This is a genomic window from Actinomycetospora sp. TBRC 11914, from assembly GCF_012933465.1.
Lineage (GTDB): Bacteria > Actinomycetota > Actinomycetes > Mycobacteriales > Pseudonocardiaceae > Actinomycetospora.
Genome location: NZ_JABBND010000001.1, coordinates 511266 through 568269 on the forward strand (window position 1 = coordinate 511266; position 57004 = coordinate 568269).

Below are 57004 nucleotides of genomic sequence, written 5' to 3' on the forward strand. Positions count from 1 at the left end.
CTCGACCGAACGGTCACCCAGGGTGCACGGCCGTCCGGGCGAGGCGTTCGCCCTGATGGCAGGGCGTCGGCGGTGCACAGTGCGCACCTCCGACGCGCTTACCATCTTCACAGCAACGGCCCTTGTTGGGCGGTCCGGCGAGGAATATGGTGGTTCGTGTAGCCGGGCAGCAACGTCTCCCCCCGACGAAATCCGGGTCGACCCCCCAGACCCGGAGGTGTGCTGCCCGGCTACACGCACGTCTACATGGTCGGTGAATCCGGAACCATTTTCGAGAAATGGTGTCCGTTCGGCTCGTGCCCGATCGTTCGGTGTCCGGAGGACCCGGATTCGCCCCGGAGGGTGGATCGGGCCCGGATCGTGGTACCCAGGAGGGGTCCGCTCCCCCGACCCGACCGGATGAGGTGCACCTGATGGCCCTGATGCGTCGCGTGGCCGCCCTCGGAGCCGCCGTGGCCGCGGCCCGGCAGTACGCCCGCCAGAACCCGGAGAAGGTCAACCGGTACGCCGACCAGGCCGCGGAGTTCATCGACCAGCGCACCCACGGCCGCTTCCGCCGCCAGCTCGACACCGCGCTGCGCCAGGTCCGCAAGGAGACCAGCGTCCCCGGACAGGCCCGGTTCGGCCCGAGCCAGGCCGGCCAGTACGGCCCGCAGCAGTACAAGACCGGCGGGGTGGGCGGCACGGCCGGCGCCGACGCCGGGTTCGGTACGCAGCGTTACCCCAGCGAGCGCACCGACCGGTAGTCGCGGGGCCCGGCCGCGTCCCCGGCCAGGGGCACACCACGCACCCGGGCAGGCCGCGGCCCATGCGCCATGTGCCCTCGGGGCACCGGCGGTCAGCTCAACAGCTGCTCGAAGAACGCGCCGATGCGGTGCTCGCGGTCCACGAGGTGCACCTCGAGGATCCAGTGGCAGCGGCGCCCCGCCGCGTCGACGGCGCGGTGCATCGGGGTGTGGTTGCCGGGCGTGATGTAGCTGTGCAGGCGCTCGGCGTCGATGAGCTCGTGCGGGAACTCGCCCACGAGGTGACCGCTGTGCGGGCCACCGAACTCCCACCCCGCCTCGCGGGCCAGGTCGCACACGTGCGCGTAGAGCTGTTCGCCGGTGACGTCGGGGTGCGCGTCGAAGTACGAACGGCCCGCATCCCACACCCGGGGTAGGTCGGCGGCAATGCGGTGCTTGCGCGGGTCGTCACCGAGAACGAAGGTCCGCCCGACGTCGGCCTCCCACGCCGCGAACACCGGCCCGAGGTCGACGAACACGATGTCGTCCTCGTCGATGCGCCGGTCCGGCGGGTTCTCCGCATAGGGCTGCAGCGTGTTCTCCCCGGAGCGCACGACGCGCTTGTGCCAGTGGCGCGAGGTCCCGAACAGCTCCGCCCCGAGGTCGCGCACCGCCCGGCTGACCTCGGACTCCCACCGGCCGGGCGCGATGAGCCCCCGCCGGTCGACCTCGGCGAAGAGCTCCGCCGCGTGCCCCTCGGCCTCCACGAGGCTCCGGGTGCGCTCGTCCTCGTCCAGCGTGCCGGTCGCGTCCACCTCCCGATCCTCGCCCCGCCCGGCCCCGCGACGGAAGGGCCGGGCACCGCGGGCGACGGTGATCGGCGGGAGCACCGGGATTCCGGCAGCGGTGTGCCACTGCGGGCACTACGGTCGCCGACCGTGCAGCCCGCCGACATCGGACGTCTGGTCACGCCGAGCGATCCGCGGGTCTCGCCCGACGGTGCCCACATCGCCGTCGTCGTCACCCGCGTCGACCTCGAGGCCGACCGGTACCGCAGCGGGCTCTGGCTCGCGGCCGCCGACGCGTCCTCGCCGCCCCGTCCGCTCACCGCGGGCGAGGACGCCGACGCGAACCCGGCGTGGTCCCCGGACGGCACCCGGCTCGCGTTCACCCGCTCCACCCCCGGGAAGCACCGGCTGCTGGTGATGCCGGTCGGCGGGCCCGGCGAGCCGGTGGTCCTCGCCGAGCGCCCGGAGCCGATCGCCGGTCTCGCCTGGTCCCCCGACAGCACCCGCCTGGCCTTCGTCTCCCGCGAGCCGCGGCCCGCCGCCGGGCCGGTCACGGTGCCCGAGGCGGGCCCGGCCGAGCACCCCGTCTCGAAGCCGCCCCGCCGCATCGACCGCCTGTTCCCGAAGCTCGACGGCGAGGGCTGGATCGTCGACCGGCCGCGGGCGCTGTTCCTCGTCGGCACCGACACCCCGGCCCCGCCCCGCCTGCTCGTCGCGCACCGCTACGACGTCGGCACGCCCGCCTGGTCACCGGACGGCCGCTCGCTCGCCGTGTGCACGGTGCCCGACCTCCCCGACGCCGACCTCACGATGGTCGAGGCCCTGCACCTCGTCGACGTCGAGGGCGAGCACGCCGGCGCGCTGCGCCGGCTCACCGGGGAGACGACGACGTCGTTCTCACATCCGTCGTTCTCCCCCGACGGCACCCGGCTCGCGGTGCTCGCCGAGGACACGGCGATCGTGCCCTCCTTCGGCCGCGTCGCGGTCGTCCCGGCGGCGGGCGGCGACCCGACGGTGCTCACCGGCGACCTCGACCGGCAGGCGGCCCCGTTCGTCGGGGTCCGGCCGCCGATCTGGCGCGGTGACGACGAGCTGGTGTTCGCCGTCGAGGAGCACGGCACGCAGCCGCTGTGCCAGGTGCGCACCGACGGCACCGCCGTCCCCGGGCCGGTGCTCGGCGGGACCCGCGCGATCACCGGGTACGACGAGGCCGGCGGCACGCTCGCGGTGGTCACCACGTCGCCGACCGAGCGCCCCGAGCTCGCCGCGGTGCGCGGCGGCGTCGAGACGCGGCTGACGTCGTTCTCCGCGGCCTTCCACCGTGACCTGCCGGCGGAGGCGCCCGAGCACCTCCGCGTGTCGTCTCCGGGCGGCGGGGAGATCGACGCCTGGCTGCTGCGCCCGCGCACCCCCGCCGGGGACCGCGCGCCGGTGCTGCTCTCGGTCCACGGCGGCCCCATGACCCAGTACCCGACGGCGTGGTTCGACGAGTTCGCGCTGTGGGCGGCGGCGGGCTACGCGGTCGTCTGGTGCAACCCGCACGGGTCCACGGGCGACACCGAGGCCTTCCTGCGGTCGATCCGGCCGCCGGAGTCCGACGAGGCCGCCGGCACCGGCTGGGGCGGGGTCGACGCCGACGACGTGCTCGCCGCCCTCGACGCCGCGCTGGCCCACGACCCGTCGCTCGACCCCGAGCGCGTCGGCGTCCTCGGCGGGTCCTACGGCGGGTTCATGACGACGTGGCTGGTCTCGCACACCGACCGCTTCGCCGCTGCCTGCAGCGAGCGGGCCGCCAACAACCTGCTCTCGCTGGAGTGGGGTGGCTCGGACGCGGCCGGCTTCTTCCGGTTCGAGTTCGGCGGCGTCACCCACCTCGACCGGCCCGACGTCTACACGCGCCTCTCGCCGGTCACCTACGCCGCGGACATCCACACGCCGATGCTGCTGCTGCACTCCGACGACGACCTGCGCTGCCCGCCCGAGCAGGCCGACCAGCTCTACCTCGCGCTGCGCCTGCTGGGCCGGGACGTGGAGTACTGGCGCTTCCCCGACGAGGGCCACGAGCTCTCCCGCGCCGGCTCGCCGCGCCACCGGGTGCAGCGCGCGGAGATCGTCCTCGACTTCTTCGCCCGCCACCTCGGCGGCGCCCCGCCCGCGGCCGGCTGACCGGCCGCGGGGGGACGTCCGCGGTCACGCGTCGCTGCGCTGGGCCGTCTGCTCGGGGGCCGCCTGCTCGGGGGCCGCCTGCGCGGGCGCCTCCTCCTCCGGGGTCACCGCGCCCGCCTCGACCGCGGCCTCGACCGCCCCCTCCTTGCGCGGGAAGTTCGGCAGCCAGTGGTTGAAGACCAGGTTCAGCACGAACACGATGATCACCGTCGACGTGATCGACGATCCGAAGATCACCTGGAAGTCGGTCGGGAAGTGCTGGTAGAAGTCCGGCTGGATCGTCGGGATCAGGCCGAACGAGAACGACACCGCGATGATCAGCAGGTTGTGGTTGTTCGGACCGCCGAAGCTCACCTTGTGCAGCGTCTGGATGCCGACGGCGGTGACCATCGCGAACATGACCGTCGCCGCACCGCCGACGACGGGCCCGGGCAGCGCGGCGACGACGGCGCCCACCTTGGGCACCAGCCCCAGGACCACCAGGCCGATGCCGCACACCGTGACCACCCACCGGCTCTTGATGTTCGTCATGCTGACGAGCCCGACGTTCTCGGCGTAGGCGGTGTCGGGGAACGAGTTCATGAACCCGGCGAGGAACGCCGAGAGGCCGTCGACGGCGAGGCCCCGGGCGAGGTCGTTGGGCGAGAGCTCCTTCCCGGTCAGCTCACCGACGGCGAGCATGTCCGCGGTGGACTCGACGTAGGTCACGAGCATGACGATGCACATCGAGATGATCGCCGCGGCCGCGAACTTCGGGGGCCCGAAGTGGAACGGCTCCGCGATCCCGAACCACCCGCTGGAGGCGACGTCGGAGAAGTCGACCAGCCCCATCGGGATGGCGATGACCGTGCCGAGCACGATCGCGATCAGCACCGAGGTCTGCCCGAGGAAGCCGCGGAAGAACCGGGCGAACAGCACGATCATCAGGACGACGACGCCGGCGAGCACGATGTGCGAGACCTGCCCGGAGTCCGGGTTGACCATCTCGGCGACCTTGCCGTCGGAGTCCAGGAACGGCTGGCCCTGCGCGTTGAGCTCGGGGATCTTCGCGGTGAACGTCGAGGTCTTGTCGCCCGCGATGAGCCCGACGTTGGCGCCGATGAGCGAGAGCCCGATCATCGCGATGACCGTGCCGGTGACCAGCGGCGGGAAGTACCTGATGACCATCGAGAACGGTTTCGCGATGATCACCCCGAAGATCCCGGCGATGATCATGGCGCCGTACACGTAGGGCAGGCCATCGCGCCCGCCGTACGAGGTGGCGATGATGATCATCGGGTTCAGGACGGTGAAGGTGGCCCCCGCGACGACGGGGAGCTTCACGCCGAGGATCTTGCCGATCCCGGCCGACTGGATGATCGACGCGATCCCGCACACCAGCAGGTCGGCGCTGACCAGGATCGCGATGTCGGACTCGTCGAGGCCCACCGCGGGCCCGACGATGAGCGGGACGGCGATCGCCCCGGCGTACATGATGAAGAGGTGCTGGAGGCCCAGCACCACGAGCCTGGGCAGCGGCAGGACCTCGTCCACGGGGTGGACGGCGTCCTTGGCGGGCGCGTGCGACGTCACGGCGACCTCCGGGGGTGGGCGTCCCCGGAACACGTCCGGGTTCAGACCCGCACCACGATGAACGCGCTCCGTGACACCGCCCGCAACCCCGCGTGACGGGGCTGTGTCGCGACGGGACGAACCGGACCTTTCACCCGCGGCTCAGGCGGCGACGGTCACCGGCTGGTCCACGGTCCGGGCGAGCGCCTCGCCGACGGCCCGCTGGGTGGCCGCCGACGTCAGCTGCGCGATGTGCCCGCAGGGGACCACGACGTTGTGGGCGTACGGGTCGTGGCTCGACCGCCACGGCACCGCGCCGTCCGACCGGCAGTAGATGCTGGTGAAGGGGATGTCCTGCGGCCACGGCGCCCGCAGCGACTCCCGGAACCGCGCGCAGCAGCGCCCGACCAGGCAGCCCAGCCCGTAGAGCCCGGGCACCCCGGCCGTGCCGGCGGCCGCGAGGCCCCAGACGATCGCTGACATGTGCGGCGTCATGCCCCAGAGGTCGAACGGGGTGCCGACCGTGACCAGGTGCGACACGGCGTCGGGCGCCTCGACGCCGACGGCGCGGGCGAACTGCCCGCCACGGCTGTGCCCGACCAGCCGGACCGGGCGGCCGGCGTCGTCGGCGAGCTCGCGAACCCGCCGCACGAGCGAGGTGACGGTGCGCCGGGCGCACCCCATCCCGGCGCCGAGCGTGTACGGCGTGACGTCATAGCCGAGCCGGGTGAGCCAGAGGCTCATCGGCTCCAGGCAGGGACGCGTCTCGCTGAGGCCACCGAGGAGGACGACGGGTCCGTCGCCGGGGTGCTCGACCGCCTCGGCCTCACCGACGGAGCGGTGCCGCAGCCCGGTCAGCCCGATCGTGGCCCGGCCGGCCTGTTCGAGGCCGAGGCCCACCACCTGGTTCCACCACATCGTGACCCCTCCCCGAGGGAGCCGACGGCGTCGTCGCCGTACGAACGGTCGGTTACCCACTGGTCACCGAGCAGGAAACCGGCGGCGGGCCGTCGTCACGCCGCTGCTAGGTTCGCGCGGTCCCACCCCGTGACGGACATCGCGGAGCCCCGATGAGCAGCGCCGGATGAGCACCGACAGCGAGACCCGGGTCGAGGACGGCCCGGACGAGACCGAGGACCTGCAGCGGCGACTGGAGCGCACGACCCGTGGTCGGGTGCTGATCAGTGTGGTCATCGTCGTGCTGCTCGGCACGGTGCTGGTCGTCAACATGCCGGACTCGATCACCAAGCGGGCGCTCCTGCACGCCGCGTCGCCCGTCGCGAACGTCCTCGGGCTCGACCAGGGCTGGGCGGTCTACGCGCCCTCGCCGCGCAAGGAGAGCACCTACCTGGAGGCGCGGGTCCTCGAGCGCGACGGCACCACGACGACCTATCCGGTCCCCATGCAGCACGGCCTCGCCGAGTACTGGGACTACCGGTGGCAGCGGTACGCGGACACGCTGCTCAACGGTCCCGACAACAAGCCACGCTGGGCGCCCTACGCGCGGTGGGTCGCCGACCAGGACCGCGCCGCGGGCCACTCCCCCACCGTCGTGACGCTCGTGAACATCTCGTCGGTCAGCCAGCCGCCGGACGCGCCGACCCCGAGGACCCCGTGGAGCGAGCACCCGTTCTTCTCGATCGGGGTCGGCTCGTGAGCGCGGGCGCGCTCGTGCGCGGGGCCGGCGAGCGGGTGTGGGGCGCGTGGGAGCGCTTCTTCTTCACCCCGGAGTCGACCGCGCCCCTCGCGGTCTTCCGGATCGCGTACGGCATCGTGATCACGCTCTGGACGCTGACCCAACTGCCGCACCTGTTCGTCTTCTACGGACCGGACGGGGTCCTCCCGACCCCGCCGGCGGTCAGCGCCGGGCAGTGGGGCGTGCTGACGATGGTGAACTCGGTCCCCGTCCTCGCCGTGGTCTGGCTGGCCACGTTGCTGTCCGGCCTCGCGCTCCTGGTCGGGACCTCGCCGCGGATCGCGGCGATCGTGCTGCTCGTGGGCATGGTCGCCCTGACCCGCCGCGACCCCTACGTGCTGAACTCCGGCGACATCCTGCTGCGGGTGCTCGCGGTCTACCTGGTCTTCGCGCCGTCGGCGGAGAGCCTGTCCTGGGATCGGTGGCGCCGGGACCGCGAGCACTTCTGGGAGTTCCCGCGCCGCGCGCCGTGGGCGATGCGGATGCTGCAGGTGCAACTCTCCGTCATCTACCTGGCGGCCGTCTGGGCGAAGCTGCAGGGCGACGTCTGGCGCAACGGCACGGCGATCACCTACGCGCTCCGGATGCTGGACCAGCTGCGCCTCCCGACGCCGGGCTTCGTCGCCGGCTCGCCCCTGCTGGTCGAGTGGTTCACGTTCGGGACCCTGCTGACGGAGCTCTCGATCGGGCTGTTCGTGTGGAACCGCCGCGCCCGCTGGTGGGTCCTCGGGGCCGGGTTCCTCATGCACCTGAGCATCGAGCTCTTCATCATGGTCGGCTTCTTCAGCATCGGCATGTGGTGCCTCTACCTGGTGTTCCTGCCGCCGGAGGGCACCGATCGGGCGGTGCTGGCGCTGCGCGACCGCCGGCGCGCGCGGCGGGCGGACGACGCCCGTCCTCCCACGGAGCGAGAGGCGGCGACCCCGGAGCCGTCCGTCACCGAATCGTAAGCATCCCGAGCAGCTACTGCGTCGTTGCGACGTAACAGGGACCTCCGTGAAGCCGACACGCGGTGTGTCGTGATGTTCGCCCGACCAGGGGACAGGTGTGGAATGAGCCAGAGGCGGCGCAGAACCGTCAAGAGAATGGGGGCCGTCGCGGCAGGAGTGCTGCTCGCCGGCCTGGTGGCGTCCGGGGTGGCGACCGCCCAGGTACAGACCGCGGCACCGGCTTCGCTGCCGGCGCAGAGCACGGACAGCACGTCGAGCACGTCGAGCACGTCGAGCACCGACTCGACCTCGAGCACGTCGTCGACGTCGAGCGCACTCAGCGTCGCGTCCTCGCTGAGCGTGGTGTCCTCGCTGAGCACCGACTCGACCTCGAGCACGTCCTCGACCTCGAGCACCTCGTCCGTGCTGAGCGTGATCAGCAGCCTCTCGGTCATCTCCGACCTCTCGACGAGCAGCACGTCGACGAGCAGCACGTCGACGAGCAGCACCGGCTCCACCAGCGGGATCGAGACCATCTACGCGCCGCCGCAGTACTACGGCGGCAACTACGGGCACCGGTACTACGGGCGCTACTGGGACAAGGGCTGCGGCTGCGACCGGTACGCCTCGCCGAACTACGTCCCGCAGACTGTCGTCGCGACCCAGGTGGCCTCGGTGCCCAAGGGTGGCGTGAACACCGGCGACGGTTCGTTCCAGTGACGTTCGTGGGGAGCCGCGCATGACCAGCACCGACGAGACTCCCCCCACCCGGGGGCGGTCGAAGACCGACTCGGTGACCCTGAAGATCGGGATCGGCCTGGTCGTCGTGCTCGCCCTCATCGGTCTGGTCGTCGCGGGGACCTCGAAGTCCTCGGGCGGCTCGGACTCCGATGTGCAGACCCTGGCGGCCTCGATCCCGACGTCGGTGAACGTGCCGTCGATCGGGGCGAAGTCGTCGTTGATGGACCTCGGGCAGAACTCCGACGGCAGCCTCGCGGTGCCGCCGCTGAACAACCCGATGCAGGCCGGCTGGTACGACAAGAGCCCGACGCCGGGCTCGCTCGGCCCGGCCGTGATCCTCGGTCACGTCAACGGGGACGGGAAGGCCGGCATCTTCTACAAGCTGAAGGACGTCAAGGCGGGCGACCAGGTGATGGTGGCCCGTCAGGACGGGCAGACCGCGATCTTCACGGTCTCCCACATCGACACCGTCCCGAAGGCCGCCTTCCCGGCGGACCAGGTCTACGGCGACACCCCGGACGCCGAGCTGCGTCTGATCACCTGCGGTGGGGTCTTCGACCCGGCCGCGAAGAGCTACGAGGCCAACGTGATCGTCTACGCGAACCTCACCGAGGTCCGGAAGACCTAGCGTCAGCCTCCCCGCGCCGCCGTCGCGGCCGCCGTCCCGTAGGGCGACGGCCGCACGGCGGCGCCGCACGTCCAGCTGGTCGGTCCCGCGTGGTTGAGGGAGACCAGCAGCGCGTCCATCACCTGCTGCGAGACGAGCTGGGCGTCCGCGAGGTGGTCGCCGTCGGGCACCGCGTCCCGGCGGACGTACGTCCTGCCGCCCTGGTCGTTGGTCCAGATCAGCTCGTAGTCCCGGTCGAGCCGGGGGTCGGTGAACAGCCCGCTGCCCTCCGGGATGTTCCACCCCTTCCAGAGCCGCATGAAGGTCGGGCGGACCTGCTCGAAGAGGTGGTCCCGCAGCCCGGCCATGTCCCCGCGCGCCCAGTAGCCGGCGATCACCGGGTCGGTGAGTCCCGCGAGGTCGACGAAGCGCAGCCGGCTCCCGAGGGCCACGCCGCCCGCGTCCACCCCGAGCACCGAGCCCGACCGCACCCCCAGCGCATCGGCTCCCGCGTCGATGGTCTCCGCGGTGGACCGTGTGACCTCGCAGAGCGGCAGGGTCGGGCGGGCGCGGAAGGACGCGGCCGCGGTCGTCCAGCTCACCGCGCTCGACAGTGCGGCGACGACGAGGACGCCCACGAGCACCCGCCGCCCCGTGCTGCGCCGCTCCGGGAGCACGGCCGCCACCGAGACCACGGCGACCAGGGCGAGCAGCGGCCACACCGGGGTCGCGAAACGCGCCAGCGCCATCCAGTCGGCCGCGAGCACCGCGTAGGCCAGGAGGGCCAGGCCGAGCGGCACCAGGAGCACCCGCACGACGACGGCAGCCGGCGCACTGCGCCGCGAGAGGACCACCCCGACCGCCCCGGCCACCACCAGGCACGCCAGCCACCCGGCCAGGCCGACGAGGTCCGCGGGCCGGGCCAGGTCGAGCGTGGAGAGCACGCCCTGCTGCTTGGCCCGGGCCGTCGTCGGGAGCAGGGCGCCGAACTCGGCCAGGCGCCAGATCTCGTAGAGCACGACCGGCGCCGCGCCGGCGGCGAACGACGTGGCCGCCGCCCGCAGCCGACGGACGCGCAGCTCCGCCGACCCGGCCGTGACGAGCACCGCGAGCGGGTGGGCGAGCAGGTACACCGCGCCGTCGGGCCGGGTCAGCGCGGCCAGCCCGGCGAGGAGGCCGCAGGTGACCGCCACGCGGGGTTCGAGGAGCCGGCCGTCGAGAGCCGCGGTCACCAGCCGGGCGGCCAGCACCACCACGACGACGGCGAGGAGCGGGTTCTCCAGTCCGCTGCCGATCCAGACGACGTAGGGCGGCGCGGCCGCCGTGAGGGCTCCGGCCAGCACGGTGACCGTCACGGGGCTGCGCGCGACCCGCACGGCGACGCGGTGGAACGCCCAGAAGATCCCGGCCGAGCACAGGACCGCGAGCACCTTCGGGAACGCGACCAGGTCCGGCACCCCGAACCAGGCGCCGTGGTCCACGAGCCCGAGCCAGCGCCCGACGACGAGGACGGCGAGCCACGCGGGGTCCGACCAGCCCTCCGACGGTGCGGCGCCGGGCTGCAGCACCGGGCCTGCACCCGTCGCGATCGACCGGGCGTAGGCCATGGTGATCCCGGCGTCGTCGACGATCCAGCGGCCGTAGACGAGCAGGTGGAGCCCGACGAGCACCGTCGGGACCCCGACGGCGACCGCGGTGTCCGCACGGGATCCGGCGCGGGGCGGGGCGCCGCGCTCGGCGTCCTCCGGGGCCGCGTCCCCCCGGTCCACGGTCGTCGACACGCCCGTGTTCCTACCGGGGATGGCGCGGTCGGACAGCGCGGGGGTCGGACGGCGCCGAGAATGTCGGCGCGCCATCGCCTGCTCCCTGGAGGAACCGTGCCCGGACCCGCCACCCCGACCGTCGCGGCCACCACCGAGGCGCAGGAGGAGCTGCGGGGCCGCGTCCGGGAGCTGTGCGCACGGTTCCCGGACGAGTACTGGCGGGAGCGGGACCGGCGGCGCGAGTACCCGGACGCCTTCGTCGACGCGCTCACCGAGGCCGGGTTCCTCGCGGTGCTGATCCCGACCGAGTACGGCGGGGGCGGGCTCGGGATCACCGAGGGCTCGATCGTGCTCGAGGAGATCAACCGCTCGGGCGGGCACTCCGCGGGCTGCCACGCGCAGATGTACACGATGGGCGCGCTGCTCAAGCACGGCTCGGAGCAGCAGAAGAAGACCTACCTGCCGGGGATCGCCGACGGCTCGGTCCGGCTGCAGGCGTTCTCGATCACCGAGCCCGAGGCCGGCTCGAACACCCCGGACATCCGCACCACGGCCATCCGTGACGGCGACGACTACGTCATCACCGGGCACAAGAACTGGACGAGCCGCATCGAGCAGTCCGACCTCGCCCTGGTGCTGGCCCGCACCAGCCCGCGCGGCGAGGACCCGGCCGAGCGCACCCGGGGGATCAGCCTCTTCCTGGTCGACCTGCGGGAGGTGCGCCGCTCCGAGCCCGACACGCTGAAGGTCGAGCCGGTGCGCACGATGTTCAACTACGCCACCAACGAGGTGCACTACAACGACATGCGGGTGCCCGCGAGCGCGCTGATCGGCGAGGAGGGGAAGGGCTTCCGCTACGTCATCGACGGGTGGAACGCCGAGCGCATCCTGCTCGCGGCCGAGGCGGTCGGCGACGGCTACTGGTTCCTCGACCGCGCCGTCGACTACGCGTCGCACCGGGAAGTGTTCGGCCGGCCGATCGGCGCCAACCAGGGCGTGCAGTTCCCGCTGGCGCGCGCGTACGCCCAGGTCGGGGCGGCGGACCTCATGCGCTACCGCGCGGCGGGGCTCTTCGACGCCGGCGAGAAGTGCGGCGAGCAGGCCAACCTCGCGAAGTTCCTCGCCAGCGAGGCGAGCTGGCAGGCCGGCAACGCGTGCCTGGACACCCACGGCGGCTACGGCTTCGTCGACACCTGGGACGTCGAGCGCAAGTTCCGCGAGACGCGGATGTACCAGGTGGCGCCGGTGAACAACAACCTCGTGCTGGCCTACGTCGGGCAGCACGTGCTGGGGCTGCCGCGGTCGTACTGACCGTCAGGTCGGGCGGGCGCGGGTGGCGGCCCACCCGCTCGCGCTGAGCGCCACCAGCGCCCCGAGGACCAGCACGAGCGGTGCCGTCCAGGCGGCACCGACGCCACCGACCCCGTGCAGCGCGCCGACCACCGTCGGCCCGAGCGCGCCGACCGCGTACCCGCCGGTCTGCATGAACGCGCCGAGGCGGCGGTTCCCGTCGGTGGAGCGCGACGCCGCCAGGACGGCGGAGAAGAAGACGAAGAAGCCGCCGCCCTGGGCGGCCCCGCCGAGGGCGCACCACAGCGGCCAGAGCGCCGGGGCGAAGAGCAGCCCCCCGGGCAGCGCCAGCCAGCCCAGCGCCACGGGGACGAACGCCGCCCGCAGGCTGCCGGTGCGGGTGCGGACGAGCGGGGTGGCGAGGGCACCCGCGACCGCGAGGATCTGGAAGAGCGACGACGCGACCCCGGCGCTGGCCGGCCCGAGGCCGCGCAGGTCGGCGAGGATCTCGGGCAGCCAGGCCGTGAGGCCGTAGTAGCTGAACGACTGACCGGCGAAGGCCGCGACGAGCAGCCAGCCGACGGGGCGGCGCCAGGGTGGGCGCTCGGCGGTCGTCGCACCGGTCGGGAGGGCACGCCCTGCGGGTTCGTGCTCGTAGGGTTCGTGCTCGTCGGGTTCGCGCTCGTCGGTCACCGACCGCCCAACCGCGCCGAACCCGCCGGGACGCCGGCGGACCGCGACCACCCACAGCGCCGCCGCCGCCAGCGCCACGACGAGCCACGCGAGGAGCGCGACCCGCCACCCGACCCCGTCGGCGAGGGGCACCGTGATCGACAGCGTGATCATCGACCCGATGTTCATGACGGCCGTGTAGGCGCCCAGCAGCGGGCCGGAGCGGTGCGGGAAGTCCCGCCCGATGATCACCGGCACCACGACGTTGCCCACGGTGATCCCGATACCGATCAGAACGGTGCCGCCCAAGGCCCCGGCCACGCCGTCGGAGGAGCGCAGCAGGGTCCCGGCCCCGAGCACCGCCAGCCCGACGAGCACCGCGCGCTCCGGTCCGATCCGGCCGATCAACCACGAGGCCGGGGACGACGCGACGGCGAAGGCCAGCACCGGCAGGCTCGTGAGCAGCCCGGCGACCGCCGCCGGCACCCCGAGGTCGGTGCGGATCGCGTCGACGACGGGCGCCACCGCGACGATCGGCCCGCGCAGGTTGAGCGCGACGAGCAGGACGGCGACCGCGAGGAGCGACCCGCCGGTGGCCGACGCCGCCGCCGGCCGCGTCGCGCCGGTGGAGGTGGTCACGAGCGTCCACTCTCGCCGAGGCCCCGGCGGACGCGCCCGGACCGGAGGCCTCCGTCACGGTGTGAGGTGTGCCGACCACCTCACGGCGGGCAGCCGCGCGGCACCGACGGCGTCCGCGGGCGGACCGCGGACCGGCACGCGAGTGAGGAGACGACGATGACCGACCGCGACGACGCCCGGGTGCGCAAGGCCCTGCAGGGCATGGACTTCCCCGCCGAGCGCAACGACCTCGTGGCCTACGCGACGGACCGGGGCGTGTCCGACGACGCCACCCTGACGGCCCTCGCCGAGCTGCCCGAGGGTCGCTACTCCTCGATCGACGACGTGGTGGCCGCGGTGCCGCAGCGCCCGGGGACGACGAGCAACCGCTGACGCTGTCGGGGGTCGCTGCTAGACCTCGGCCGTGGCGACGTGGACCGAGGTGGAACGGGCGGCCCCCGAGCTCGCGGCACGAGTGGCCGCGCTGCTCGGGCGCGGCAAGCACAAGACGATGGCGACGCTGCGGCGCGACGGCTCCCCGCGCCTGTCCGGCATCGAGACCGAGTTCTCCGACGGCGAGCTGTCGCTGGGGATGATGGCCGGCTCGCGCAAGCTGGCCGACGTCCGGCGCGATCCCCGGATCGCGCTGCACTCGCCGTCGGTGGATCCCCCGGAGGACGACCCGACGCAGTGGCCGGGCGAGGCGCGGGTGTCGGGCCGCGTCCGGGAGGTCCCGTATCCCGGCGAGGGACCCGACGGCACCTACTTCGCCGTCGACGTCACCGAGCTCGTGCTGACCGAGATCGCGCCGACGGCCGACAAGCTGATCATCACGTCCTGGCGCCCCGGCGAGCAGGTCCGCCGCGTCGAGCGGACCTGACCGCCGGGGCCGGGCGTCAGTGGGCGATGAGCTGGCCGAGGCGCCGGGTCAGCTTGACGTTCTCCCGGTAGTCCACCGGCACGACGATCACCGAGGGGCGGTCGCGCTGGTCGAACGCCTCCTTGAGCGCGGGACGCAGCTCGTCGGCGCTGGTGATGCGGCGGGCGTGGCACCCGAGGCCCTCCGAGACCTTCACGAGGTCCGGGGAGGGGAAGTCGGTGCCGAAGTGCCGGCCGAACTCGACCTCCTGCTTCCAGGAGATCAGGCCGTAGCCGTTGTCCTCCCACACCAGGTTGACCGGGGCCACGCCCAGACGGACCGCGGTGGCGAGCTCGGCGCCGTTCATCAGGAACCCGCCGTCGCCGGAGATGGCGCAGACGCGCAGGTCGGGGTGCACCAGCGACGCCGAGACCCCGCCCGGCACTGCGATCCCCATCGAGCAGAAGCCGTTGGAGATGATGCAGCTGTTCGGCGTGTAGGTCGGGTAGTGCCGCGCGACCCACATCTTGTGGGCCCCGACGTCGGAGATCAGGATGTCGTCGTCGCCCATCTCGGCGCGCAGCTCGGCCAGGATGCGCTGCGGCTTCATGGGGAAGTCGCCGGTCTCCTCCTCGGCGGAGGCACCGCCCTCGCCGATCTCCTCGCTCAGGTGCGCGCGGGCCCGGGCGTGCGCCTCGATGTCGGGGAAGCGGTGGGCGTCGGTCAGGCCCTCGTTGATCTCCCACAGGGCCGCGGCGATGTCACCCACGATCTCGACGTTGGGCCGGTAGGCACCGTCGACCTCGGCGGGGTCGAAGTCGATGTGCAGCAGCCGCTTGGACCGGCCGATGTTCCAGCGCGACGGCGGCCACTCGACCATGTCGTAGCCGACCGCGATGACCAGGTCGGCGGCCTCGAACACCTCGGTGACGTAGTCGCGGGACCCGAGCCCGACCGCGTAGAGGCTGCGCTCGTGGCGGTCGGACAGGGCGCCCTTGCCCATGAACGTCATGCCGGCGTAGATGCCGGTCTCGTCGACGAAGCGCTGCAGCTGACGGCTCACCCGGGTGCGCACGCAACCCTGGCCGACCAGCACGACCGGACGCTCGGAGCGGGCGATGAGGTCGAGCGCGGCCTGCACCGACTTGTCGTCGGGCACCGGGCGGCGCACCTTCTCCGGCGGCACGATCGGCGCGCTGTCGACCTCGTGCTTGGCGATGTCCTCGGGCAGCTCGACGTGGGTGGCGCCCGGCTTCTCGGCTGCCGCGAGCTTGAACGCCTTGCGGATGACCTCGGGGATCGTGGTCTCGTCGCGCAGGGACGTCGTCCACTTGGTGATCGGCGTGAACATCTCGACGACGTTCATCGCCTGGTGCGACTCCTTGTGCAGCCGCGTCGTCGCACCCTGACCGGTGATCGCGACCACCGGGGAGTTGTCCATGTTGGCGTTGGCGACGCCCGTCACGAGGTTCGCCGCGCCCGGTCCGAGCGTGGACAGGCACACTCCCGGGTTGCCCGAGAGGCGGCCGTAGACGTCCGCCATGAATGCCGCACCGGCCTCGTGGTGCGTCGGCACGAAGCGGACCTTCGAGTCCCGCATGGACATGAGGAGATCGGCGTTCTCCTCACCGGGGACACCGAACACGTACTCGACGTCCTCGGCCTCCAGGCACCGGACGAACAGATCGCTGGCCCTCACGGTCACGCTCCCCACTGATCGCTGACGACCCAGCCTGTACCCGGTCGGGGCCGTGGGTTACCCCTGGGATGGAGAGATCGCTCACCCGGACGCGGCCGCGGCCGGGGCGCCCGCCGCCTCGTACTCGTCGCGCCCCGCTCCGGCCGAACCCGCCGTCCCGGTGCCCGTCCCGCTGCTCCCCGCCGCAGACTCGGACGGCACCGAGGACGTCGTCGGGGAGGCCGCGACGCCTGTGTCGCGGTCGGCGGAGGCGCCCGCGCCCGTCGTCGTGCCCGCACCGGAGCCGTCGTTTGCACCCGCGAGGTCGGACACCGACTCCAGGGTCTTGCCGACCTTGAGGTCGTTGACGAAGAGCGTGCTGTCCTGCGTGATCGCCTCGTCGCGGTAGATGCCGGTCTTGAGGTAGGCGCTCCCCTGCACGTTCGACTCCGGGGTCCTGAAGCCGGAGAGGGTCTGCTGGCCGTTGCACCAGGCGTCGACCGCCCCGCCGAACGTGATCCCGAGCCGGAACGAGAACGCCTGGCCGTCGGTGACCGGGCAGAAGTCCTTCTCGTTCCGCCCGTTGTTGGCCAGCCGCAGCTGCCCCTTCCCGACCTCCACCGCCAGCGGCGGGCTCCCGGTCCCCGGCTGCTTGAACTGCATGATCACCTGCCAGGTGTCGGTGGTCGTCGGGAACCCCTTGGCGAAGAAGCCCGAGTAGCCGACGAAGGCCTTCTGGCCCTCCTGGAACTCCGGGACGTCCGGCTCGGCCTCGGTGCGCTTCCCACCGCCCGGCATCTCGAACTTCACCGCCTGGCGGCCCGGCACGTTCGGCGAGGCCGCGCTGCTGGGATCGGTGGCGTTCTGGTTGTTCCACGGGGTCGACTTGAACCCGGTGAGGCCCTTGCCCAGCGACCACGCCGCGTCGGTCTTCGTCCTCGTGGAGGCGTCGTCCTCGCTCGAGGGGGTGGTCGTGGTGGTCCCGCCCGTCTTGTCCTTGTCCTTGTCCTTCTTCTCGCCCGTCTTCTTCTGGCTCGTGCCGTTGCCGGGTGTGGTGCTCTTGGTGGCGGACCCGGACGGTGCGCGCGTCGAGGCCGGGGCGGAGGACTCGGCACCCGTCGTCCCTGTCGCGGAGGACCCGGCGCCCGACCCGGCGTCGGTGCCGTACCCGTCATCAGCCGACGAGGTCCCGGCCGTCGAACCGGTGCTCGACGTGCCCGTCGAACCCTGCCCGGAGGACCCGGTCGTCGAGGAGTCGCTGCCCTCGTCCGCGGTGGTCGTGGACGACGCCGAGCCCGAACGACGGGTCGACACCCCGGCTCCGGCACCTGCGTCGCCGCCGGTCGACGACTCGGAGGTGGCGGGCGGTGCGGTGGTCGTCGTGACCCCGGTGCCGCCCGTCCCGGCTGCTCCACCCTGGTCGTAGGACCCTCCGGTCGCTGCCCCGCCTGTCCTCGGAGCGGTACCGGCGCCCGCCGACCCCGTGCCCGGCGACCCCGTGCCCGGCGACCCCGTGCCCGTCGACGCCGTGCCCGTCGACCCCGTGGGAGCGGACTCCGTCGAGTAGTCGCCCGCCGACCCGGTTCCCGCCGACCCGGTTCCCGCCGACCCGGTTCCCGCCGACCCGGTTCCCGCCGACCCCGTGCTCGTCGATCCCGTCCCCGCCGATCCCGTCCCCGTCGAGTCCGGCTCCGCCGACGCTGTCCCTGTCGGCTCCGCGCCCGACGTCGTCGTCGCTTCCGGTCCGGACTGCGGGGCGGTGCCCGCGCCGGTCGCTGCGGGTCCGGCCGTCGTCGGGATCGCGGCGACGACCTTGCCGAGCGAGGTCGCGGCCCACTGGGGCGCCGTCGTGCCCGACGCGACCGGGAGCTGCTGGTAGGAGGCGTGCACGGGCGACGCGACGGCCTGCTCGAGCGGCGGCGAGGCGGCGTTCGCGGGGCTGTCGCACACCGGGTCGCCCGGGGCGCAGATCTCGATGGTGCGGGCGTCGAGCGAGCCGAACCCGACCGCCCGCGGCGGCAGCGCCCCCTGTCCCGCCGTGCCGTCGGGGACCGCGCGGGTGCGCGGGCTGCGGGCCGGGTCCCCGAAGAGGCCGACCGCCTGCACGAGCGTGGCGGGGATGCGGGGCTCCAGGCCGGTGCCGACCCGGGAGGCGAGGTCACCCGCCACCTGCGCGCCCTGCGAGTACCCGAAGAGCATGAGCGAGCCCGTGGGGCAGCCGTCGACGTGGTCGCCCACCGCCGTGGCCAGCGACGACACCGCGTCGGACTCGGCCGACGCGAACGACCCGCCCGTCGGGGGTGCCGGGACGGTGACCACCGAGACCTTCTCGCCGAACTGCTTCGCCAGGGGATCGGTGACACCGCGGAGCACGTCCGAGGACCCGCCCTGGCCGTCGACGGCGTAGATGGTCACCGGCCGGCACGAGTCGGGCAGCGCCTGCGACGTGGACAGCGTGGCCACCCCGGTCCCGACCGCCCCGACGACGACCGCGACCGCGACCAGCCCGGCGATCACCAGGGAGGAGACGGGGCGGCGGGGTCGGGTCGACGACGGGGGCGAGACCCACGCGGAGCCCGCCGGGGCGGTGGCGACGGTGGGGACGGGCCGCGGCGGCGGGACGACGTGGACGGTCGTGCGGTCCACCGTCGTGACGGGTTCCTCCGGGACGACCCGCGGGAGGGGCTGGGTGGCCGGCGCCTCGAGGAGGGTGACCGTGCCGTGGGGGCTCACCGCCACGAGCGTTACCGCGGCGCCGTCGACGACCTCGACCCGCAGGTCACGCCCCGAGCGCGCGGCGTGCCGGCGGGCGGCGGCCAGGCCGACCTCCGTCGCCGAGGTGTGCGGCGGGACCGGGAGCGTGCGCCCGTCGGCGAGGACACCGGGCCCCTCCGGGCCGTGCGTCAGCTGCAAGCGCACGTCCGGCGCCGTGCCCGCGCCGTCTGGCTGCTCCGCGCCCACCTCGGTCCCTCCACCGCCGACTCGTCCCCGAACCGCCGACCAGGGTCGACGGTGCGCGGAGCGCGTGGGTGCGGTTTGGAGAAACCCGTGGGACCGATTTCGGCGATCGGCGACGGGGCTTTACTGCCACTGGATCTGCCAGCGATGCGACTGAGCACGCCGATAGGGACGCTTCGCTGGCATCCCGACAGGCTCACCCCACCCCGAGCGACTCCTTGAGGAACGCCACCTGCAGGCGCAGCAGGTTCTCCGCCACCACTTCCTGCGGCGTCATGTGCGTGACCCCGGAGAGCGGCAGCACCTCGTGGGGGCGCCCGGCCGCGAGCAGCGCCGAGGAGAGGCGCAGGGTGTGCGCGGCGACGACGTTGTCGTCGGCGAGCCCGTGCACGAGCATCAGCGGCCGGTGCGGGGCCGCCGTGGTCGCCGGGCGCTCGGCGTCGGCGACGATCGACGAGCGCGCGTACGCGTCCGGCCACGACGACGGCGTCCCGAGGTAGCGCTCGGTGTAGTGGGTGTCGTAGAGCGCCCAGTCGGTCACCGGGGCGCCCGCCACGGCCGCGTGCACCGCGTCCGGTCGGCGCAGCACCGCGAGCGCCGCCAGGTAGCCCCCGAACGACCAGCCCCGGATCCCGACGCGCGACAGGTCGAGGTCCTCCACCTCGGCCGCGGCGGCCGCCAGCGCCGCCAGCTGGTCCTCGAGCACGGGGAGGGCGAGGTCCCCGTGCACCTCCCGCTCGAAGGCCGGCCCCCGGCCCGGCGTCCCGCGCCCGTCGGCGACGACCACCGCGAACCCCTGGTCGGCGAACCACTGGCTCGTCAGGTAGGCGCCCCGCGCGTCGACGACGCGCTGCGCGTGCGGCCCGCCGTAGGGGTCGAGCAGCACCGGCAGGCGTTCCGAGCCCGGGATGTGGTGGCGGGGCAGCAGCACGGCGGTCGCGAGCCCCCGCTCCCCCGCCGCGAACTGGTGCACCCGCGGCTCGAGGCGCGGTGACTCGACGACCGAGCGCAGGCTCGTCGAGGTCCCCGGGCCGGTCACCGTGGTGACGGTGCCGTCGTGGTCGAGGGAGGCCTGCGCGACGACGAGGACCCCGCCCGCGAGCCGTCCCGACGCCACACCGCGCTCCGCGCTCACCGGGCTCACCCCGGCCTCGCGGGACCAGACGTGCAGCACCGTCGACGTCGGCGCCCCGGCGAGCGACGCGCCGAAGAGCACGGTGTCGCCGTCCACGTCGGCCACGCCCCGGACCTGCAGCTCGGGACCGGTCACGGCCTCGCCGTCGACGACGAGCCGGCGGGCGTCGTCGACGTCGGCGCACCAGACGAGGGCCCCGTCCGAGAGGTGGGCGGGGACGCCGGGCACCAGGTCGACCCAGGCGTCGTCGACGTCGGAGCGGACCTCCGTGGACGCGCCCGACGACGGGTCCACCGCCCGCAGCGTCACCCGTTTCTGGTCCCGCGGCGCCGTCGTCACCAGCAGGCCGTGGGTGTCCCAGTCGACCGCGGCGAGGTACTCGTCGCCGCCGAGGTCGACGTCGGCGCGCGCCCCGTCGAGGCCCAGCAGGTGCAGCGTCACCGTGGCGTTGGTGGTCCCGGCGGCGGGGTAGGCGACGGCGGTCGGCTCGCGGTCGGGGTTGGCCGGGTCGGCGATGTACCAGCGGGTCACGGCCGCGTCGTCGACCCGCGCGACGGCGAGCGCGGCCCCGTCGGGCGCCCACCAGAACCCGCGGTAGCGGTTCATCTCCTCGGCGGCCACGAAGTCGGCCAGGCCCCAGGTGACGTGCTCGGCGTCGGGCGTCGCGAGCGTCGTCGTCTCCCCGGTGGCGAGGGCGTGCACGTGCAGCGCGCCGCCGCGGACGAAGCCGACGCGGGTTCCCGACGGGTCCGGGCGCGGGTCGACGACGGGTCCCTCTACCGCCAGCGCCGTCGGCGTCGATCCGGGCGTGAGCCCGACGGTGAACGCCCGCCCGGAGAGCACGAACGCGGCGGTCGCGACGTCGCGGTCGGTCGCGTAGTCGACGACGCCGCCGGACTGCTCACGCACCCGCTCCCGCCGGGCCTTCTCCTCGGGGGGCAGGTCGTCCTCGCCCGGCACGTCGAGCGCCAGGGGGTCGACGAGCAGGTGCTCCTCGCGGGTGGCGACGTCGAGCACCCACAGGCAGGTCACCGGGTCGTCGCCGCCGCGGCTGCGCAGGAAGACGACCCGGGCACCGTCGGGCGAGACGACCACACCGCGGGGGGCGCCGAGCGTGAACCGTCGGGTGGCGGCCTGGCGGCGGGGGAACGAGTCCGCCCCGGGGCTCTCGGGGACGACGGTCTCGGGGTTCGCGACGCTCACGGGCCGCCATCCTGCCCGGCAACGGGGGCTCAGCGCGCCGCCACGTCCGCGAGCACCTCCCCGACGAGCCCGACGAGCACGTCCGGCCCGTCGGCGAGGACGTTGTGGGTGGTGGGCAGGTCGTGCACGGTCCACGTCGGGTCGGCGCGCAGCCGGTCCGCGACCGGCCCGAAGGGCGAGACCGGGGTCCAGGCCGGGTGGGCGGCCAGCGCGTAGTGCTTGACCGGGACGTCGCGGTGCGCGCCGGTCAGCGGGATCCGCTGGACGAGGCTCGCGAGCGGGTGGCCGGTGGCGCGGGCGTCGAACTGGGGCATGGGGTCGACGAGCACGCCGGTGCGGGCGGCGCCGTCGAGGTACCAGGCGCGCATCGCGTCGTTCACCGACGCCCAGCAGGAGTCGCCGTCCTCGGGGGCGAACCCGTCGACGGTGGCCATCCCGACGACGCGTCCGGGCAGGGCATCCGCGACGCCCGCGACCACCATGCCGCCGTAGCTGTGCCCGACGAGGACGAGGTCGCCGTCGAGGTCGCGCAGCCGGGCGACGAGGTCGGCGACGTGGCTCGCGAGGTTCGTCGTGCCGTCCAGCTCGTCCGCCCGCTCGCACAGGCCCGGGAGGGTGACGGCGAGGGCGCGGTGGCCGCGGGCGGTCAGGGCCTCGACGACGGGGGCGTACCACCAGGCGCCGTGGCACGCGCCGGGGACGAGGACGACGGTCGGGCTGCTCATGGTGTCGAGCGTGGCGGCCCGCTCGGCAGAAGTCGAAGACCTGCTCGTGCTGCCGGTCAGAAGCAGTGATGATGGTCGACGTGCAGCTCCACCAGCTCGAGTACCTGGTCGCGGTGGTCGACGAGGGTGGGTTCACCCGCGCTGCGGCCCGGCTCCGGGTCGCCCAGCCCGGCGTGAGCGCGCAGGTGCGCAAGCTGGAGCGGGAGCTCGGGCACACCCTGCTCGACCGGTCCGGCCACCGGGTGCGTCCGACGCCGGTCGGGATGGAGGTGGTCGCGGCGGCGCGGGCTGCGCTCGACGCGGTGGCCGGCGTGCGACGGGTGGTCGACGACCTCGACGGCCTGCTCCGCGGGTCGGTCCGCGCCGGGATGGTGGGGTCGGGGCCGTTCCTGGACGTGCCCGGCGTCGTCGCCGACTTCTCCGCCGCGCACCCGCACGTGGTGTGCTCACTGGTCGAGCAGGGGTCGGGGCCGCTGGTCGAGGGACTGCGCGCGGGACGGCTGGACGTGGCGCTGGTCGGCGCGGCCGGCCCGCTGCCCGAGGACCTCGAGGGCCGGACCGTCAGCGAGCAGCCACTGGTGGTGGCGGTGCCGCCGGATCATCCGTTGGCGTCGTCGCCGGCAGCCGGCCCCGACGACCTCGCCGGCCGCGACCTCGTCCTCCCGGTCGAGGGCAACGCGCTGCGGGAGGCGGTGGAGCTCGCGTGCGCGTCGGTCTCGCCGGCGCCGCGGGTGACGGCCAGCGCGAGCGACCCGACGGTGCTCGCCCGGATGGCCGCGCGCGGGCTCGGGCTCGCGGTGCTGCCGTCGTCGGTGTCGGCGCTGCGCACCGAGGAGCTCACGACGGTGCCGTTCACGGCTCCCGGGGTGCGGTCGCGGCTGGTCCTGGCGTGGCCGCCTGGGGAGGCGAGCCCGGCCGCGGCCGCGTTGCGGGCGGCGCTGCTCGACGCCGTGGTCGCGCCGGCCCGGTGAGCTGCGCGGACAGATCGCACGGCCCCAGACAGTCGCCCCCGTGCTCTGCCCCCGCGCACCGACTGTCTGGGACCGCGCTCACGACCCCGGTACCGACACGGACGGGGTGCGAGCGAGGTCCAATCTGACACGAGCCCGGACGGGAGGTGCAGGGACGGAGGGTGGTGATCAGTGCCCGGACGACCCTTGACGCAGGGGTGGATCGTCCGAGGGGCCGGAGGCCCGGCTCGGATCTCCACACCGGGGCCCGTCGTCGTGACCTCGGCAACGTCGGGCCCGGCGTCACACGGGGACCACGCGCCCGTGCGGCACAGTGCTCGGCCGTGAGCTCCCCGTCCGTGACCACCCGCTCCCGGATCGACCCCGTCCTCCTGGCCCGGGCGTTCCGCACCGTCGCGATCGCCGAGGCCTGCTCGTGGACGGGCCTGCTGATCGGGATGGTGTTCAAGTACCTCGTGGTCCACGACGACATCGGCGTGCGGATCTTCGGGATGATCCACGGCATCCTGTTCATCGCCTACGTGGTGATCACGCTCCTCACCGCACGGACCTTCCGCTGGCGTGCCGGGACGACGGTGCTCGGGCTGCTCGCGAGCATCCCGCCCCTCACCACGCTGTGGTTCGAGCACTCGGCCCACCGCCGCGGCCTGATCGACGGGGAGCGCGCCCGGCAGGGATAGGCTCGAGGATCGTGGTGAGCACGGAGAACGCCCCGGTCACGCGCACGAAGACGTCCCTGACCGGCGTCAAGCCGACCGGGGAGCCCCACCTGGGGAACCTGATCGGCGCCATCGAGCCCGCGATCGCATTGGCGGGCGACCACGAGTCGCTCTACTTCATCGCCGACTACCACGCGCTGACGACCGCGCGGGACCCCGAGCTGCTCCACCACTGGACGCGGTCGGTGGCCGCGACCTGGCTCGCCGCGGGCCTCGACCCGGAGCGGACGGTCTTCTACAAGCAGTCCGACGTCCCCGAGACGTTCGAGCTGACGTGGATCCTGTCCTGCATCACCGGCAAGGGGCTGATGAACCGCGCCCACGCCTACAAGGCCGCACGGGACGCCAACGTCGCCGCCGGCGAGGACCCGGACGCCGGGATCAACATGGGGACCTACAACTACCCGATCCTCATGGCCGTCGACATCCTGATCATGGAGGCCGACCTCGTCCCGGTCGGGCGTGACCAGGCCCAGCACGTCGAGATCGCCGCCGACATCGCCGGGAGCTTCAACCACCTCTACGGCTCGGGCTACCGGTTCCGGATCCCGGAGGCCGTGATCCCGGCGGAGACGACGGGGCACACCCTGCCCGGGCTCGACGGCCGCAAGATGTCGAAGTCGTACGACAACTACATCCCGCTGTTCCTGCCCGCGCCGAAGCTGCGCAAGCTGGTGCGGCGCATCCCGACGGACTCGACGCCGGTCGAGGCCCCCAAGGACCCCGACACGTCGGCGGTGTTCCAGATCCTCGCGCAGTTCGCGCCCGACGACGTCGTCGCGGACACCCGCCGTCGGCTCGAGGCGGGCGGGGTCGGCTGGGGCGACCTCAAGAACCAGCTCGCCGACGTCCTCGAGGACCGGCTCGGGCCGATGCGCGAGCGCTACGAGGCGCTCATGGAGCCGGGCAGCGAGCTCGACGACGTCCTCGCCCGGGGCGGGGAGATCGCGCGGGAGCGGGCCCGGCGGGTGCTGGGCTCGGTGCGCTCGGCGATCGGGATCGACTAGGTGGGCGAAGCCCTCGTGAGCAGTAACTGTCGCTATACCGACAGTTAGTGCTCACAGGGCCGGAGGCCACCTACCGGAGCACCTGGTGGAACCCGGAGTCGACGTCGCGCGGGCGCTGCGCCGGGACGTCGTCGACGAGGAACTCGGGGGTGTCCGGCACGTGCGGCACCTCGGCCAGCCACATCGCGAGGGCGCCGTCGGCCACGGCGCCGCGGCCCTGGTGGCTGAGGTCCCCGTCGACCGCCGAGCCCTTGCGGAGCAGCGCCCCGAGCCCGAGGGCCGCGACCACCGAGACGGCGCACCACGCCCCGACGAGTACGGCGACCCATCCCAGGACCGTCATGCCCACCTCCGTGATCGGCGTCGAACCGGTCGCGCTCGGTGACCGCTCGGTGACCCTCGCCGCCCGTCCGCGCGTCGTGACTATCGCAGTACGAGCGGTGAGGTTGGGCCGGATCCACCTGATCGGACGTACAACCTGAGACCGCTGAGCGCGTCCCACCGGCCGCTCACCTCCGGACAGACCCTCAGGAACCACCAACCGCACCACGTGATCATGGTGCGCACGGCCTAGTCGACGCCCGTCGCGCCGTCCTCCAGCAGCCGTTCCCCGATGCGCTGCGCGACGGATGCCGCCTCGTCCGTGTCGCGGTAGGGGTGACGGGGTCCGAGGAAGAACCGCAACCCGTCCTTGGGGCGGCGGGGGATGACGTGCAGGTGCAGGTGGGGCACCGACTGGCTCACCACGTTGTTGACGAGCACCAGCGACCCGGGCGCGTCCATCGCGGACTCCACCGCCCGCTCGAGCCGCTGCGCGAGGGTGGAGAAGTGCGTCACGCGCCCGGTCGGCAGGTCGGCGAGCGTCGTCACGTGGAGGCGCGGGACGAGCAGCACATGGCCCGGGAACACCGGCTTGGCGTCCAGGAAGGCGACCGTCTCGTCGTCGGTGTGCACGACGTGGGCCGAGGCCGACCCGTCGATGATCGCGCAGAACGCACAGGGCTTCACCGGACGAAGTCCACCATCCTGTGCGTTGTGCCTGACATGGACTCCCCGACGATGCTGGTGATCGGTCACGAGGTGACGCCCGAGGTGGTGCTGGTCCAGGCCGGGACACTCGGCTCCTGGGCGGCGCGGCACGGCGTGCGCCTCGTGCCGGCCGTCGCGGGCGGTGACCTGCCCGACCCGGCGGGGTTCGACGCGGTCGCCGTGCTCGGCTCCGCCCAGGGCGCGTGGGACGACGCCGTGCCCTGGCTCGCCGACGAGATCACCTACCTGGAGCGGGCGATCGCCGCCGACGTGCCGATCCTGGGCATCTGCTTCGGCGGGCAGCTCCTCGCCCGGGTCCTCGGCGGCACCGCGCACCGCGCCGACGGCCACCACGAGAACGGCTGGCGCACCATCGCCACCGAGGCCCCCGACGTGATCGTCGAGGGACCCTGGATGGAGTTCCACTTCGACACCTTCACCGCCCCGCCGACCGCCGAGGTCCTCGCCCGCTCCGAGCGCTGCGACCAGGCCTTCCGCCAGGGCTGCCACCTTGGGGTCCAGTTCCACCCCGAGATCACGCCGGCCGAGTTCGAGACCTGGGTGTCGCGCTGGACCGGCACCACGATCGAGGACCGGTTCGGGGAGCTCGGCATCACGACCGAGGGGCTGCGCGCCGAGACCGCTACGCGCGCCGAGACCTCGCGGCTGGCCTCGTGGCGGCTGTTCGACGACTTCGGCCGTCGCGCCGGGCTCCTGCGCCGGGAGGCGGGCGCGGCATGAGCGACCTCAAGGTCCGGATCGGCCTCGGGGCCGGGCTCGCCCTGGCCGACCCCCTCGCGGACACCCGCGCCCTCGTCGACGGGTGCGAGCGGCGCGGCATCGACTCGCTGTGGTTCCCCGACCGGATCGCCTCCGACGCCGTCGAGCCCCTCACCGCGATGGGCTGGGCCGCGGGCCGCACCGAGCACCTGAAGCTCGGCACCGGCGTCGTCGTACTGCCCGGCCGCAACCCCGCCGTCGTCGCCCACCAGCTCGCCTCCCTGGCCGCGCTCGCCCCGAGGCGCATCCTGCCGTCGTTCGGGCTGCAGCCCGCGACGCGCTCGGAGCGCACCGCCTACCCGGTGCCCGGTCCGCGCGCCGCGGTGTTCGAGGAGGCGCTCGTCGTGGTCCGGCGCCTGCTCACCGAGGAGGTCGTCACCCACCACGGGCGGTTCTTCACCCTCGACGCGGCCTCGGTCGGCCCGCGGCCGGCCAAGCCCCTCGACCTGTGGCTCGGCGGGCTCGTCCCCGCCGCCCTCGAGCGGGTGGGGCGCCTCGCCGACGGCTGGCTCGCCTCGTTCGTCACCCCCGCGGAGGCCGCCGCGGCCCGCGCGGTGATCGCCGGGGCCGCCGACGCCGCCGGCCGCGAGGTCGAGGAGGACCACTACGGCACGAACCTGCTGGTCCTGCCGCCGGAGGCGACCGACGACGACGTCGAGCAGGCCTACGCGACGACGTCCCGACGCCGGCCCGAGGTCGACCCCGCGACGCTGATCGCCCGGGACTGGGCGCAGGCGCGCCGGCTGGTCGGCGAGTTCGTCGAGGGCGGGATCACGAAGTTCGTAGTGCGCCCCGCCATCGCCCCGCCCCGCTGGGAGGACTTCCTCGACGCCTTCGACGCCGAACTGGTCCCGCTGCAGACCTAGCGGGCGCGTCCCCCACGGGCGCGACCCTCGTCGTCGCGTCCGTGGCGCTCGGATCCGTTGCGTCGTTCTCGGCCGAATACGCGACCGGCCGAAGGGCCCGGCGTCGGTCCCGCACCATCACTCACGCTGCACCAGAGAGAGCGTAGAGCGCCTCGACGCATGCGGTTGCCGCGCGGGAGTGCGCCGCGCAGTGAGCGTGATGGTCGGCGTGTGCCCCGCACGCGGCGGCGCTGGCCGTGCACGCTGAGATCGCAGCTGTCGAGCTCGTGACGCGACCTTGGTACGCGGGCCACCGCACCGGAAGGTGCCGAACGTCCCTCGTCACTCGTCGACCCCGGCTCGTCGACGACTCGTTCCGGGGGTGGTGCGGGGCGGTCGCCGCGTGATCCGGGTGTCGGGGCGAAACCTCGTCAGAATCCTGAGCCTGATCCGGCGGACGCGCTCGCGCTCTCCTCCCCTCCGAGAGCCTGGTTCAGGATCACAATGTCGATCAGGAAGTATGGCAAGTCGTGTCTACCCCGATAGTCCTGCACTATCGATGAAACACCTGACAGTTCAGGCAATGCACAGTTCACGCGGGTCTGAGTGGTCAGTCTGTATCCCCATGCCTTCTCAGCCACCACTGCGCTACACAGGTGTTCGGCGCGACTCAGCGGAATATCCGTCATCTCCCGCGACACTGCCCGGAGAGTTTCGTCGTATTTCTCGAAGTCGTGCCTCCGGATGAAACCAGATATGTGGCGGCCAACAGCCCGCATGATGTTGACGTCGCGGTCGTGGGCAATCGACACGTCCAGCTGGATTTGGATCAGGAGCCGCCACAGCCGTTGCTCGATGGCTCGGCATTCGGCGTAGGTGTCTGGTTCGAGGAGCGTAGCGAATGCTTCGAGGTTGCTGCGGAGGTCGTCGAGGTGGAGCTTGAAGATCTCAATGAACTCAGGCATGCGCGACTCATTGGCCTCGCGCACCGAGGGTCCGATGCGAATGTAGAACAATCGCATCGCAGCAACGTAGCAGGCAGCGAACCTGCCCGAGAGGGCATGATACGACGCATGCCATCGCCTTCGGATCTCGATTCTGGTCAAGACATTGATGACCAAGGCCGCGACGGCGATGTCGAGAAACAACCCGGCGACACCGGCCCACAAGTTCGCTTCCAGATCCCGCCCGAACCGGAACAGACCCACAATTGCCACCGCAACAGCGAGCACCAGAGCGACGACACCCGCAACCATCGTCACTCGCGTCGTTAGCCTGTGCACCTTCTGCCCAAGTAGTTGCGCTGACCGGGAACACACTACGTCTCGGTCTTGCCGCGAGCTACGTCACATCGCGGCCCGATCGGTGCGGCGTGGCGGCCCCGTCACCATGGTCACGACGATCGCAGCGGCATCTCGGGCCGCCGCGCGCACCGCCGTGTCGCCCTCGTCCGCGATCTCGTCCCGGACATCCGGAGCCGCGGCCCGGGCCGTCGCGGCGGCGTGCTCGGCACCGGGATGTCCGCTCAGCAACCGAATCGGTCGCCTCGCCGGTAACAGGCCAGCGTCGACTTCAGAGTGAACTCCTGCCGGGCGAGCGAAAGACCTATCCTCGAAGCGAGCGCTCAGGAGGGAGGTCTCATGACCGATACGGCCTCGGGCTCCATCGAACGGTGGTGGGGCCTTCTCACCGATCTCGATCGGCAACGGGTGCAGGAGTTCCGTCCCTATCGGTGCCTCCCAGGTGACCTGGCCCAGTCGTGCAGCAAGTTCGTCGGCGTCGCCGTGGCCACCACGCACAGCGACGACGTGTTGGAGATGCCCCGCGAGCTCGTCGAGTTCCTCGACACCCTGGTGGGAACCACGCCGTCCCGGCTCCTGGATCCGCCGGCGCGGTGGCCACGTCGAGGACGCCGCAGCAACCACGGGGAGCCGTTGGTGCGAGACGCCCGATCACGACGCCGAGCCGTGGCCTGCAGTCGGTCACCGGTCCCGATGCAGGATCCCTAGGTTGCTCTCGCCGGCCGGCCGTGATCTCCCAGGCCTCGCCGACAAAGCCACAGCTTCTGCGGGGGCGTGGCCGACGCACAGGCGGCGCACAGGCCCGGCCCACCCGGTGATCACGGGTCGCGCCGACCCTCGGCGTCATGAGCCTGTTGACCGGTCGGCGACCCACGCCTCCGACCCCCGACCCGCCGACCGCGCCGGCTCCCCCCGCCGCGTCCGGCGGCGGTCGGACCGCGCGCTGGTACGCGCCGGCGCTCGGGGTGCTGCTGGTCGCGACCGCGGTGCTCTACCTGGTCGACCTGTCGGCGTCGGGCTGGGGCAACGCCTTCTACGCGGCGGCCGCGCAGGCCGGCGGGCAGAGCTGGAAGGCCTGGTTCTTCGGCGCCTCCGACGCGCCCGCCTCGATCATGGTGGACAAGCCGCCGGCCTCGCTGTGGGTGATGGGGCTGTCGGTCCGGCTCTTCGGGCTCTCGTCGTGGTCGGTCCTGGTGCCGCAGGCGCTCATGGGCGTCGGGGCCGTGGGGCTGCTCGCCGCTGCGGTGAAGCGCTGGTCCGGCCCGGCGGCGGGCCTGCTCGCGGGCGCCGCGCTGGCGGTCACGCCGGTCGCGACGCTGATGTTCCGGTTCGACAACCCCGACGCGCTGCTCTGCCTGCTGCTGGTCGCCGGGGCGTACACGATGGTGCGCTCGGTCGACGCGGCGTCGACGCGGGCCTCGACGTGGTGGCTGGTGCTCGCGGCCGCGCTGGTCGGGACCGGGTTCCTGACGAAGTCGCTGCAGGCCTTCCTCGTGCTGCCGGCGTTCCTGGCGCTGCACCTGGTCGCCGGGCCGGGCACGTGGCGCCGGCGGCTGCTCGCCCTGCTGCCCGCCACGGGCGCCCTGCTCGTGTCGGCCGGCTGGTGGGTCGCGGTCGTGCAGCTGTGGCCCGCGTCGTCGCGGCCCTACGTCGGCGGGTCGCAGACCAACAACGTCCTCGAGCTGGCGTTCGGCTACAACGGCGTCGGCCGGCTCACCGGTGACGAGACCGGCCAGCTCGGGGGCGGTCGTCCCGGTGGGGGCGGCTTCGGTGGCGCCCCGGGCGGTGTCGGCGGCGGGCCCGGCGCGGGGTTCGCCGGCGGTGCTCCACCCGGAGGCATGGGCGGGGGCGGGATCGGTGGTGCCACGTCCACGGACTCGTGGTCGGCACTGTTCACCGGCTCGATGGCGACCCAGGTGTCGTGGCTGCTGCCGGCCGCGCTGGTCCTGGGCGTGGCGCTGCTGGTGCTCGTCGGGCGCGGGGTGCGGACCGACCGACGCCGGGCGGGCGTGCTCCTGTGGGGCGGCTCGCTGCTGGTCACCGCCGGGGTCTTCAGCCTCGCGGCCGGGATCATCCATCCCTACTACGCGATCGCCCTCGCCCCGTGGATCGCCGCCCTGGCCGCCGTCGGGACCGTCGAGCTCTGGCGGGCCCGCTGGGTGACCTGGCCGCGGTGGGTGCTCGCGGCCGTCGTCGTCGTGACCGCGGTGTGGTCCTGGTGGCTGCTGCGGGAGACGCCGTCGTTCGTGCCGTGGCTGCGGGTGGTCGTGCTCGTGGTCGGCGTCCTGGCGGCGGTCGGGCTCGTGCTCGCCCCGCGGGTGCGGTCCCGGGTGCTGACCACCGGGGTCCTGGCGGCGGCGCTCGTCGGGGCGCTCGGCGGGCCGACGGCCTATGCCGTGCAGACCGCGGGCAGCGCCCACACCGAGGTCATCCCGACGGCGGGTCCCTCCTCCGGCTTCGGCGGGTTCGGGGCCCACGGCGGGCGCGGGGGGCAGGGGACCGGCCCGGGTGGCCACGGGTTCGGCCCCGGTACGGGCGGCTCGGCCCCGGCCGGTGTCCAGAACGGCGCCGGTCCGGGCGGCCGGGGTGGCGCCATGACGCTCCTGCAGGCCTCCGACCCGTCGGCGGCGCTGACCGCGTTCCTGCAGGCCGGCGCGGCGGGGCACACCTGGGTGGCGGCCACCGTCGGGTCGATGCCCGCGGCCGGCTACCAGCTGGCGAGCGGGTCGCCGGTGATGCCGCTCGGCGGGTTCAACGGGACCGACCCCTCACCGACGCTCGCGCAGTTCCAGGCGCTCGTCGCCTCCGGCCAGGTGCACTACTTCCTGGGCGAGGGCCTCTCCGAGGTCCCCGACACCGGCGGCAGCGACGACACGGTGCAGATCACGGCCTGGGTGAAGGCGCACTTCACCGCGACGACGGTCGGCGGGACGACGGTCTACGACCTGACCCAGCCCCGGTCCTGAGTCCCTGCCGTCGTCGGGATCACCGACTGCCGAGGATCCGCGTCAGCGCGATCTCGATGACCACCCGCTCCGGGTTCGGCCGGGGCGTGCGGTAGCGGGCCGCGTAGCGGGCCTCGGCGTCGGCGACCGACGCCGGGTCCTCCCGCACGACCGCGATCCCCTCGAGCGTCGACCACCGCCCCCGGTCGACCTGGCTGACCGCGACCCGCGCCCCGCCGTCGGGCGAGCCCTCGGCCCGGCGGACGTTGGCGACCTTCTGGCTGCCGCGCCGGGTGATGACGCGGGCGGTCGCGGTGTCCAGGTCGAGCGTCACCCCGACGGCCACCACGTGCGGGCTGCCGTCGCGGCGCAACGTCGTCAGCGTCCCGAGGTGGTACTCGCGCCAGAACTCCGCGAACTCCTCGCCGCGCGCGTGCAGGTCCTCTCCGGTGACGGCCACGGCGCGATCATGACAGGCGCCGTCAGGTGAACCAGTCCATGGCCGCGTTGAGGGCCGGGAGCAGCAGGGTCCGGGGAGCGAGGCGGCCGCCCGCGGCACTGAGCTGGTTCACCAGGCCCGGCACGACGCTGCGGTGGCCGGCCGCCATGGCGGTGACGGCGGACCCGGCGACGTCGTCGGCGTCCCCGACGGCGAGGTCGGGCGCCTTGTCGAACGCGTCGGTCCCGGCCGCGTCGGCGAACCCGGTGCGGGTCAGGCCCGGGCTCACGGTGGTCAGGCTGACCCCGGTGCCGGAGAGCTCGGCGTGCACCGCCTCCGAGAACGACTGCACGAACGCCTTGCTCGCCGCGTAGCTGGCCACCCCGGGCAGCGGCTGGAACGCGGTGATCGAGGAGACGTTGAGGATCGCCCCGGTCCGCCGGCTCGCGCGGGCCCGGTGCACGAGCGCGCCGACGGCGGCCACCGTCAGGTCGTGCAGCGCGAGGACGTTGAGCCGCACCAGACCGTCGAGCTGGGCCCGGCCGTCGTCGTCGGCGAGGTCCGCGACCCGGCCGGTGACCCCGTAGCCCGCGGCGTTGACCAGGCCGACGAGGCGCTCGTCGTCGAGCAGGAGCCGCCGGATGCCGTCGCGGCCCGCGTCGTCGCCGAGGTCGGCGGCGTGCACCTCGGAGGTCAGGCCGGAGGTCCCGCGCAGCTCCGCCGCGAGCTCGGTGAGGGCGTCCTCGCGGCGGGCGACGAGCTGTGTCGGGTAGCCGCGGGCGGCCAGGGCCCGGGCGATCGCGGCGCCGATCCCGGAGGAGGCGCCGGTGACGAGGACGTGGGCGTCAGGCCCGGGCGGCGGCAGTGGCATGGGCCGTCTGTACCCCGACGTCACGTCCAGTAGAGCAACCGCGCGTCGGGGAGCAGCTCCTCGACCAGGCCGGTGACGTGGGTGCGCAGCGCGGTCATGACGTCGTCGGGGTAGACGTGCTTCACCGACCCGAAGCGGCCGCGCTTGGTCCGACGCTGCTCGGGGTCCATCTCGAGCCGGCTCGCCGGGTACCAGCCCTCGAGCACCTCCTTGCTGCCCGGCGTGAACCGGTGGGTGATGCACTCGACGGTGAGGTCGGTGCCCGACCCGCGGACGGCGTCGGCCACCTGGCCGAGCAGGTCCGCGTAGGCCTGCTCCCACCCCTCCTCGGGGATGATCGGCGCGAGGGTCACGCCGACCGGCCAGCCGGCGTGCGCGAGCGTCCCCAGTGCGGCGACGCGGGCCGCGACCGGATCGGTGCCGCCCTCGAACCGCGACCAGGGGCTCAGCGAGAACCGCAGCCGGGTGCGCCCGTGGTGGGGCAGGTCGAGCAGCGGGGCGACGTCGGCGAACTTGGTCGTGGCCCGTAGCTGCACCGGGCCCGGGAAGTCGTGGGTCCCGACGTGGCCGATCGCCGCGGCCAGGACCCCGGTGGCGGGCTCGATCCCCAGCGGGTCGGTGTAGCAGGACGCCTCGAACGTGGTGCCCTCGTGGGCGCGGGCCTCGTTCGTGGACGTGACGTGGCCCTGCCCGACGTGGCCGTCGAGGGTGGCGAGGATGCGCTCGAGGTCGGCGTACACCCGCGTGATCGGCGGGCCGCCCAGCGACCCGGCGAGGTAGCAGTACTGGCAGTGCGCCGGGCAGCCCCGCGCCAGGTCCACGCGCCAGTCCGCGCTCGGCGGGATCGGGTCGAGCGTCCGCGCGGACTCCGGGCTCACGACGACGGCGAGGGTCGCCTTGGCCCGGGTGTACGTCTCCCGCTCGGTCTCGCCGCGCACCCCGGTGACCCGGTCGCCGCGCAGCAGCTCGATGTCGGTGGTGCCGAGCGCCTCGCAGCGCCGGACGACCTCGGCCGCATGGGGGTGCTCCTGCGCGGAGCGGGTGACGCGGACGTGGCGCGGGACCCAGGGACGGTGCGGGCGGGCCTCGCGGCCGGGCGCGGGACGTGCGGGGGCGGCCATCGGGGCGGTTACCCGACGACGGCCGGCCTCACCACGCCCAGAGCCGTGACCACCACCCCTCCGTGCCCGACGTCGTCCCGGCGAACGACTGGCTCGCCGTGTCGGAGTACTCGGCCTTCTTCCCGTCCGACGACTGCGCGGTGTAGGTCGTCTTCGAGCCGCCGTCGGAGCTCGTGACGCTCTTGCGGGTCACGGTGTTGCCGTCGCCGTCCGAGGTCGTCGTCTCGCGGACGGTGGACCCGTCCGACCCCTTGGACGTGCTCGTCTTCACCGAGGACGTCGACTTCCCGGAGGACGACGTGGAGCCGCCCTTCGAGCCGGACGTCGACGAGGACGTGGACGCCGACTTCGAGGCCGACGCCGACTTCGAGCCCGATGAGGACTTGGAGGAGGACTTCGCCGCCGACGACGACTTCGCGGCGGACGACGACTTCGCGGCCGGGCCCGTCTTCGACGCCGAAGACTGCGCCGTGGCCTTGTCCGCCGTCGCGTCCGTGGTGGCCTTCGACGCCGGGGAGTCCGTGGACGCCTTCGACGCCGAGGGGTCGCTGGCCTTCGAGCCCGAGGAGTCGTCCGTCGACTCCTTGGTCGTCGTGACCTCGACCGCCGACGAGTCGGCCGAGCGGGTCGTGGTCTGCGTCGTCCGCGACTTCGCCGACGGGTCGGTGCGCGTCGAGCGGGTCGTGACCGACCCCGTCGACGGGTCGACCGTTCGGGCGCGCGTGGTGACGACGCCCGTGGACGGGTCGGTCTCGGTCTGGCTGCCGTCCGGCGAGGTCGTGACGCGGGGGGCGGCCGACGCGCTCGGGGCGGCGCCGGTCGTCGTCGTGATCGAGTCGGACGACCCGGCGGGAGCGTCGGTGGACGGCGGACCCAGCGTCGGGATCGGCCAGCCCTCCGGCTGGTCGCCCGACCGCTTCTGCGCGTTCCCGCCGCTCCCCGGCGCGAGCGGCGAGTCGCTGCCGCCGGTACCGGGCGCGAGGGTCGACCCGGTGCCGGTCGCGGTCGCCTCCCCGGGCAGGTCGGCGGTCGCGGGGGACGCCGAGGACGACGGCGGGTCGGAGCTGCTCGGGCCCAGCATCGGAATCGGCCAACCCTCGGGCGCGACGGCGGGCACCGCGACGTCCGGGGTCTTCTGGTCCGGGGTCTTCTGGTCCGGGGTCTTCTGGTTCGGGGCCTTGGCCCCCGCGTCGCCCTTCGAGCCGTCGCCCTTCGAGCCGTCGCCCTTCGAGCCGTCGCCCTCGGCCCCGTCGCCCTTCGCGGCCGGGCCCTTCGCCGCCGGGTCCTTGCCGCCGATCGGCACGTCGACCTTCGGCAGGTCGACCTTCGGCGCGTCGGCCTTCTTCGGTGACTCGGCCTTGGGGGCGTCGGCCTTCTTCGGCGCCTCCTTCGGCTCCTCCGCCTTCGGCGCGGCCTCGGCCGCCCCACCCTCGCCGCGGCCGCGGTCCGGGAGGACCCCGCCGAGCACCTGGCCCGGGACGTCCTCGACCTTCGGCGGGGCGGCCACGGTCGGCGCCGCCGGAGCCGCGGCCCCGCCCGACGGGACGATGGGGACGAGGGGCGCCGCGGGCTCGGCCCGGTCGGCCGACGGCGCGGGCGCCGCGGAGGAGGGCGCACCGGGTACGACCGGCGCCAACGGCGGCTCCCAGCCCGACGGCGTGCTCGACGCGGGGGCGGGTGCGCTGCCCAGCGGGCGGGCGCCCGGCAGCGGGATGGGCGTCAGGGGCGGGGCCAGGGCGTCGTCGGACCCCGCGGCCGCGTCCGGGTCGGCGGGCGCGGCGTCCGGCGCCGCGCGCCCGGCCGCGCCGGCCGAGGGCGCCGGCGACGCGCCCAGGTCGGCCCCGGGCGGCGTCGAGCCGCCGGCCGTCCCGCCGGACGGGCCGTAGCCCGAGCCGGCGCCGTACCCCGGGGAGGAGTCGGCGCCCGGCGGCGGCGTCGCGTCCTCGGTGTCGCTCGCGAGCGCGCGCGAGGTCCCCGCCGCGCCGGCGGCGTCGCCCGGTCCAGCGGGCGCGACGACGGTGCGGCCGACGCCGAGCGCCGCCGCGAGGATCGCCACCGCGAACAGTCCGGTGACCGCGACGCTGCGGGCCGACCACCGTGGCCACCGCCGTCGTCGGCGGTCCGTCCCCCATCCGTTCAGGGAGCCCGAAGGCATACCTGTCCCGCTTTCTCCCCGACCCGCCTCCTCCGGGCCCACCGGCCCCGGAGATCCGAAAGGGTACGCGTCGGGCAGGTCCCGAGTCAGGCGTTCGGGATTTCTCCTCGCGCAGACGGGGCACGATGGAGGCCGTGGGTGCACCGCGGTCCGTGCCGACGCACGTTCGTGATGTCGCCGCGACCGACGGAGCGCCCGATCGGGTGGCGACCAGTCCCCGGTTGGAGCTGGACCTCGCCGTCGTGACCCGCTCCTACCGTGCGTTCCGTGACGCTCTGCCCGACGCCGAGCCCGCCTACGCCGTCAAGGCGAATCCGCATCCGGACGTCCTCGCGCTGCTCGCCGCGGCGGGCGCGAGCGCCGACCTGGCGAGCGTCGGCGAGCTCGACGCCTGCCTGCGCGCGGGCTTCCCGCCGGCGCGGCTGAGCTGGGGCAACCCGGTGAAGAAGGCCGCCGACGTCCGCGCCGCCGTCGCCGCCGGGGTGCACCGCTTCACCACCGACGCCGCCGCCGACGTCGACCTCCTCGCCCGCCTCGCCCCGGGGGCCGCGGTCACCGTCCGGCTCGGCGCCGACGACACCGGCTCGGCGACCCCCTTCGCGGGGAAGTTCGGGGTGACCCCCGACGAGGCCGCCGCGCTGCTGGCGCGCGCCCGCGACGCCGGGCTGCGCCCGCACGGCCTGGGCTTCCACCCCGGGTCGCAGCAGACCGATCCGGACGCCTGGCGTCGGGGGATCGCCGCGGCCGCCCGGGCGGTCGAGCGGTTCGGCGCCCCCGTCGCCGAGCTCGACCTCGGCGGCGGGTTCCCGACGGTGCACGCGTCCGGTCCCGTGCCCGACCTCTCGACCTGCGCTCGCGCCATCCGCGGCGCCCTGGCCGCCCACGCCGAGGTGCCCGGCGTCGGGACCTGGCGGCCGGCGCTCGTCGCGGAACCGGGCCGGGCCCTCGTCGCCGAGGCGGGCGTGCTGGTCTCCGAGGTCGTCCTGGTGACCGCACGGGCGGGCCGACGGTGGGTCTACCTCGACGTCGGGCGCTACCAGGGCCTCGCCGAGACCGAGGGCGAGATGATCGTGTACCGGCTGCGGACCCCGGGGCACCCGCCCGGCGCGGCGTCCGGCCCGGTCGTGCTCGCCGGTCCGACCTGCGACGGCGACGACGTCCTCTACCGCGACACCGAGGTGCGGCTCCCCCTCGACCTGGCCCCCGGCGACGTCGTCGAGTTCCTCGGTGCGGGCGCCTACACCTCGAGCTACGCCTCGGTCGGGTTCAACGGCCTGCCGCCGCTGCCGACCGTGATCCGCCGGACCCCCGACGACACCCCCGAGGAGACCGATTGACCAGCCCCGTCGCCTGTCCCTCCCCCGCCGCGTCCTTCGCCGGGCGGCACGTGCTGGCCGAGCTGCGCGGCGTCCCGGCCGCGGTCCTGGCCGACGACGCCGCCGTCGCGCGCGCGTTGCGGACCGCCCTCGACGACGGCGGGGCGACCACCCTCGACGTCGTCACCCACCGCTTCGAACCACAGGGGACGACGGTGCTCGCGCTGCTCGCCGAGTCGCACGCGTCGGTGCACGCCTACCCGGAGGCCGGCGCCGCGTTCGTCGACGTCTTCACCTGCGGGGAGCACGCCGACCCGGAGCGGATCGTCGAGGTGCTCGGGCGCGAGGTCGGCGCGGTCGAGGTCCGGGCGCAGATCGTCGCGCGCGGGGCCGGCCTCGCCCCCGACGCAGTCGGGCAGCGCGAGGTCGACGAGCCGCTCGCGGCCGGGATGCGGCGCCGGTGGCGCGTCGACGAGGTGCTCTGGCGCGGCCGGACCGCCTGGCAGGACATGATCGTCGCCCGCACCGCGCAGGGGATCTCGCTCTTCTGCGACGGCGAGCGGCAGTCCACCGAGGCCACCCAGCTCACCTACCACGAAGCGCTCGCGGTGCCGCCGCTCCTGCTGGCGGACTCGGTGGAGCGGGTGCTGGTGGTCGGCTCGAGCGAGGGCGTGGTGTCGCAGCTGGCGGTGGCGGCCGGGGCGGGGCGGGTCGACCACGTCGACATCGACGCCGAGTGCGTCCGGCGGTGCGCGGAGCTGCTGCCGTACGGCTACACGATGGACGAGCTCGCGACGGCGGAGTCCGGCACCGGACCGGTGCACGTGCACTACGCCGACGGCTGGCAGTTCCTCGCGGACGCGGCGCGGCGTGGGGACCGCTACGACGTCGTGATCGTGGACCTGCCCGACGAGCCCGTCGAGGTCGACGACCCCGCCCAGCACGCCCGGCTCTACGGCACCCCGTTCCTGCAGCGGTGCGCCGCCGTGCTCGCGCCGGGCGGGGCGGTGTGCTCGCAGGCCGGCTGCCCCACGATGTGGCGCAACGACACCCTGCGACGGATGGTCGGGCGGTTCGACGAGGTGTTCCCGACGGTGCTGCCCTACTGCTCGGACGAGCACGAGTGGGCGTACCTCTCGGGCCGGCCGGACCCGGTGGACGACCCGGTCGCGCTGGCGGCGTCGCGGCTGTCGCGGTTCCCGTCGCTGAGCTCGATCGACGAGCCGGCACTGCGGCGGGGTGCGGTGCTGCCGATCTCGCTGCGTCGCCGCTGACGACAGTCCGCGAACGAGCCCGGGCCGGCGTCCGCGCGGTTAGCGTGGGCCGACCGGAGGAGGAGGGCCCGTGGCGGACGGCTTCGCGGTGCGACCCGAGCTCCTCGCCGCGCCGGCCGCCGCGTTCGACGAGGCCGCCGCGACGCTGCGAACCGCGGTAGCGCAGGCGCGCGCCGACCTCGCGGCGCTGGGCGACGTGTGCGGGGACGACGAACAGGGCCGTGCGTTCGCGTCGCGGTACGACCCCGTGGCTGCCGAGGGCATCGCCGCGATCAGCCGCTCGGTCGACGTGGTGGCCTCGTTCGGTGACGGGTTGCGGGCCGTGGTGGCGCAGTACGCCGAGGGCGACGACGACGCGGCCGACGCCGTCGCGGGTCGGTCGTGACCGGGGCGGCGTCGCGGGTCGCGTCCACGATCGGGCTCTGGTGGCCGGCCGCGGACGAGGCGCGCCTTCGCGAGGCGGCGGACGTCTGGGACCGGCTCGCGGGCGCTGTGGACGCGGCGTCGGCGGCCGGTCGGGACGCGGCCGGGCGCACGACGACGGCAGGCTGGGGCGGCGACGCCGCGGCCACGGCGGCCGAGGCGTGGGGCCGGCAGGACGGAGCCCTCGGTGGTGAGGCCGCGGACGCCCGCCGGCTCGCCGGCACACTGCGGGAGTACGCGGGCGCGGTCGAGGACGCGAAGCGGCAGATCGAGGACCTCGTCGCCGTCGCGGGCGGACTGCTCGTCGCCGGTGGTGTGGCGGCCATCGTCACCGGCGGCCTCACGGAGGTCGCCGCGGCGGCGGTGACCGCCGAGCTGGTCTCGGCCGCGGCGGCGGTCGGGGTCGAGCTCTCGGCGACCGTCGCGGGGATCGCCGGGAGCGCGCTGACGGTGGCGGCGTTCGGCGCGGGCGAGAGCGTCCTGGGAGACGTGACCACCCAGGGGATCCGCGAGGGGGTGTTCGACGGGAGCGGGTTCTCGTTCAGCGAGCTCGGTGCGTCCGCCGGCGGCGGCGCTCTCCTCGGCGGTGTGGGAGGTGGCGTGATGGGCGGCGTCGCGGTCGGCCCCATCGCGCGGACCGCGGCCGGCGACCTCTCCGCGCTCCGTGCACCCGGCGGCCGCATCCGCGCCGTCCTCGACCCGCCCAACGTGGGCGCCCAGGGCGGCCGGTTCGCTCCCGGCGTCCACGAGCTCCCGGGCGCCCGCGCCTTCCAGGCCCACGAGCGCCCGACGGCCGAGCTCCTCGCCTCCGAGGGGAAGAGCGTCCACGCCCGCGCCGAGGTGAACGCGCGGGACGTCAAGAACCCCGACGCCCTGGTCCGCGCAGGACGTGACGATCCCGGCACGTACACCGAGTTCAAGCGGCCCCGGAAGCCGACGAACACCGCGGTCAAGGACGAGATCCGACGCGCCGCCAAGCAGCTCGACCAGTACGGCGGGGGCGACCTGGTCCTCGACGGTCGGGCCAGCGGCCTGACCCGCGAGGCGGCGGAGAAGGGCCTCCGTCGGGCCCTCGGTGAGGCACGGACGCACGGCAGCGTCCTCCCGAGCAGGATCCGTATCGTCCTCGCCGACGGATCGAGCATCCACCACCCCTGAGGACGCCGTGTCGGACTGGGAAGAGATCTTCTTCGACGTCGATTCACCGCTCGAGACGGCGGCGGCGACGCTCGCCGACACGCTGCGGCTCCACACCCGGTCGCAGGAAGCGGGCGTCGACGTGTGGGGGGAACCCGAGCAGACGGGGTTGGCCGCCCCGGTCTTCGGCACCATCGAGCTCAACGACTACGCGGAGCCGGATCCGGAGACAGACGGTGACTCATCGATCTTCGATGACATGCGCTACGTCCTCGAACTACGGCTGAGGACGAGCGACCACCACCTCCAGCCGGGTGTCGCGCTCGAGCTCTACCGGCGCCTGTGTTCGCAGCTCGCCTGGCGGTCCGCCCTGACCAGCGGGTTCGCGTCGCTGCGCGCTACCTACGACGACACGCACGGGTACCGGGAGTTCCCGGAGGACACGCTCTCCGACGCCACCCACGCCGACCGCTGGCGGTGACGCCGTACGTACATCGCCACGCGGGAGTACTCCTCGAGCATGATCGCGATTTCGGGAGCGACACGCCCAAGAATCGAGGCGACACGCCCCCGAAGTCCGGATCTACTTCGGCGGATGGTCGGAAAGGCCCGAGATGCCGGGTCAGCGGGCGGCGACGACCGTGTCTAACGACACGGTCGTCAGCGCTGGGGCGGGAGCTTCCGAATCACGAGGGCCGTGGCCTGCTCGGCGAACTCACACGCGTCGTTCTCCGGAGTCGGAGGCCCGGCGCCGAGCCACAGCACGTCGAGCGCGCCTCGCTCGGCGACGCCGGTCGTCACTGTGCAGATGTTCAGTTCGCCGCGGCCGGTCTTCTGCCTGACTGCCGGAAAGCCCTGGATCTCCGTCGGGACGAAGATCGGGTCGAGGTGTGCCCGATACGTGTCCGCCAGAAGATCTCGATTGTCGTAGACCGAGATACTGAACCGCTGCAGGTCGCCAACCGACCACTTGCACCCCCTAGCGCCCAAGACCTCGTCCTCCGTCCCTGCTCCGGTTACGCCGAGTTCGCGCCTGTCATTGCTCGACAGCAGAGCCTGACAGGGGCTAGCGGAGGCAGCCGCGACGTCGAGACTCCGAGGCACGGCCGGCGCGCCGTATCGCGACGACGTCGTGGTGGGTGGCGGCGCTGGTGCGACTACCGTCTGAGTCTGAGAGCAGCCACCGACGACCAGTACGAGAACAGCCAGACCGACGTAGCTACGACCGAGTCTCATCGAACGAACCTTGAGTCGTGTCTTCAGACGACCGGTAGGCGCGGAGCTCGGCCTTTACGGCCCCGATCAGTTGGTCCAAACGCATGGCGCCTGCCTCGAGGGCAGACAACAGGGATCCGGATCCGCCATCAGCTACTGCGCCGAGAAGAGTCGCAGCATCTCTACTCACTTGATCGCCGGCGCCTGGGTCGACGCGACCGAGGGCGCGAGCGAGCTTCACAAGATCGAGCAACTCGTCCCGGGCCGCCGTGAGGTCGCGGAGGGTCTGGGGCGCGCGCTCGAGGTCGACGGTGAAGGACCCGCCCGTCGGCATCTCCACGACCTGCCGCGGGACCACCTGCCCGTTTGTCAGGCGGGCCGGGTCGGACGCCTGGACCGGCGGCGCCACCGGCCCCGGACCGGGCGGCACCGGAGCACTCATGACCGGCAACGTAGACGACCGAACCGCACATCAGGGCCGGAACGACGAAAGAGCGGCGGGACGACCGAGTCCCGAGGACTCGGTCGTCCCGCACCACGTCACCCTCGCGACCCCGCCAACGCCGAACCCAACCGCGACGGCACCGGCACCTTCGTGAACGACGTCGCGTCCACGCACACGTGCACCAGCGACACCGTCACCGCGTCCGCCCACGGTTCCGCGTCACTCGCACGCCGACGGATCGAGAATCGCGTCGTCATCGACGTCGTCCCGACCTTCTCGTTCTCCACCTCGATCGACACCGCGTCGCCCCACGCCACCGACGCCCCGTAGTCCAGTTCCGCGTGCACGATCTGGATGTCGACGCCGTCGGCGATCATCGCCGGGTACGGGTAGCCGACCGCGGTCTGGAACGCCGTGAAGGCCTCGTCGCACCAGGTCAGGTAGTGCCCGAAGAACACCACGTTCTGCTGGTCGATCTCGGCGTACCGCGGCACGACCGGGAACGAGAAGGTCACGACGACCGCAGGCCCAGCGACTCGTCCGACCACTCCCCCTCAGGGGCGGCACCCCCGGCCGGGTCGGAGCGCAGGTCGGTCTCCCGCGTCCGCAGCTCGACCCGACGGATCTTCCCGGAGATCGTCTTCGGCAGCTCCGCGAACTCCAGGCGGCGCACCCGCTTGTAGGCCGGCAGGTGCTCGCGGGCGTACTCGAGGATGGCCCGCGCGGCCTTCTCGTCCGGCTCCCACCCCTTGGCGAGCACGACGTAGGCCTTGGGCACGGCCAGGCGCAGCGGGTCCGGCGAGGGCACGACGGCGGCCTCGGCGACCGCCTCGTGCTCGAGGAGCACGCTCTCGAGCTCGAACGGGGAGATGCGGTAGTCGGAGGCCTTGAACACGTCGTCGGAGCGCCCGACGTAGGTGATGTAGCCGTCCGCGTCCCGGGACCCGACGTCGCCGGTGTGGTAGTAGCCGCCGCGCATGACCTCGGCGTTGCGCTCGTCGTCGTCGGCGTACCCGACCATCAGGCCGACCGGGCGCTTCGACAGGTCGACACAGATCTCGCCCTCGTCGCCGACGGCGCCGGAGACAGGATCGACCAGCGCGATCTCGAAGCCCGGCAGCGGCCGGCCCATCGAGCCGTCCTTCACCCGCTGTCCGGGCGTGTTCGCGATCTGCAGCGACGACTCGGTCTGCCCGAACCCGTCGCGGATCGTCAGCCCCCACGCGTCGCGGACCTGCTCGATGACCTCCGCGTTGAGCGGCTCGCCGGCGCCGACGAGCTCGCGCATCGGCACCGTCCACGCCTTGAGATCGGCCTGGATGAGCATCCGCCACACGGTCGGTGGCGCGCAGAAGGTGGTGACGCCGTGGTCGACGAGGGTCTTCAGCATCGTGTCCGCGTCGAAGCGCGAGTAGTTGTAGATGAAGATCGTCGCCTCGGCGCACCACGGCGCGAACACGTTCGACCAGGCGTGCTTCGCCCAGCCCGGCGAGGCGACGTTGCAGTGGACGTCGCCGGGCTGCAGCCCGATCCAGTACATCGTCGAGAGGTGCCCGACGGGGTAGGACACGTGCGTGTGCTGCACCAGCTTGGGCTTCGCGGTGGTGCCCGAGGTGAAGTACAGGAGCAGCGTGTCGGAGGCCTTCGTCGGGCCGTCGGCCTCGAAGACGTCCGAGGCACCGTCCGCCTCGGCGAAGTCGAGCCACCCCTCCGGGGTCGCGGGCCCGACGGCGACGCGGGTGTAGTCGCCGGGCACATCGTCGAACTTGTCGACGTCGGCGTCGCGCACCACGACGTGCTTCGCCGCGCCCCGGTCGATGCGGTCGCGCAGGTCGGCCGGCCCGAGCATCGGCGTCGAGGGGATCAGCACCGCACCGAGCTTCATCGCCGCGAGGATCGTGTCCCACAGCTCCACCTGGTTGGCGAGCATGAGGATGATCCGGTCGCCGCGGCGGACACCGTGCGAGCGCAGCCAGTTCGCGACCCGGTTGGACCGCTTCGTCATCTCCGCGAACGAGTACTTCCCCTCGCTCCCGTCCTGCTCGACGATCCACAGCGCCGGCCGGTCCGCCGACGACGGGTCGCGGCCGATCGCGTCGAAGTGCTCGAGCGCCCAGTTGAACTCGTCGAGGTCCGGCCAGGCGAAGTCCCGGCGCGCCGCGTCGTAGTCGGTCTGGCGTTCGACGAGGAGGTCGCGGGCAGCGCGGAAACGCTGCGCCGCGGGGGTGAGTTGCGACGACGACGTCGACACGGTGGGAGACCTCCGAACAGTCCAGGTACGACGAAGGGCGGACGCCCCGAGGTTCCTATCACCTCGGGACGCCCGCCCACAGCCGTCGGATCAGCCAGTCGTGGCCTACTTGAGCAGCTTGCGCAGGATCAGGAGGCCGAGCACCGCCCCGGCCGCGATCACCCCGTACTTGATCTTCGGGTCGGCCCACTTCTCGGCCGCGATCTCCTTGCCCTGCTCGCTGAGCCGCTGCGGGCTCGCCCGCTCCGAGAGCTCGTCGAGCGCCCCGGCCAGAGCCTCCCGCGCCTGCTCGATCTCCCGTTCGATGGTGTCCGGGTCGCGTGCCACGGAGCCTCCCTCGTCTGTCCGGTCCGGCCGCGCCGTGCCCGGCTGGTGGTTCGTCGTCGACGCAGCCTGGTGCGTGCTGGTGCCCATCGTGGCCGCATCGTCACGCCGCGTCCGTGTGCGCGCCGGGTCGACGCGCCGCACGGTCGGCGATCACATGCCAGCGGTATCCTGCCCGCCCGTGGCCACCGATAACCGCCTGACCCCGGGTGACGCCGCCCCGGAGTTCTCGCTCACCTCCGACACGGGCGAGACGGTGTCTCTCGCCGACTACCGCGGACGCCGGGTCATCGTGTACTTCTACCCGGCCGCGGGCACGCCGGGCTGCACGAAGGAGGCCTGCGACTTCACCGAGAACCTGGCGACCTTCAACGACGCCGGGATCTCCGTCGTGGGCATCTCGCCCGACAAGCCGGAGAAGCTCGCCAAGTTCCGCGCCGACCAGGGCCTGACCTTCCCGCTGCTCTCCGACCCGGACAAGACGGCGATGCAGGCCTACGGCGCGTGGGGCGAGAAGACGATGTACGGCCGCACCTCGGTCGGCGTCATCCGCTCGACGTTCCTGGTGGACGCCGAGGGGAAGATCGAGGACGCGCAGTACGGGGTGAAGGCGACCGGTCACGTGGGCCGGCTGCTGCGCGATCTGAAGCTGTAAGTGCCGGCGGTGGGATTCGAACCCACACTGTCACCCTCCTAAGGGGTGTGCCTCCTGCCTTTGGGCTACGCCGGCTGATTGGGCTACACCGTACGACGAGGCGTCGAGTGGGCTCGGAGGGCAGCCGGGAGAGCCGTGAAGGTCCACTCGACGACGAGCCCCGCACCGAGTGGACCCTCACGGCTCGGATGACGACCGTGGACGTCCACTTGAGCCCGGGCTCAGAGGAAGTCCCGCACCGCCTCCGCCATCTCCGCCACCGCCTCGATCGGGGTGAAGTGTCCGACGTCGTCGAGCACCCGTACCTGCGCCCGCGGCAGCAGCTCGGTCACCTGCAGCGCGAACTCCGGCGGGAACAGGGGGTCCTGCGCGCCCCACACCACCGTGGCCGGCACGTCCACCGGCGACGGCAGCGGCCCACCCTCCGCGATCGCCAGCGCCCCGTAGAGCGTCGACGACCCCGACCGGTACCAGTTCAGCGACGCGGTGAACGCCCCCGGCCGGGAGTACGCCTCCACCAGGTCCTCGTCCACCACCGCATCCGGCCGGTTCCCCCAGTGCGACCAGAAGTGCTCGAGGTAGGTCCGCACCGCCGTCGGGTTGCCGTCGACCAGCCGCGTGGCCAGCTCGAGCTGGTGGAAGTCCTGGTACCAGAACTCGGCGCGGCGACGCAGGTCCAGCGCGGCCGGCACGAACGCCGACGGCGCGAGCGCGTTCCCGACGACGAGCGCCCGCACCCGCTCGGGCACCGCGCGGGCCAGCGCGATCGCCGTCGTCACACCGACGTCGTAGCCCACGACGACGGCCGGCTCGAGCGCCAGCGTCTCCACCACCTCGACGAGCGCGTCGACCATCGCCTCGCGCGAGAAGTCCGACGGCGGGCGGAGCTCGTCGCCCGGGCGGAACGACTCCCCGAAGCCGGGCAGGTGGGGCACCACCACGTCGGCGGCGTCGACCAGTAGCGGCGTCAGCAGGCGGTAGTCCGACACCCCGCCCGGCCAGCCGTGCAGGCACAGCACCGGACGCCCCGCGCCACGGCGTTCGACGGCGAGCACACCCTCACCCCTCCCGGGAGGACCGGACCTCGAGCACCCGGAACCCCGCGTTCGACGACACCCTCGACACCGTGTACCCCTCCTCGCCCAACCACCGCGCCAGCGAGTCGGAGCCGAGGTTCTTCGCGACGACGAGGTAGCTCGGCCCGTCGACCCGCGGCAGCCACTCGGAGAGCAGCGAGTGCAGCGCCGCCTTCCCCGAGCGGATCGGCGGGTTGGACCACATGCCGGCGAACACGACGTCGTCGGGCACCTCGTCGGGCCGGCACGCCCGGACGTTCGACAGGCCCGCCGCGTCGGCGTTCTGCCGCACGAGCGACAGCGCCCGCTCGTTGACGTCCACCGCCCACACCGTCGACCGGCGGCGGACCGTCGCGAGCCACAGCGCGATCGGTCCCCACCCGCAGCCGAGGTCCAGCAGGTCGCCGCCCCGCTCGGGCTCGGGGACGTGCTCCAGCAGCACCCGCGTGCCCTTGTCGAGCCGCCCGCGGGAGAACACCCCGGCGTCGGTCGTCACGGTGAGCGAGAGGCCCGCGACGTCGAGGCGCGCCGGTTCCGGCGCGGACGGCGCCGTCGGCTGCTCGGCGAAGTACTGGTCGGCCACGGGTGCTCAGCCCGACAGCAGCGACTGCAGCTTCGGCGCGAGCGCGCGGAACGCCCGGGCTCGATGCGAGACCGCGTCCTTCTCCTCGGGCGACATCTCGGCGGAGGTCCGGGTCTCGCCCTCGGGCACGAAGGCCGGGTCGTACCCGAAGCCGTTGAGCCCGCGCGGGGACCGGATGAGCCGGCCGGGCCACTGCTCGGTGACGACGACCTCGCGCCCGTCCGGGTGCGCGGCGGCGGCCGCGCAGACGAACGCCGCGCCCCGGCGTTCCTCGGGGACGTCGGCCATCTGGTCCAGCACCAGCGCGAGGTTGCGGGCGTCCTTGTCCCGCCGCTCCCCCGTCGACCCGGACCAGCGCGCGGAGAGCACCCCCGGCATGCCGTTGAGGGCGTCGACGGCGAGGCCGGAGTCGTCGGCGACGGCGAGCATGCCGGTCGCGGCGGCCGCGTCGCGGGCCTTGGCGAGCGAGTTCTCGGCGAACGTCGCGCCGGTCTCCGGGGCCTCCGGGAACGGCTCCACCTCGTCGAGGCCGATCACCTCGACGGCGAGGCCCGACACGATCCGCCGGAGCTCCGCGAGCTTGGCGTCGTTGCGGGTCGCGAGGAGGACCTTCACGGCAGCTCCCCCGGGTAGGGCTCGGCGAGCGCGGCGGCCTGGATCTCGGTGAGCCGGGCGATGCCCGCCAGCGCCGAGTCGAGCATCGCGTCCAGCGTCGCCCGCGTGTAGGTGGCGCCCTCCCCGGTGCCCTGGACCTCGACGAGCGTGCCCGCGTCGGTGGCGACCACGTTCATGTCGACCTCGGCGCGGCTGTCCTCGTCGTAGGGGAGGTCGAGCCGGACGCGGCCGTCGACGACGCCGACCGAGACCGCGGCGATCGAGCACGACAGCGGCTGCGGGTCGGCCAGCTTCTTCTTCGCCCCCAGCCACGTGATCGCGTCGGCCAGCGCCACGTACGCGCCGGTGATCGCGGCGGTGCGGGTGCCGCCGTCGGCCTGGAGCACGTCGCAGTCGAGCTGGATGGTGTTCTCGCCGAGCGCCTTGAGGTCGATCGCCGCGCGCAGCGAGCGCCCGACGAGCCGGCTGATCTCGTGCGTCCGCCCGCCGACGCGGCCCTTGACCGACTCGCGGTCGCTGCGGGTGTGGGTGGCCGAGGGCAGCATCGCGTACTCGGCGGTGAGCCAGCCGAGCCCGGAGTCACGGCGCCAGCGCGGCACCCCCTCGGTCACGCTCGCCGCGCACAGCACCCGGGTGTTGCCGAAGGAGACCAGGACGGACCCGGCCGGGTGCTGCTGGAACCCCCGGCGGATCTCGATGGGGCGGAGCTCGTCGTCGGACCTGCCGTCGCTGCGTGCCACGGGCGTCCACCCTAGAGACCCGGGGGTCCGGTCGATCTAGACGGTGTAGTGGGCGTCCGGCCGGACCAGCTCGGCGGGCCCGTCGAACTGGGCCCGCGCCTCGGCGAGGAGGTCCTCGCCGTCGTACCAGGCGGGGACGTGGGTGATGAGCAGCCGCTCCACCCCCGCCTCGCGGGCGACCTGCCCGGCCTGGGTGCCGGAGAGGTGGACGCCGGGCGGGCGGTCGGGCGAGTCGGTCCAGGTGGCCTCGCACAGCAGCACGTCGGCGCCGGCGGCGAGCTCGACGAGGCTGCGGCACGGCCCGGTGTCGCCGGAGTAGACGAGCGTGCGGCCCTGGTGCTCGAGGCGCACCCCGTAGGCCTCGCACGGGTGGTCGACGGGGGCGCTGGAGAGCGCGATGTCGCCGACGCCGGCCGGGCCGTCGGCGAAGAGGTGGTAGTCGAAGACGTCGGTGAGGTCGGTCGCGACGCGCTCGTCCGACGACGGCGCGTAGGCGACCGCGAGGCGGACCTCCGACTCGCTCGGCCCGTGCAGCGGCAGCACCTTCCCCGGGCCGTCGGGGTGGTAGCGGCGGTGCACGACGAGGCCGGACACGTCGGCGCAATGGTCGGGGTGCAGGTGGGAGAGCACGACGGCGTCCAGGTCGAACGGGTCCATGTGGCGCTGCAGCGTCCCGAACGTGCCGTTGCCCAGGTCCATCACGAGGGTCGTCCCGTGGGTGCGGACGAGGTAGCCCGAGGCCGGTGAGGTGGGTCCGGCTCCGCTGCCCGAGCACCCCAGGACGATCAATTCCACGGCCGCACCCTACGGGCCGATCGGAGAGGGCGACACCGGACCGGTGGGAGGGCTGCCGGGCCGTGCGCGGCGGTCCGCGGCGGCGACGAGGCGGGCCGCGAGGACGCCCGCGAGCGCCCCGAACAGGTGCGCCTGCCAGGAGACGCCCGGCGTGCCCGGCAGGACTCCCCAGAGCACGCCGCCGTAGACCAGGAGCAGCACGACGGCGAGGGCGATGTGCTTCGCGGAGCGGGCGAACACGCCGCGGAAGAGCAGGAACGCGAGCCAGCCGAAGATCACCCCGGACGCGCCCACGGTCACCCCGTACCCCGTCAGCCACGTCAGGAAGCCCCCGAGGAGCCACACCAGCGCCGTGACCGCGATGAACTGGCCGAGGCCGCCGGCGAGCACGAGGAAGCCGAGCACGAAGAACGGCACCGAGTTCGCGATGAGGTGCTCCCAGCCCACGTGCAGCAGCGGGGCCCACAGGATCCCGTCGAGCCCGTCGACCTGGCGCGCGACGATGCCGTCCTGGTCGAGCGAGCCGCCGAACACGAACTGGTCGACGGCCTCGACGACCCACAGCAGCGCCAGGAACAGCGCCATGCCGATCGCCGCGCGCAGCGGGTGGGCCGGGAACACCCGGGGCTTGCTCGACACCACGGCGCTGCTGGTCACAGGGCTGAGGGTACGCCGGGGAGGCGTTCCCGGGTGTGAGGAGAACTCAGGCCCAGAGCTGGCCCTCGAGCCCCTCCGAGGCCTCCTCGAGCGAGCCGGAGTAGGCGCCGGTGGACAGGTACTTCCACCCGCCGTCGCACACGACGAGGACGATGTCGGCCTCGTCGTCGCCGCCGGCGGCCTTCTCGGCCTGGGCCAGCGCGGCGTGCAGGATCCCGCCGGTCGAGATGCCCGCGAAGATGCCCTCCTGCTCGACGAGCTGGCGGGTCCGCCGCAGCGCGTCGTGGGCGCCGACCGAGTAGCGCCCGGTGAGCACGTCGGGGTCGTAGAGCTCGGGGACGAAGCCCTCGGAGATGTTGCGCAGCCCGTAGACGAGCTCGCCGTAGCGCGGCTCGGCGGCGATGATCTGGCAGTCCGGCCGGTGCTCGCGCAGGTAGCGCCCGGTGCCCATCAGGGTGCCGGTGGTGCCGAGGCCGGCGACGAAGTGCGTGATGGTCGGGACGTCGCGCAGGATCTCCGGGCCGGTGCCCTCGTAGTGCGCGAGCGCGTTGGCCGGGTTCCCGTACTGGTAGAGCATGACCCAGTCGGGGTGCTCGGCGGCGATCTCCTTCGCCGTGGCGACGGCCTGGTTCGAGCCGCCCGCGGCGGGCGAGAAGATGATCCGCGCGCCGTACATCTCGAGCAGCTGGCGCCGCTCGGCCGAGGTGTTCTCCGGCATGACGCACACGATCTCGTAGCCCTTGAGCTTGGCCGCCATCGCCAGCGAGATGCCGGTGTTGCCCGACGTCGGCTCGAGGATGGTGCAGCCCGGCGTGAGGAGCCCCTCCTCCTCGGCCTTGGTGATCATGCGCAGGGCGGGACGGTCCTTGATGGACCCGGTCGGGTTGCGGTCCTCGAGCTTGGCCCACAGCCGCACGTGCGGGGCGGGCGAGAACGAGGGCAGACCGACGATCGGGGTGTCGCCCAGGGCGTCGATCAGGGAGTCGTACCGCGCCATCGGGTGCTCCAGGAGAAGGGGATCGTCCCGCGCCGGACCGTGGTGGGGGTCCGGCGGCGGGAGGGCTCAGCGGCCGCCGGCGACCGCGGGCAGGATCGTCACGGTGCCACCGTCGGGCACCTGCGCGTCCAGACCACCCGCGAAGCGCACGTCCTCGTCGTTGACGTAGACGTTGACGAAGCGGTGCAGCGCGCCGTCGGTGACCAGGCGGTCCTTGATGCCGGGGTGGTTCGCCTCCAGGTCGGCGATGACCTCCTGCAGCGTCGACCCGTCGGCCTTGACCTGCTTCTCCCCGCCGGTGTGGGTGCGCAGGATCGTCGGGATCGAGACGGTGGCGGACACGGCGTTTCCTCCTGGTGGTGCTCGGGTGCGTTCTCGAGGGCGTCGTTCTCTTCGTGGCAAGCGTCGCACGGGTACCCGTTGTTCCGGGACCGTCGCGGGAGAGGTCGGTCAGCCCTTGTCCGGCACGTCGTCCGCGCCGGTGTGGGACAGCATGTAGCGCTCCACCACCTGGACCTCGTCCTCCACGACCCGCCCCTCGGCGTCCAGCAGGAACGACCGCAGGTCGGGCTCGGCGTCGGGACCCGTGAGGGCGACGATCGCGAAGTGCACACCGGGCTGCAGGCCCATGTACTCGATGTCCTTGACCGACGGGTACGCCTCGGGCAGCCCCGAGTCGGTCAGCGGGCGGCGTGGCACGCGGGTGTGCGAGTGGAAGACGACGACGGTCTCCTCGTCGTTCTCCGTCGCCTGCTTGTACACCTCGAACTGCTCGCGGGAGTCGAACCGGTAGTCGCTGCCGCGGGCCTCGGCGTCGTCGGCGTTCGTCATCGGCACGTAGCGCTCGGGCCGGTCGGTGTCCTCCGGGCCCAGCAGCTGGCCGCACGCCTCGCGCGGATGGTCACGGCGCGCGTGCGCCACCATCTCCTCGACGAGATCGGCACGGATCACCAGCACGGCGTCCACCCTACGTGGCGGGCCGGGCGCGGTCAGCGCGACGTGGGCCGCACCCCACGTCAGCGCAGCAGCACCGTGACCAGCGAGTCCTGCAGCCAGGTCAACCAGTGGTAGACGGGCAGGTGGTCGGCGCGCGGGTCGTCGGGCGGGAGCTGCTCGGGCATGTCCTCGCTCACCTCGAGCGCGGTGCCCAGCGCGAGGCGCACGTCGTTCACCGCGGTCAGCCACGCCTCGGCCTGTGGCGCGGTCAGCTCGACGCGGCCCCCACCGCCGGGGAGCGACGCGAGCATCGTCGCGATGGCCTCGCGCTTGGCCTCGATGAGCTCGGGCTCGCGCACCGAGCGGAGGGCGGCCGCGAGGGCGGCGCCGTCGGTGCCCCCGCCGGCGTCGCCGTCCGCGTCCGGCCGGTGGAACTCCGGCAGCAGCCGCGCCAGCACCGGGTCGTCCGGCGGGGTCGACGGCCCGGTGCGGATGCCGGTGAGCGCGGAGAGCTCGTCGGCGGGGGACGCGTCGGCCCGGCCGGCGAGCATGTCGTCGACCTGCCCGACGAGCCCGCGCAGCACCGAGGCCTCGGGCTGGTCGAGGACGGCGACGTAGCGGGCCCGCTCGCCACGGCCGTGGCGTCTCCAGGCGCGCACGGCCTACGAGGCCCGCTGCATGGTCGCCCACAGCCCGGCCGCGTGGAGCTTGGCGACGTCGCCCTCCACCTTCTCCCGGCTGCCCGACGACACGGTCGCCCGGCCCTTGTGGTGCACGTCCATCATCAGCGCGGTGGCCTTGGCCTTGTCGTAGCCGAAGAGCTTCTGGAACACCCACGTCACGTAGGACATGAGGTTCACCGGGTCGTTCCAGACGATCGTCTGCCACGGGGTGTCGGCGTCGACGAGCTCGTCGGGGAGCTCCTCGACGGAGGTCGCGGGCTCGGCCGGAGCCGACAGCCGCGTGACCGGGCCGCCTCCCCGACCACCCTGTCCGACGTGCACGCGCATGCCCCCATCGTCTCAGCTCCGCGGCACTGCGTGCACGCGCCCGCCCCCTAGGCTGGACGGATGACGAGCGGTACGGCGCTGATGACCGACCAGTACGAGCTGACCATGCTCGACGCGGCGCTCGCCGACGGCACCGCCCACCGCCGCTGCACCTTCGAGGTCTTCGCCCGCAGCCTGCCGCACGGCCGCCGCTACGGCGTCGTCGCCGGGGTCGGGCGGCTGCTCGACGCGCTCGGGCGGTTCGCCTTCGGCGCGGAGGAGCTCGACGCGCTGCGCGCGACCGGCGCGATCTCGGAGCGCACGCTGGAGCACCTGGCGTCGTCGCCGTTCGCCGGTGAGATCGTCGGCTACCCCGAGGGCGAGCTCTACTTCCCCGGGTCGCCGGTCCTCTCGGTGACCGGGACGTTCGCCGAGTGCGTGCTGCTCGAGACGCTGGTCCTCTCGATCCTCAACCACGACTGCGCGATCGCCTCGGCCGCGGCCCGCATGACGACGGCCGCGAACGGCCGCCGGCTCATCGAGATGGGCTCGCGGCGCACGCACGAGGAGGCGGCCGTCGCCGCCGCCCGCGCCGCCTACCTCGCGGGCTTCGACGCCACGTCCAACCTCGAGGCCGCCGCGCGCTACGGGGTCCCGACGACGGGTACCTCGGCCCACGCGTTCACGTTGCTGCACGACAGCGAGGAGGAGGCGTTCGCCGCGCAGGTGGCGGCCCTCGGCGTCGGGACCACCCTGCTCGTCGACACCTACGACATCACCCGGGGCATCGAGACCGCGGTGCGCGTGGCCGGCCCCGGGCTCGGCGCGGTGCGGATCGACTCGGGCGACCTCGGCGTCATGGCCCAGCGCGCGCGGGCGCAGCTGGACTCCCTCGGGGCCACCTCGACCCGGGTGGTGCTCTCCGGGGACCTCGACGAGCACGCGATCGCCGGCCTGCGCGCGGAGCCGGTCGACGCGTACGGCGTCGGGACCTCGCTGGTCACCGGCTCGGGCGCCCCGACCGCGGGCATGGTCTACAAGCTCGTCGAGGTCGAGGGGCGGCCGGTGGCGAAGCGGTCGTCGTCGAAGGAGTCGCGCGGCGGGGCGAAGTCCGCGGTGCGCCGGCACAAGCCCACCGGGACGGCGACCGAGGAGGTCGTGCACCGGCTCGACCAGGCCGTCGACGTCGGCGAGCACGACCGCGTGGTGCCGGTCGACCTGGTCAAGAGCGGCGAGCCGGTCGGCGTCCGGTCGACGCTGGAGCAGGCCCGCGAGCGCCTGCGCGCCAACCTCGTCGCGATCCCGTGGGAGGGGCTCAAGCTCTCCCGCGGGGAGCCGGCGATCCCGACCACCTTCCTCGACTGATCCGCGCGCCCGGGTGAGCGGCTGACTACGCTCGGGTCGTGGCCCGCGCGCTGATCGTGGTGGACGTCCAGGTCGACTTCTGCGAGGGCGGCTCGATGGGGGTGGCCGGCGGGGCGGCGACCGCGGCGGCGATCACCGCGCACCTCGACGCCGAGCACGGCCGCTACGCCCACGTCGTCGCCTCCCGGGACTACCACGACGATCCCGGTGGGCACTTCTCCGAGACCCCGGACTTCGTCGACACCTGGCCGGTGCACTGCCGCGTCGGCGAGCCCGGTGCCGCGTTCCACCCCGAGCTCGACGTCGCCCGCCTCGAGGCGGTCTTCTCCAAGGGCCACCGCACCGCGGCCTACTCGGCGTTCGAGGCCGCGTCGCCGACCGGGACGACGCTGGCCGACTGGCTGCGCGCCCGCGACGTCGACCTCGTCGAGGTGTGCGGCATCGCCACCGACCACTGCGTCCGCGCGACCGCCCTCGACGCGGTGCGCGAGGGCTTCACCACGACGGTGCTGCTCGACCTGACCGCGGGGGTGCTGCCGGAGACCACCGAGCGCGCCGTCGGGGAGATGCGCGACGCCGGGGTGGCCCTGGCTCACTCGGCCTGACGGGCCTGACGGATCTCGCGGACGCCGACCCAGAGGGCGGCGACGGCCAGCGGGATCGACACGAACGCCATCTGGATCGCGTTGGTCCGTGCCTCCCCGGTCGCGCCGACGACGTTGAACCACACGTCGGAGCACAGCAGCGTGCCGGTCACCGCGGCCGCGGCGGGGACGCGCGCGGGGTGCTGCCACAGGGCGGCGGCGGTCAGGAGCAGCGCGCCCGCCTCGGCGACGTCGAGGGCGATCCAGGCGATCTTCAGGTGGTGGGCGTACTGCGCGTCGAAGCCCATCGAGGCGGCCCGGACCCAGGCGAGCACCGTCGCGACGGCGCCGAGCACGAACAGCACCGCGATCAGTCGGTCGGTGCCCCGGCGGCGCGGCCGGGCCCCGTGGCGGGCGACGAGGATGCCGAGCACCGCGACCGGACCGACGACGACCACGGTGGCGAAGGCGGCGGCCCGCGGATTGTCCGCCGTCCCCGTGACGACGTGGAAGAAGCCGGCGCAGAGCGCGAGGGTGGCGGTCGCGGTGCTGATCATCGCCAGGTACCGCGAGCGGGCGAGGGTCAGCGCGGCGCTCACCAGCAGCCCGACCGCGAGCACCGCCAACGCCCCGGTCGCGGCCAGGGCCAGGTTCCCGACGGCGGCCACGGCGGGCTGGAAGAGGTAGAGCAGCACGATCCACGGGAGCAGCGCGACCCCGGACACGGCGAACAGGAGCGACCACCAGCGGTCCAGGGGCCGTCCGGGCGCCCCGACCGTCATCCGTGCGGTGTCCACGCCCTCAGCCTGCTCCGCCGCGGGCCCCGGGGACACGGGCCGTCCGTCCCGACCCCGGCGGGGGTTCGGAGGGAACCGACGCGCCGTCTCCGTAGTCTGAACCGACGAGGAGGGAGGTGGTCGGCCGTGGCGCAGCTCGCCGACGCGGCGGTGGGTGAGGCGCCGTCCGTCGCCGACCTCCTGGCGAGCGCGGTCGAGGCCCTCGGCGGCAGCGAGCGCGAGGGGCAGCAGCGTATGGCGGCGGCCGTCGAGCGGGCGCTGCGCACCGGCGAGCACCTGGCCGTCCAGGCCGGGACCGGCACCGGGAAGTCGCTCGCCTACCTCGTCCCGGCGATCCGGCACGCCCTCGAGGCCGACCAGGCGGTCGTTGTCTCCACAGCCACGATCGCGCTGCAGGCCCAGCTCGTCGACCGGGACCTCCCGCGGCTCACGAAGGCCCTCCGGCCGGTCCTGGGGCGGGAGCCGTCGTTCGCGATCCTCAAGGGCCGCGGCAACTACCTGTGCCGCCACAAGATCGAGTCGGGGGCGCAGGCGGAGGACCCCGGCGACGAGCAGCTCTTCGACCCCTTCCAGGTCTCGGCGCTCGGCCGCCAGGTCACGCGGCTGCACGAGTGGGCCGAGCAGACTTCGACCGGCGACCGGGACGAGCTCGTCCCCGGCGTCCCCGACCGCGCGTGGCGGCAGGTCAGCGTCACCGCGAAGGAGTGCCTCGGGGCGTCGCGCTGCCCCGTCGCCGAGGACTGCTTCTCCGAACTGGCCCGGCACAAGGCCGGCGCGGCCGATGTCGTCGTCACCAACCACGCGCTGCTCGCGATCGACGCCATCGAGGGCCGCGCGGTGCTGCCCGAGCACGACGTCGTGGTGGTCGACGAGGCGCACAACCTCGTCGACCGCGTCACCTCGGTCGCCACCGGCGAGCTCACCTCCGCGGGCGCGGCGGCGGCGGCCCGGCGGTGCGCGAAGCTCGTCGACCAGGCGCTGTCCGACCAGCTGCTCGACGCCGCCGAGGGCCTCGGGACGGTGCTGGAGGACGCGACGCCGGGCCGGTGGGAGGCGCTGCCGGAACCGGTCGGGCGGATGCTCTCGGCGATCCGCAACGCCGCGTGGGCCTGCCGGCAGGCGCTCGGGCCGGAGCGCGAGAAGGGCGCCAAGGAGGGCGATGCCGACGCGGCGGCGCGGCGTTTCGCGACCGCACTCGTCGAGGAGGTCCACGACGTCGCCGGGCGCCTGCTCGCCGCGTTCGACCGGGAGGACCCGGCGACGCGGCCCGACGTTGTGTGGCTCTCCGAGCGGGAGCTGAACTCGACGACGATCCGCACCCTGCACGTCGCCCCGCTCTCGGTCGCGGGGCTGCTCGCGTCACGGGTCTTCGGGCAGTCGACGGTGGTGCTCACCAGCGCGACGCTCGCGCTCGGCGGCTCGTTCGACGCGCTCGCGCGGCAGTGGGGCCTCCCGGTGAAGGGATCGACGCCCGTCGAGGCGCCTCCCGACGACGGCGGTGGGCACGGCAACGACCCGGCCACGAACCTCGTCTGGCACGGCC

57 protein-coding genes and 1 tRNA gene (1 of these 58 running past the window's edge) are annotated in these 57004 nt (G+C 73.7%); 24 read left to right on the forward strand and 34 right to left on the reverse strand.

From position 1 onward, the window contains the following. Positions 1 to 413: 413 nt before the first annotated feature. Positions 414 to 746 carry an antitoxin gene (locus HH311_RS30850; protein ID WP_211189477.1) on the forward strand — a complete coding sequence of 111 codons (333 nt, stop codon included), beginning with the start codon at positions 414 to 416 and terminating at the stop codon, positions 744 to 746. A gap of 92 nt (positions 747 to 838) precedes the next feature. Here the strand turns inward: HH311_RS30850 and HH311_RS02470 are convergent, their stop codons facing one another. After that, the gene (locus tag HH311_RS02470) at positions 839 to 1540 is read right to left on the reverse strand and encodes a M24 family metallopeptidase (RefSeq protein ID WP_312029894.1); all 702 of its coding nucleotides are present in this window, start codon (positions 1538 to 1540) and stop codon (positions 839 to 841) included. A gap of 123 nt (positions 1541 to 1663) precedes the next feature. Here HH311_RS02470 and HH311_RS02475 point away from each other — a divergent pair, with 123 nt between their 5' ends. Next, positions 1664 to 3679, forward strand: a complete 2016-nt coding sequence (locus tag HH311_RS02475; RefSeq protein WP_169181971.1) for a S9 family peptidase — start codon at positions 1664 to 1666, stop codon at positions 3677 to 3679. Between the two features lie 24 nt (positions 3680 to 3703). On the opposite strand, the gene HH311_RS02480 is transcribed toward HH311_RS02475, so the two are convergent. Both HH311_RS02480 and HH311_RS02485 read right to left on the reverse strand, forming a co-directional pair. Further along, positions 3704 to 5251: a uracil-xanthine permease family protein gene (locus tag HH311_RS02480; protein WP_169181972.1), complete on the reverse strand. Its 1548-nt coding sequence runs from the start codon at positions 5249 to 5251 to the stop codon at positions 3704 to 3706. 141 nt (positions 5252 to 5392) lie between these two features. Further along, on the reverse strand, positions 5393 to 6148 hold the full coding sequence (locus tag HH311_RS02485; RefSeq protein ID WP_169181973.1) for a hypothetical protein: 756 nt from the start codon (positions 6146 to 6148) through the stop codon (positions 5393 to 5395). Positions 6149 to 6314: 166 nt separating this feature from the next. Here HH311_RS02485 and HH311_RS02490 point away from each other — a divergent pair, with 166 nt between their 5' ends. The 4 genes from HH311_RS02490 (at position 6315) to HH311_RS02505 (ending at position 9224) form a co-directional block, all read left to right on the forward strand. After that, positions 6315 to 6887 carry a hypothetical protein gene (locus tag HH311_RS02490; RefSeq protein ID WP_169181974.1) on the forward strand — a complete coding sequence of 191 codons (573 nt, stop codon included), beginning with the start codon at positions 6315 to 6317 and terminating at the stop codon, positions 6885 to 6887. Then, positions 6884 to 7876 (forward strand): HTTM domain-containing protein, encoded by a 993-nt coding sequence (locus HH311_RS02495; protein WP_169181975.1) that lies wholly within the window; start codon positions 6884 to 6886, stop codon positions 7874 to 7876. Before HH311_RS02490 ends, HH311_RS02495 begins: the two co-directional genes overlap by 4 nt. A gap of 135 nt (positions 7877 to 8011) precedes the next feature. After that, on the forward strand, positions 8012 to 8575 hold the full coding sequence (locus HH311_RS02500) for a hypothetical protein (RefSeq protein WP_169181976.1): 564 nt from the start codon (positions 8012 to 8014) through the stop codon (positions 8573 to 8575). Positions 8576 to 8594: 19 nt separating this feature from the next. Then, positions 8595 to 9224 (forward strand): class F sortase, encoded by a 630-nt coding sequence (locus HH311_RS02505; RefSeq protein WP_169181977.1) that lies wholly within the window; start codon positions 8595 to 8597, stop codon positions 9222 to 9224. Between the two features lie 2 nt (positions 9225 to 9226). Here the strand turns inward: HH311_RS02505 and HH311_RS02510 are convergent, their stop codons facing one another. Beyond that, positions 9227 to 10984 (reverse strand): hypothetical protein, encoded by a 1758-nt coding sequence (locus HH311_RS02510; protein ID WP_169181978.1) that lies wholly within the window; start codon positions 10982 to 10984, stop codon positions 9227 to 9229. Between the two features lie 96 nt (positions 10985 to 11080). On the opposite strand from HH311_RS02510, the gene HH311_RS02515 reads away from it, so the two are divergent. After that, complete coding sequence (locus tag HH311_RS02515; RefSeq protein ID WP_169181979.1) at positions 11081 to 12277, forward strand: acyl-CoA dehydrogenase family protein; 1197 nt, start codon at positions 11081 to 11083, stop codon at positions 12275 to 12277. A gap of 3 nt (positions 12278 to 12280) precedes the next feature. Here the strand turns inward: HH311_RS02515 and HH311_RS02520 are convergent, their stop codons facing one another. Then, positions 12281 to 13567 (reverse strand): CynX/NimT family MFS transporter, encoded by a 1287-nt coding sequence (locus tag HH311_RS02520; RefSeq protein WP_169181980.1) that lies wholly within the window; start codon positions 13565 to 13567, stop codon positions 12281 to 12283. Between the two features lie 156 nt (positions 13568 to 13723). Here HH311_RS02520 and HH311_RS02525 point away from each other — a divergent pair, with 156 nt between their 5' ends. Further along, positions 13724 to 13939 carry a DUF2795 domain-containing protein gene (locus HH311_RS02525; protein WP_169181981.1) on the forward strand — a complete coding sequence of 72 codons (216 nt, stop codon included), beginning with the start codon at positions 13724 to 13726 and terminating at the stop codon, positions 13937 to 13939. 31 nt (positions 13940 to 13970) lie between these two features. Continuing rightward, positions 13971 to 14426: a pyridoxamine 5'-phosphate oxidase family protein gene (locus HH311_RS02530; protein WP_169181982.1), complete on the forward strand. Its 456-nt coding sequence runs from the start codon at positions 13971 to 13973 to the stop codon at positions 14424 to 14426. Between the two features lie 16 nt (positions 14427 to 14442). Here the strand turns inward: HH311_RS02530 and HH311_RS02535 are convergent, their stop codons facing one another. The 4 genes from HH311_RS02535 to HH311_RS02550 form a co-directional block, all read right to left on the reverse strand. Then, entirely contained in the window at positions 14443 to 16104 is a 1662-nt protein-coding gene (locus HH311_RS02535) for an acetolactate synthase large subunit (protein WP_169181983.1), read from the reverse strand. A gap of 81 nt (positions 16105 to 16185) precedes the next feature. Beyond that, the gene (locus HH311_RS02540) at positions 16186 to 19002 is read right to left on the reverse strand and encodes a cutinase family protein (protein WP_169181984.1); all 2817 of its coding nucleotides are present in this window, start codon (positions 19000 to 19002) and stop codon (positions 16186 to 16188) included. 235 nt (positions 19003 to 19237) lie between these two features. Beyond that, positions 19238 to 21379 carry a prolyl oligopeptidase family serine peptidase gene (locus HH311_RS02545; protein ID WP_169181985.1) on the reverse strand — a complete coding sequence of 714 codons (2142 nt, stop codon included), beginning with the start codon at positions 21377 to 21379 and terminating at the stop codon, positions 19238 to 19240. A gap of 29 nt (positions 21380 to 21408) precedes the next feature. Continuing rightward, the gene (locus HH311_RS02550) at positions 21409 to 22104 is read right to left on the reverse strand and encodes an alpha/beta fold hydrolase (RefSeq protein ID WP_169181986.1); all 696 of its coding nucleotides are present in this window, start codon (positions 22102 to 22104) and stop codon (positions 21409 to 21411) included. An 80-nt stretch (positions 22105 to 22184) separates the two neighbouring features. On the opposite strand from HH311_RS02550, the gene HH311_RS02555 reads away from it, so the two are divergent. From HH311_RS02555 to HH311_RS02565, 3 genes are all read left to right on the forward strand, one after another. Beyond that, positions 22185 to 23075 (forward strand): LysR family transcriptional regulator, encoded by an 891-nt coding sequence (locus tag HH311_RS02555; RefSeq protein WP_169181987.1) that lies wholly within the window; start codon positions 22185 to 22187, stop codon positions 23073 to 23075. 323 nt (positions 23076 to 23398) lie between these two features. Beyond that, the gene (locus tag HH311_RS02560) at positions 23399 to 23755 is read left to right on the forward strand and encodes a DUF3817 domain-containing protein (protein WP_312029895.1); all 357 of its coding nucleotides are present in this window, start codon (positions 23399 to 23401) and stop codon (positions 23753 to 23755) included. Between the two features lie 11 nt (positions 23756 to 23766). Then, positions 23767 to 24801, forward strand: coding sequence for a tryptophan--tRNA ligase (locus HH311_RS02565; RefSeq protein WP_312029896.1), 1035 nt, complete (start codon positions 23767 to 23769; stop codon positions 24799 to 24801). 70 nt (positions 24802 to 24871) lie between these two features. Here the strand turns inward: HH311_RS02565 and HH311_RS02570 are convergent, their stop codons facing one another. Both HH311_RS02570 and HH311_RS02575 read right to left on the reverse strand, forming a co-directional pair. Beyond that, positions 24872 to 25144, reverse strand: a complete 273-nt coding sequence (locus HH311_RS02570; protein WP_169181988.1) for a hypothetical protein — start codon at positions 25142 to 25144, stop codon at positions 24872 to 24874. Positions 25145 to 25371: 227 nt separating this feature from the next. Next, positions 25372 to 25809, reverse strand: coding sequence for an HIT family protein (locus tag HH311_RS02575; RefSeq protein ID WP_169181989.1), 438 nt, complete (start codon positions 25807 to 25809; stop codon positions 25372 to 25374). A gap of 36 nt (positions 25810 to 25845) precedes the next feature. On the opposite strand from HH311_RS02575, the gene HH311_RS02580 reads away from it, so the two are divergent. Next, a complete protein-coding gene (locus HH311_RS02580) occupies positions 25846 to 26571 on the forward strand; it encodes a type 1 glutamine amidotransferase (protein WP_248291994.1) in 726 nt (241 codons plus the stop codon). Then, positions 26568 to 27476 carry a TIGR03854 family LLM class F420-dependent oxidoreductase gene (locus HH311_RS02585; RefSeq protein ID WP_169181991.1) on the forward strand — a complete coding sequence of 303 codons (909 nt, stop codon included), beginning with the start codon at positions 26568 to 26570 and terminating at the stop codon, positions 27474 to 27476. Before HH311_RS02580 ends, HH311_RS02585 begins: the two co-directional genes overlap by 4 nt. 410 nt (positions 27477 to 27886) lie before the next feature. On the opposite strand, the gene HH311_RS02590 is transcribed toward HH311_RS02585, so the two are convergent. Further along, positions 27887 to 28717, reverse strand: a complete 831-nt coding sequence (locus tag HH311_RS02590) for a hypothetical protein (RefSeq protein WP_169181992.1) — start codon at positions 28715 to 28717, stop codon at positions 27887 to 27889. A gap of 884 nt (positions 28718 to 29601) precedes the next feature. Here HH311_RS02590 and HH311_RS02595 point away from each other — a divergent pair. Further along, positions 29602 to 31722, forward strand: a complete 2121-nt coding sequence (locus HH311_RS02595) for a glycosyltransferase family 39 protein (RefSeq protein WP_169181993.1) — start codon at positions 29602 to 29604, stop codon at positions 31720 to 31722. A 19-nt stretch (positions 31723 to 31741) separates the two neighbouring features. Here HH311_RS02595 and HH311_RS02600 read toward each other — a convergent pair whose 3' ends face one another. Genes HH311_RS02600 through HH311_RS30855 form a run of 4 tightly spaced genes read right to left on the reverse strand, consistent with a single transcriptional unit; the run spans position 31742 to position 36188 of the window. Next, a complete protein-coding gene (locus HH311_RS02600) occupies positions 31742 to 32161 on the reverse strand; it encodes a TIGR03618 family F420-dependent PPOX class oxidoreductase (protein ID WP_169181994.1) in 420 nt (139 codons plus the stop codon). A gap of 22 nt (positions 32162 to 32183) precedes the next feature. Next, a complete protein-coding gene (locus HH311_RS02605; protein WP_169181995.1) occupies positions 32184 to 33011 on the reverse strand; it encodes an SDR family oxidoreductase in 828 nt (275 codons plus the stop codon). A gap of 20 nt (positions 33012 to 33031) precedes the next feature. Next, complete coding sequence (locus tag HH311_RS02610; protein WP_169181996.1) at positions 33032 to 34132, reverse strand: spore photoproduct lyase family protein; 1101 nt, start codon at positions 34130 to 34132, stop codon at positions 33032 to 33034. Between the two features lie 28 nt (positions 34133 to 34160). Next, positions 34161 to 36188 (reverse strand): hypothetical protein, encoded by a 2028-nt coding sequence (locus HH311_RS30855; RefSeq protein WP_211189480.1) that lies wholly within the window; start codon positions 36186 to 36188, stop codon positions 34161 to 34163. Between the two features lie 302 nt (positions 36189 to 36490). Here HH311_RS30855 and HH311_RS02620 point away from each other — a divergent pair, with 302 nt between their 5' ends. From HH311_RS02620 to HH311_RS02640, 5 genes are all read left to right on the forward strand, one after another. Next, positions 36491 to 37624, forward strand: coding sequence for an alanine racemase (locus tag HH311_RS02620; RefSeq protein ID WP_312029897.1), 1134 nt, complete (start codon positions 36491 to 36493; stop codon positions 37622 to 37624). Beyond that, positions 37621 to 38877, forward strand: a complete 1257-nt coding sequence (gene speD / locus HH311_RS02625; protein ID WP_169181998.1) for an adenosylmethionine decarboxylase — start codon at positions 37621 to 37623, stop codon at positions 38875 to 38877. Before HH311_RS02620 ends, speD begins: the two co-directional genes overlap by 4 nt. Positions 38878 to 38947: 70 nt before the next feature. Further along, positions 38948 to 39262, forward strand: coding sequence for a hypothetical protein (locus HH311_RS02630; RefSeq protein WP_169181999.1), 315 nt, complete (start codon positions 38948 to 38950; stop codon positions 39260 to 39262). Further along, positions 39259 to 40458 carry a hypothetical protein gene (locus HH311_RS02635; RefSeq protein ID WP_169182000.1) on the forward strand — a complete coding sequence of 400 codons (1200 nt, stop codon included), beginning with the start codon at positions 39259 to 39261 and terminating at the stop codon, positions 40456 to 40458. Before HH311_RS02630 ends, HH311_RS02635 begins: the two co-directional genes overlap by 4 nt. A gap of 7 nt (positions 40459 to 40465) precedes the next feature. Next, positions 40466 to 40918: a hypothetical protein gene (locus HH311_RS02640; RefSeq protein ID WP_169182001.1), complete on the forward strand. Its 453-nt coding sequence runs from the start codon at positions 40466 to 40468 to the stop codon at positions 40916 to 40918. A 179-nt stretch (positions 40919 to 41097) separates the two neighbouring features. Here HH311_RS02640 and HH311_RS02645 read toward each other — a convergent pair whose 3' ends face one another. The 5 genes from HH311_RS02645 to HH311_RS31280 form a co-directional block, all read right to left on the reverse strand. After that, positions 41098 to 41673 (reverse strand): DUF3558 domain-containing protein, encoded by a 576-nt coding sequence (locus HH311_RS02645; protein WP_169182002.1) that lies wholly within the window; start codon positions 41671 to 41673, stop codon positions 41098 to 41100. After that, the gene (locus HH311_RS02650; RefSeq protein WP_169182003.1) at positions 41657 to 42094 is read right to left on the reverse strand and encodes a hypothetical protein; all 438 of its coding nucleotides are present in this window, start codon (positions 42092 to 42094) and stop codon (positions 41657 to 41659) included. Before HH311_RS02650 ends, HH311_RS02645 begins: the two co-directional genes overlap by 17 nt. Before the next feature lie 98 nt (positions 42095 to 42192). Beyond that, positions 42193 to 42612, reverse strand: coding sequence for a thioesterase family protein (locus tag HH311_RS02655; protein ID WP_169182004.1), 420 nt, complete (start codon positions 42610 to 42612; stop codon positions 42193 to 42195). Then, positions 42609 to 44348, reverse strand: coding sequence for an AMP-binding protein (locus tag HH311_RS02660; RefSeq protein WP_169182005.1), 1740 nt, complete (start codon positions 44346 to 44348; stop codon positions 42609 to 42611). Before HH311_RS02660 ends, HH311_RS02655 begins: the two co-directional genes overlap by 4 nt. A 105-nt stretch (positions 44349 to 44453) precedes the next feature. After that, positions 44454 to 44675 carry a DUF3618 domain-containing protein gene (locus HH311_RS31280; protein ID WP_169182006.1) on the reverse strand — a complete coding sequence of 74 codons (222 nt, stop codon included), beginning with the start codon at positions 44673 to 44675 and terminating at the stop codon, positions 44454 to 44456. 154 nt (positions 44676 to 44829) lie between these two features. Here HH311_RS31280 and bcp point away from each other — a divergent pair, with 154 nt between their 5' ends. Continuing rightward, positions 44830 to 45327 (forward strand): thioredoxin-dependent thiol peroxidase, encoded by a 498-nt coding sequence (gene bcp / locus HH311_RS02670; RefSeq protein WP_169182007.1) that lies wholly within the window; start codon positions 44830 to 44832, stop codon positions 45325 to 45327. A 1-nt stretch (position 45328) separates the two neighbouring features. Here the strand turns inward: bcp and HH311_RS02675 are convergent. The 12 genes from HH311_RS02675 to clpS all read right to left on the reverse strand — a co-directional run bounded on the left by HH311_RS02675 (position 45329) and on the right by clpS (position 52685). Beyond that, positions 45329 to 45402: transfer RNA gene (locus HH311_RS02675), tRNA-Leu, on the reverse strand. A gap of 146 nt (positions 45403 to 45548) precedes the next feature. After that, positions 45549 to 46382, reverse strand: coding sequence for an alpha/beta fold hydrolase (locus HH311_RS02680; RefSeq protein WP_169182008.1), 834 nt, complete (start codon positions 46380 to 46382; stop codon positions 45549 to 45551). Between the two features lie 4 nt (positions 46383 to 46386). Continuing rightward, the gene (locus HH311_RS02685; RefSeq protein WP_169182009.1) at positions 46387 to 46986 is read right to left on the reverse strand and encodes a methyltransferase; all 600 of its coding nucleotides are present in this window, start codon (positions 46984 to 46986) and stop codon (positions 46387 to 46389) included. Between the two features lie 6 nt (positions 46987 to 46992). Then, a complete protein-coding gene (gene rdgB, locus HH311_RS02690; protein WP_169182010.1) occupies positions 46993 to 47601 on the reverse strand; it encodes an RdgB/HAM1 family non-canonical purine NTP pyrophosphatase in 609 nt (202 codons plus the stop codon). Further along, complete coding sequence (gene rph, locus HH311_RS02695; RefSeq protein ID WP_169182011.1) at positions 47598 to 48341, reverse strand: ribonuclease PH; 744 nt, start codon at positions 48339 to 48341, stop codon at positions 47598 to 47600. Before rph ends, rdgB begins: the two co-directional genes overlap by 4 nt. Before the next feature lie 36 nt (positions 48342 to 48377). Then, positions 48378 to 49136, reverse strand: coding sequence for an MBL fold metallo-hydrolase (locus HH311_RS02700; protein WP_169182012.1), 759 nt, complete (start codon positions 49134 to 49136; stop codon positions 48378 to 48380). Positions 49137 to 49145: 9 nt separating this feature from the next. Next, entirely contained in the window at positions 49146 to 49793 is a 648-nt protein-coding gene (locus HH311_RS02705) for a rhomboid family intramembrane serine protease (protein WP_396027413.1), read from the reverse strand. A 46-nt stretch (positions 49794 to 49839) separates the two neighbouring features. Then, complete coding sequence (locus HH311_RS02710; RefSeq protein ID WP_169182013.1) at positions 49840 to 50790, reverse strand: PLP-dependent cysteine synthase family protein; 951 nt, start codon at positions 50788 to 50790, stop codon at positions 49840 to 49842. Positions 50791 to 50856: 66 nt separating this feature from the next. Further along, entirely contained in the window at positions 50857 to 51132 is a 276-nt protein-coding gene (locus tag HH311_RS02715; RefSeq protein ID WP_169182014.1) for a MoaD/ThiS family protein, read from the reverse strand. A 108-nt stretch (positions 51133 to 51240) separates the two neighbouring features. Continuing rightward, the gene (locus HH311_RS02720; RefSeq protein WP_169182015.1) at positions 51241 to 51747 is read right to left on the reverse strand and encodes a Mov34/MPN/PAD-1 family protein; all 507 of its coding nucleotides are present in this window, start codon (positions 51745 to 51747) and stop codon (positions 51241 to 51243) included. Positions 51748 to 51806: 59 nt separating this feature from the next. After that, a complete protein-coding gene (locus HH311_RS02725; protein WP_169182016.1) occupies positions 51807 to 52385 on the reverse strand; it encodes a DUF2017 domain-containing protein in 579 nt (192 codons plus the stop codon). Between the two features lie 3 nt (positions 52386 to 52388). Further along, positions 52389 to 52685, reverse strand: coding sequence for an ATP-dependent Clp protease adapter ClpS (gene clpS / locus HH311_RS02730; RefSeq protein ID WP_396027420.1), 297 nt, complete (start codon positions 52683 to 52685; stop codon positions 52389 to 52391). A gap of 111 nt (positions 52686 to 52796) precedes the next feature. Here clpS and HH311_RS02735 point away from each other — a divergent pair, with 111 nt between their 5' ends. Continuing rightward, positions 52797 to 54080 carry a nicotinate phosphoribosyltransferase gene (locus HH311_RS02735; protein ID WP_169182018.1) on the forward strand — a complete coding sequence of 428 codons (1284 nt, stop codon included), beginning with the start codon at positions 52797 to 52799 and terminating at the stop codon, positions 54078 to 54080. A 38-nt stretch (positions 54081 to 54118) separates the two neighbouring features. Next, positions 54119 to 54685 (forward strand): isochorismatase family protein, encoded by a 567-nt coding sequence (locus tag HH311_RS02740; RefSeq protein ID WP_169182019.1) that lies wholly within the window; start codon positions 54119 to 54121, stop codon positions 54683 to 54685. Here HH311_RS02740 and HH311_RS02745 read toward each other — a convergent pair. Continuing rightward, the gene (locus HH311_RS02745) at positions 54673 to 55461 is read right to left on the reverse strand and encodes a hypothetical protein (protein WP_169182020.1); all 789 of its coding nucleotides are present in this window, start codon (positions 55459 to 55461) and stop codon (positions 54673 to 54675) included. The two genes, HH311_RS02740 and HH311_RS02745, sit on opposite strands and share 13 nt — an antisense overlap. Positions 55462 to 55587: 126 nt before the next feature. Here HH311_RS02745 and HH311_RS02750 point away from each other — a divergent pair, with 126 nt between their 5' ends. Next, on the forward strand, positions 55588 to 57004 hold the 5' portion of the coding sequence (locus HH311_RS02750; RefSeq protein ID WP_312029898.1) for an ATP-dependent DNA helicase. Its footprint extends 683 nt past the window's final position; only the first 1417 of its 2100 coding nucleotides appear in the window; it begins with the start codon at positions 55588 to 55590; its stop codon lies beyond the right edge, outside the window.

What these genes read in the sequence shown, in the direction of transcription:
- HH311_RS02550 (WP_169181986.1), bottom strand. Translation starts at nt 22,104, where the DNA reads ATGAGCAGCCCGACCGTCGTCCTCGTCCCCGGCGCGTGCCACGGCGCC.
- HH311_RS30850 (WP_211189477.1), top strand. Translation starts at nt 414, where the DNA reads ATGGCCCTGATGCGTCGCGTGGCCGCCCTCGGAGCCGCCGTGGCCGCG.
- HH311_RS02595 (WP_169181993.1), top strand. Translation starts at nt 29,602, where the DNA reads ATGAGCCTGTTGACCGGTCGGCGACCCACGCCTCCGACCCCCGACCCG.
- HH311_RS02610 (WP_169181996.1), bottom strand. Translation starts at nt 34,132, where the DNA reads ATGGCCGCCCCCGCACGTCCCGCGCCCGGCCGCGAGGCCCGCCCGCAC.
- HH311_RS02645 (WP_169182002.1), bottom strand. Translation starts at nt 41,673, where the DNA reads ATGAGACTCGGTCGTAGCTACGTCGGTCTGGCTGTTCTCGTACTGGTC.
- HH311_RS02650 (WP_169182003.1), bottom strand. Translation starts at nt 42,094, where the DNA reads ATGAGTGCTCCGGTGCCGCCCGGTCCGGGGCCGGTGGCGCCGCCGGTC.
- HH311_RS02580 (WP_248291994.1), top strand. Translation starts at nt 25,846, where the DNA reads ATGGACTCCCCGACGATGCTGGTGATCGGTCACGAGGTGACGCCCGAG.
- HH311_RS02485 (WP_169181973.1), bottom strand. Translation starts at nt 6,148, where the DNA reads ATGTGGTGGAACCAGGTGGTGGGCCTCGGCCTCGAACAGGCCGGCCGG.
- HH311_RS02500 (WP_169181976.1), top strand. Translation starts at nt 8,012, where the DNA reads ATGGGGGCCGTCGCGGCAGGAGTGCTGCTCGCCGGCCTGGTGGCGTCC.
- HH311_RS02490 (WP_169181974.1), top strand. Translation starts at nt 6,315, where the DNA reads ATGAGCACCGACAGCGAGACCCGGGTCGAGGACGGCCCGGACGAGACC.
- HH311_RS02605 (WP_169181995.1), bottom strand. Translation starts at nt 33,011, where the DNA reads ATGCCACTGCCGCCGCCCGGGCCTGACGCCCACGTCCTCGTCACCGGC.
- HH311_RS02570 (WP_169181988.1), bottom strand. Translation starts at nt 25,144, where the DNA reads ATGACGGTCCTGGGATGGGTCGCCGTACTCGTCGGGGCGTGGTGCGCC.
- HH311_RS02525 (WP_169181981.1), top strand. Translation starts at nt 13,724, where the DNA reads ATGACCGACCGCGACGACGCCCGGGTGCGCAAGGCCCTGCAGGGCATG.
- HH311_RS02710 (WP_169182013.1), bottom strand. Translation starts at nt 50,790, where the DNA reads ATGGCGCGGTACGACTCCCTGATCGACGCCCTGGGCGACACCCCGATC.
- bcp (WP_169182007.1), top strand. Translation starts at nt 44,830, where the DNA reads ATGCCAGCGGTATCCTGCCCGCCCGTGGCCACCGATAACCGCCTGACC.
- HH311_RS02505 (WP_169181977.1), top strand. Translation starts at nt 8,595, where the DNA reads ATGACCAGCACCGACGAGACTCCCCCCACCCGGGGGCGGTCGAAGACC.
- HH311_RS02735 (WP_169182018.1), top strand. Translation starts at nt 52,797, where the DNA reads ATGACGAGCGGTACGGCGCTGATGACCGACCAGTACGAGCTGACCATG.
- HH311_RS02585 (WP_169181991.1), top strand. Translation starts at nt 26,568, where the DNA reads ATGAGCGACCTCAAGGTCCGGATCGGCCTCGGGGCCGGGCTCGCCCTG.